At 57.9% G+C, this 57,671-nt stretch carries 40 protein-coding genes and 2 pseudogenes (2 of these 42 only partly in view); 16 read left to right on the top strand and 26 right to left on the bottom strand.

Translation table 11 applies throughout. The features are described 5' to 3' along the window. Both QMN93_RS07975 and QMN93_RS07970 read right to left on the bottom strand, forming a co-directional pair. Positions 1-208 carry the beginning of an oxidoreductase gene (locus QMN93_RS07975; protein ID WP_193139222.1) on the bottom strand. It extends 860 nt beyond the left edge of the window, so 208 of the gene's 1,068 nt are visible here — the first part of the coding sequence; its start codon is at positions 206-208; its stop codon lies off the left edge, out of view. A gap of 13 nt (positions 209-221) precedes the next feature. After that, the gene (locus QMN93_RS07970) at positions 222-965 is read right to left on the bottom strand and encodes a DeoR/GlpR family DNA-binding transcription regulator (protein WP_033145477.1); all 744 of its coding nucleotides are present in this window, start codon (positions 963-965) and stop codon (positions 222-224) included. Between the two features lie 738 nt (positions 966-1,703). On the opposite strand from QMN93_RS07970, the gene QMN93_RS07965 reads away from it, so the two are divergent. The 4 genes and pseudogenes from QMN93_RS07965 (at position 1,704) to QMN93_RS07950 (ending at position 24,698) form a co-directional block, all read left to right on the top strand. Beyond that, the gene (locus tag QMN93_RS07965; protein ID WP_193139224.1) at positions 1,704-3,041 is read left to right on the top strand and encodes a TolC family outer membrane protein; all 1,338 of its coding nucleotides are present in this window, start codon (positions 1,704-1,706) and stop codon (positions 3,039-3,041) included. A gap of 121 nt (positions 3,042-3,162) precedes the next feature. Next, positions 3,163-21,168: an Ig-like domain-containing protein gene (locus tag QMN93_RS07960; RefSeq protein WP_193139226.1), complete on the top strand. Its 18,006-nt coding sequence runs from the start codon at positions 3,163-3,165 to the stop codon at positions 21,166-21,168. A gap of 176 nt (positions 21,169-21,344) precedes the next feature. Then, positions 21,345-23,526: pseudogene (locus QMN93_RS07955) on the top strand (type I secretion system permease/ATPase). Beyond that, complete coding sequence (locus tag QMN93_RS07950; protein ID WP_029740549.1) at positions 23,523-24,698, top strand: HlyD family type I secretion periplasmic adaptor subunit; 1,176 nt, start codon at positions 23,523-23,525, stop codon at positions 24,696-24,698. Before QMN93_RS07955 ends, QMN93_RS07950 begins: the two are co-directional and overlap by 4 nt. 35 nt (positions 24,699-24,733) lie before the next feature. On the opposite strand, the gene QMN93_RS07945 is transcribed toward QMN93_RS07950, so the two are convergent. Beyond that, positions 24,734-25,618 (bottom strand): hypothetical protein, encoded by an 885-nt coding sequence (locus tag QMN93_RS07945; protein WP_033145482.1) that lies wholly within the window; start codon positions 25,616-25,618, stop codon positions 24,734-24,736. A 276-nt stretch (positions 25,619-25,894) separates the two neighbouring features. On the opposite strand from QMN93_RS07945, the gene QMN93_RS07940 reads away from it, so the two are divergent. Further along, positions 25,895-27,358: an EAL domain-containing protein gene (locus tag QMN93_RS07940; RefSeq protein WP_064672469.1), complete on the top strand. Its 1,464-nt coding sequence runs from the start codon at positions 25,895-25,897 to the stop codon at positions 27,356-27,358. Between the two features lie 27 nt (positions 27,359-27,385). On the opposite strand, the gene QMN93_RS07935 is transcribed toward QMN93_RS07940, so the two are convergent. The 3 genes from QMN93_RS07935 to QMN93_RS07925 form a co-directional block, all read right to left on the bottom strand. Continuing rightward, the gene (locus tag QMN93_RS07935; RefSeq protein ID WP_323619639.1) at positions 27,386-27,658 is read right to left on the bottom strand and encodes a CsbD family protein; all 273 of its coding nucleotides are present in this window, start codon (positions 27,656-27,658) and stop codon (positions 27,386-27,388) included. Between the two features lie 119 nt (positions 27,659-27,777). Continuing rightward, a complete protein-coding gene (locus QMN93_RS07930; protein WP_023311652.1) occupies positions 27,778-28,446 on the bottom strand; it encodes an epoxyqueuosine reductase QueH in 669 nt (222 codons plus the stop codon). 124 nt (positions 28,447-28,570) lie between these two features. Continuing rightward, a complete protein-coding gene (locus QMN93_RS07925) occupies positions 28,571-29,047 on the bottom strand; it encodes a GNAT family N-acetyltransferase (protein ID WP_064672470.1) in 477 nt (158 codons plus the stop codon). 89 nt (positions 29,048-29,136) lie between these two features. Here QMN93_RS07925 and QMN93_RS07920 point away from each other — a divergent pair, with 89 nt between their 5' ends. Further along, positions 29,137-30,099 (top strand): LysR family transcriptional regulator, encoded by a 963-nt coding sequence (locus tag QMN93_RS07920; RefSeq protein WP_193139232.1) that lies wholly within the window; start codon positions 29,137-29,139, stop codon positions 30,097-30,099. Here the strand turns inward: QMN93_RS07920 and QMN93_RS07915 are convergent. From QMN93_RS07915 to QMN93_RS07885, 7 genes and pseudogenes are all read right to left on the bottom strand, one after another. After that, positions 30,054-30,269, bottom strand: coding sequence for a helix-turn-helix transcriptional regulator (locus QMN93_RS07915; RefSeq protein WP_024908393.1), 216 nt, complete (start codon positions 30,267-30,269; stop codon positions 30,054-30,056). The genes QMN93_RS07920 and QMN93_RS07915 overlap by 46 nt on opposite strands. A gap of 2 nt (positions 30,270-30,271) precedes the next feature. Beyond that, a complete protein-coding gene (locus QMN93_RS07910) occupies positions 30,272-30,805 on the bottom strand; it encodes a DUF2975 domain-containing protein (protein ID WP_096149881.1) in 534 nt (177 codons plus the stop codon). A gap of 25 nt (positions 30,806-30,830) precedes the next feature. Continuing rightward, complete coding sequence (locus QMN93_RS07905) at positions 30,831-31,178, bottom strand: hypothetical protein (protein ID WP_048978814.1); 348 nt, start codon at positions 31,176-31,178, stop codon at positions 30,831-30,833. After that, a complete protein-coding gene (locus QMN93_RS07900) occupies positions 31,165-32,280 on the bottom strand; it encodes a serine hydrolase (RefSeq protein ID WP_193139234.1) in 1,116 nt (371 codons plus the stop codon). The genes QMN93_RS07905 and QMN93_RS07900 overlap by 14 nt, the downstream gene beginning before the upstream one ends. A gap of 10 nt (positions 32,281-32,290) precedes the next feature. Continuing rightward, positions 32,291-33,097, bottom strand: coding sequence for a MipA/OmpV family protein (locus QMN93_RS07895; RefSeq protein WP_048978812.1), 807 nt, complete (start codon positions 33,095-33,097; stop codon positions 32,291-32,293). 320 nt (positions 33,098-33,417) lie between these two features. Beyond that, positions 33,418-33,921, bottom strand: a complete 504-nt coding sequence (locus tag QMN93_RS07890) for a YbjP/YqhG family protein (protein WP_047061850.1) — start codon at positions 33,919-33,921, stop codon at positions 33,418-33,420. Then, a pseudogene (locus QMN93_RS07885) lies at positions 33,921-34,204 on the bottom strand (hypothetical protein). The gene QMN93_RS07890 and the pseudogene QMN93_RS07885 overlap by 1 nt, the downstream one beginning before the upstream one ends. Positions 34,205-34,433: 229 nt before the next feature. Here QMN93_RS07885 and QMN93_RS07880 point away from each other — a divergent pair. The 3 genes from QMN93_RS07880 to QMN93_RS07870 all read left to right on the top strand — a co-directional run bounded on the left by QMN93_RS07880 (position 34,434) and on the right by QMN93_RS07870 (position 37,711). After that, positions 34,434-34,709 (top strand): metal/formaldehyde-sensitive transcriptional repressor, encoded by a 276-nt coding sequence (locus QMN93_RS07880; RefSeq protein ID WP_003857256.1) that lies wholly within the window; start codon positions 34,434-34,436, stop codon positions 34,707-34,709. Between the two features lie 31 nt (positions 34,710-34,740). Continuing rightward, a complete protein-coding gene (locus QMN93_RS07875) occupies positions 34,741-35,859 on the top strand; it encodes an S-(hydroxymethyl)glutathione dehydrogenase/class III alcohol dehydrogenase (protein WP_064672938.1) in 1,119 nt (372 codons plus the stop codon). Positions 35,860-36,019: 160 nt separating this feature from the next. Next, positions 36,020-37,711, top strand: coding sequence for a methyl-accepting chemotaxis protein (locus QMN93_RS07870; RefSeq protein ID WP_213787365.1), 1,692 nt, complete (start codon positions 36,020-36,022; stop codon positions 37,709-37,711). 89 nt (positions 37,712-37,800) lie between these two features. On the opposite strand, the gene QMN93_RS07865 is transcribed toward QMN93_RS07870, so the two are convergent. From QMN93_RS07865 to QMN93_RS07850, 4 genes are all read right to left on the bottom strand, one after another. Next, positions 37,801-40,182, bottom strand: coding sequence for a glucose/quinate/shikimate family membrane-bound PQQ-dependent dehydrogenase (locus tag QMN93_RS07865; RefSeq protein WP_069302803.1), 2,382 nt, complete (start codon positions 40,180-40,182; stop codon positions 37,801-37,803). Between the two features lie 637 nt (positions 40,183-40,819). After that, positions 40,820-41,743 (bottom strand): LysR substrate-binding domain-containing protein, encoded by a 924-nt coding sequence (locus tag QMN93_RS07860; RefSeq protein ID WP_193139240.1) that lies wholly within the window; start codon positions 41,741-41,743, stop codon positions 40,820-40,822. Positions 41,744-41,924: 181 nt separating this feature from the next. Beyond that, positions 41,925-42,809 carry an SDR family oxidoreductase gene (locus tag QMN93_RS07855; protein WP_193139242.1) on the bottom strand — a complete coding sequence of 295 codons (885 nt, stop codon included), beginning with the start codon at positions 42,807-42,809 and terminating at the stop codon, positions 41,925-41,927. A gap of 64 nt (positions 42,810-42,873) precedes the next feature. Then, positions 42,874-43,263: a YdeI family stress tolerance OB fold protein gene (locus tag QMN93_RS07850; protein WP_039262530.1), complete on the bottom strand. Its 390-nt coding sequence runs from the start codon at positions 43,261-43,263 to the stop codon at positions 42,874-42,876. A 138-nt stretch (positions 43,264-43,401) separates the two neighbouring features. Here QMN93_RS07850 and QMN93_RS07845 point away from each other — a divergent pair, with 138 nt between their 5' ends. The 4 genes from QMN93_RS07845 to QMN93_RS07830 are packed head-to-tail and all read left to right on the top strand — an operon-like array spanning position 43,402 to position 45,895. After that, complete coding sequence (locus tag QMN93_RS07845) at positions 43,402-43,905, top strand: hypothetical protein (RefSeq protein ID WP_096149900.1); 504 nt, start codon at positions 43,402-43,404, stop codon at positions 43,903-43,905. Positions 43,906-43,914: 9 nt separating this feature from the next. Further along, positions 43,915-44,361, top strand: coding sequence for a DUF421 domain-containing protein (locus QMN93_RS07840; protein ID WP_023311671.1), 447 nt, complete (start codon positions 43,915-43,917; stop codon positions 44,359-44,361). An 11-nt stretch (positions 44,362-44,372) separates the two neighbouring features. Further along, positions 44,373-44,891 carry a 2-oxo-tetronate isomerase gene (locus QMN93_RS07835; RefSeq protein WP_039262527.1) on the top strand — a complete coding sequence of 173 codons (519 nt, stop codon included), beginning with the start codon at positions 44,373-44,375 and terminating at the stop codon, positions 44,889-44,891. A 17-nt stretch (positions 44,892-44,908) separates the two neighbouring features. After that, positions 44,909-45,895, top strand: a complete 987-nt coding sequence (locus tag QMN93_RS07830) for an SDR family oxidoreductase (protein ID WP_193139244.1) — start codon at positions 44,909-44,911, stop codon at positions 45,893-45,895. On the opposite strand, the gene QMN93_RS07825 is transcribed toward QMN93_RS07830, so the two are convergent. The 8 genes from QMN93_RS07825 to QMN93_RS07790 all read right to left on the bottom strand — a co-directional run bounded on the left by QMN93_RS07825 (position 45,896) and on the right by QMN93_RS07790 (position 52,433). Continuing rightward, entirely contained in the window at positions 45,896-47,521 is a 1,626-nt protein-coding gene (locus QMN93_RS07825) for an alpha-amylase family protein (RefSeq protein WP_193139246.1), read from the bottom strand. It lies immediately after the preceding gene. Positions 47,522-47,529: 8 nt separating this feature from the next. Next, the gene (gene cydB, locus QMN93_RS07820) at positions 47,530-48,540 is read right to left on the bottom strand and encodes a cytochrome d ubiquinol oxidase subunit II (protein ID WP_193139248.1); all 1,011 of its coding nucleotides are present in this window, start codon (positions 48,538-48,540) and stop codon (positions 47,530-47,532) included. Then, positions 48,540-49,943 carry a cytochrome ubiquinol oxidase subunit I gene (locus tag QMN93_RS07815; protein WP_182072361.1) on the bottom strand — a complete coding sequence of 468 codons (1,404 nt, stop codon included), beginning with the start codon at positions 49,941-49,943 and terminating at the stop codon, positions 48,540-48,542. The genes cydB and QMN93_RS07815 overlap by 1 nt, the downstream gene beginning before the upstream one ends. 68 nt (positions 49,944-50,011) lie before the next feature. Next, positions 50,012-50,884 carry a manganese catalase family protein gene (locus QMN93_RS07810; protein WP_193139250.1) on the bottom strand — a complete coding sequence of 291 codons (873 nt, stop codon included), beginning with the start codon at positions 50,882-50,884 and terminating at the stop codon, positions 50,012-50,014. A gap of 15 nt (positions 50,885-50,899) precedes the next feature. Then, complete coding sequence (locus tag QMN93_RS07805; protein WP_193139977.1) at positions 50,900-51,406, bottom strand: ferritin-like domain-containing protein; 507 nt, start codon at positions 51,404-51,406, stop codon at positions 50,900-50,902. A gap of 25 nt (positions 51,407-51,431) precedes the next feature. Continuing rightward, positions 51,432-51,635 (bottom strand): hypothetical protein, encoded by a 204-nt coding sequence (locus tag QMN93_RS07800; protein WP_008502273.1) that lies wholly within the window; start codon positions 51,633-51,635, stop codon positions 51,432-51,434. A 23-nt stretch (positions 51,636-51,658) separates the two neighbouring features. Then, the gene (locus QMN93_RS07795; protein ID WP_008502272.1) at positions 51,659-52,153 is read right to left on the bottom strand and encodes a ferritin-like domain-containing protein; all 495 of its coding nucleotides are present in this window, start codon (positions 52,151-52,153) and stop codon (positions 51,659-51,661) included. Between the two features lie 94 nt (positions 52,154-52,247). After that, positions 52,248-52,433: a general stress protein gene (locus QMN93_RS07790; protein WP_004150795.1), complete on the bottom strand. Its 186-nt coding sequence runs from the start codon at positions 52,431-52,433 to the stop codon at positions 52,248-52,250. A gap of 529 nt (positions 52,434-52,962) precedes the next feature. Here QMN93_RS07790 and QMN93_RS07785 point away from each other — a divergent pair. Beyond that, the gene (locus QMN93_RS07785) at positions 52,963-54,306 is read left to right on the top strand and encodes a VOC family protein (RefSeq protein WP_033145503.1); all 1,344 of its coding nucleotides are present in this window, start codon (positions 52,963-52,965) and stop codon (positions 54,304-54,306) included. A gap of 43 nt (positions 54,307-54,349) precedes the next feature. Next, positions 54,350-55,855, top strand: a complete 1,506-nt coding sequence (locus tag QMN93_RS07780) for a carboxylesterase/lipase family protein (protein ID WP_193139252.1) — start codon at positions 54,350-54,352, stop codon at positions 55,853-55,855. Here the strand turns inward: QMN93_RS07780 and QMN93_RS07775 are convergent. Next, on the bottom strand, positions 55,842-56,684 hold the full coding sequence (locus QMN93_RS07775; RefSeq protein ID WP_039262517.1) for a LysR family transcriptional regulator: 843 nt from the start codon (positions 56,682-56,684) through the stop codon (positions 55,842-55,844). The two genes, QMN93_RS07780 and QMN93_RS07775, sit on opposite strands and share 14 nt — an antisense overlap. A gap of 115 nt (positions 56,685-56,799) precedes the next feature. Here QMN93_RS07775 and QMN93_RS07770 point away from each other — a divergent pair, with 115 nt between their 5' ends. Next, positions 56,800-57,671 carry the 5' portion of a pyridoxal phosphate-dependent aminotransferase gene (locus QMN93_RS07770; protein ID WP_047651261.1) on the top strand. It continues 298 nt past the right edge of the window, so the window shows 872 of its 1,170 coding nt (coding positions 1-872); it begins with the start codon at positions 56,800-56,802; the stop codon falls past the right edge of the window.

The following is a 57,671-nucleotide window of genomic DNA, read 5'->3' as shown; positions in this document are numbered from 1 at the left end:
CCAGATCGATATCAGGATGCTGAATGGCCTCTTCCGGTGTCGCTACTACCTGTACATCCGGCAGATCGCGTTTAACCTTCTCTTCATCACGAGAAGAGACCACGGCCAGCTTAATCCCGTCCACAGACTGGATCAGCGGGGCATGGAAGGTTTTACCGACAAATCCATACCCGATCAGCGCAATGTTGATTGTTTGAACTTTATTCATGACCTTCTCCACGTTAATTCGCGCACACCGTAACCTGCAGTGCGCTATGGTCCCCAAGCTCAGGCCAGGGACGATCTAAAAAGAGTTGTTGAATGCTGGATAACCCGGAAACCAGATACGGTTCGCAGCGGTTAATTTTCAGATGGTCGGCGACAATCCAGTGCGCATGGCTTGCGTCCAGCATCGCGCGTTTCACCTCGGCATCCGCTTCTTTACCGGCGCTCAAACCGAGTTCGGCATGAATGGCGCACGCCCCAAGAATGGCGATATCTGCCCGATAACGGGACAGCAAAGACAGCGTGGCGCTGCCGGCAAACAGTCGCTGCTTGTGGTCCCATTTCCCGCCGAGCAGGATCAGCTCAATGTCTTCCCGGTCGCTAAAATGCTGGGCGATATCCAGCGAGGGGGTAATAACGGTGAGCGGCCCCTGAAGAAAGGTGGCGACGGCCATCACCGTGCTTCCGGCATCCAGAAACAGGGTGGAGCCCGGTGGAACCTGCTGTGCGACCTGTTTACCCAGGCGCTGTTTGGTCTCCGGCAGCAGCGTATTGCGGCCCTGACGGTTCATGGCGGAGAGGTTGAGCGCGATGGCGCCGCCGTGGTTCTTCTGCGCAAGGCCCTGGTTTTCCAGGTCGGTCAGATCCCGACGAATGGTATCCGCCGAAACCTGCAGCTTTTCAGCCAGGTCGGTGATGCTGGCCTGGCCTTGCTCGCTGAGGATATCCAGGACGTAGCGTTGACGAGCGGTTTTGTGCATGGGGTACATTCCTGCAAAATGTCGCAATAGTTTGCATAATACAGCATTTTGACGCAGAGAGAAGGGGAATGTCCTCAGGACGATGTGCGGCGGCGTGATAATTCAGATAGGTGATTATTAAAATTTTATTAAGCAGGTATAAGTAAGCCGTTTTGAATGTTAATCACAATGTTATTGTTATGTTTTATTTAACGATTTGGGTTATGTAACCAGCGTATCGCCATTGCGTGGTGTTAAATGCTGTTTAATGGAAATTATGCAGTGTTTAATTGCTTTAATTAGTTTTTTAAAAGTTTTTAATTTTAAATTTATCCCTTTGGCTACGTAAACTGACACTTCTTTGAAAATCTTTGTGTCTGACTCGCTCTGAAATTAACGCAAAAATGTGCACGGAGGGAATTAAGAATTTTCCTTAGATAACAGAGAGTTTATATGTTTCATCTGAAAGGATACTTTTAGAGTTTTGTCCAGAAACCCCATATTTTTTCTTGCTTGTAACACCACATTAACATTGTGGCTGTAGTGGGGTATAACACATTTTGTTATGCTGCTAACCAGTTTAAGAAATAAGTAAATTCTTAATTGAAATAAGATGCGGGCAGATCTCATCTCCGATGGAAATGGGTATGGGGAGTATTACCTGAAATTCAGCAAGGTAGCTAAATAAGATATTTGTCTAATTATCTGTACCTCTTCTTGGGTATTTGCTTGAGTATCACTCAGAGTCAGGGAGATAACATGACGATATTACGAAAGCCTATGTTACGCCGATTTACAGCAGCACTGGCATTCATTTCATTAGCCATAAATACGGCTTTCGCCAATAGTAATCAGGTGGGTATTGCCCCGGTGGCAACCACAACCTTAAAAGAAAGTATTCTTTTTGCGATCGATCGCGATCCGTCAATTAGCCAGCAGGCCGCGCAATTAGGTATTGGCCAGGCACAAATAGATGAAGCGCGCAGCGGCTGGATGCCGCAAATATCGTTGAACGGGAGTACAGGGCACAGCCAGACCACCGATTCCAGCGGGTCGCTGAAGAATTCAGCCGCCTGGGGGCTGAGCCTGACGCAGCTGCTGTACGATTTTGGCAAGACCAATAACAGCATCAGCCAGTCCTCCGCCCAGCGCGATAGCTACCGCTATCAGCTGATGGGCACGCTTTCTGACGTGGCGGAAAAAACGGCGCTGAGCTATGTCGAGGTCAAACGCTATTCCGATCTGCTGCAGGCGGCAAAAGATAACGTACAGGCGCTCAAGAACGTCGAGCAGCTGGCAAAGCTTCGCGCAGACGCGGGCGTGAGTTCTACGTCCGATGAGCTTCAGACCCGCACGCGCATTGCCGGCATGCAGGCGACGGTCGCGCAGTATCACGCCGCCTTAAACAGCGCGCGCGCCAGGCTTGCGGTATTAACCGGAATGCAGGCAGAGGCCTATTCGCCGGTGCCCGCGAATCTTGCCGTGGAGCCGGACTCGCTCAACCGCATCGATTATTCCCTGATACCGGCGGTGATGGCCGCGCAGAACATGGAACGTTCGGCCCAGTATGGCGTGGAAACGGCGAAGTCCCAGCACTGGCCGACGTTAAGCCTGAAGGGGGGGCGCACCCGTTATGAATCGGACAACCGTTCCTACTGGGACGACCAGATACAGCTCAATATCGACGCGCCGCTGTATCAGGGGGGCGCGGTTTCCGCGCGCGTTCGACAGGCGGAAGGCGCACGGGCCATGGCCTCCTCTCAGGTCGATCAGGCGCGTTTCGATGTCCTGCAAAAGGCCTCCGTCGCGCAGGCTGACTGGACCGGCGCGCGGGGACGAATGGAGGCGGGGAAGCAACAGCTGGAAAATGCGCTGCGGGCCCGCGATGTTTATAAAAATGAATACACCCTGAGCAAGCGGAGCATTAACGATCTGCTCAGCGTTGAGCAGGATGTCTGGCAGGCCACCTCAGCGAAAATAATCGCCGAGTATGACGGCTGGAGTTCGGCAATTAATTATGCTTCCGCGGTTGATAATTTAATGCCGCTTATTGGAATAGAGAAAAACGCTGCCGCAAAATTACCCGACTTGAGTTAATAAAAGACGCGCAGTGTTGCGCAAAGTAAGACTGAAAATAATGGGTGTTTTTTCCCAGGGATAGCTACATCCGTCTGGTGGACATATCCACAGGAATCCGTACACCTGCAAGGAGAAGAATATGAGTAACATGAAAGTTGTTGATGTCATCATTCGCAAAACGGCGGAGAAAACGAAATTAACCGGCGAAGGAAATCTGTCGGTCTCTATTTCATCGCCGAGCGTGATTGAAATCCAGGGCTCTGCTCAGGATGTGGCGCGTTATGTCCGCCAGGGTAAAGATCTCCTCATTTATATGAAAGATGGCAGCGTTATTCGCTGCAATAACTATTTTGTCGAAGATCCAGAAACGCATAATCAGTCAGAGCTGGTGTTCAACGACCGTCAGGAACTGACGCATATTTCTTTTGCCGATGCCGGGGAAGCGTCAGGCGTTGCGGTGACCGAGTTAACCGCTCAGGCCACACCGATTAGCAGCATTCAACCTTTCCTCGAGCAGGAAAGCGTTTTAAGCGACGCGCCGTGGGGCTGGATTGCGGGGGCTGCGTTAGGCGGCGGTGCCATCGGGGCACTGCTGGCAAACGGCGATGACGGCGAAACTAAAACAAAAGTCATTGATAATACAAAAGAAGTTGAAAGCGCCACGCCGACCTTCTTGCTGTCGGATAAAGCGGGTGACAAGCAGGGCGTGCTTAGCGCAAACGAGATCACGGACGACAGCAACCCGACCTTTAGCGGTACCGGTCAGCCGGGCGCGACCATCCAGATCAAAGACAGCAGCGGCAGCACCATTGCCAGCGCCATGGTCGGTAAAGACGGCACCTGGACGGTAATATTACCGACCCAGACGGACGGGGAGCACACCTGGTCAGTCGTGCAGATCGACGGCAGTAAAACCACCTCTGCGGGCAGTATCACCGTGACGGTCTCTACCGCCGACGCCGCCATTACGCTGGCCACCACGGCGGGCGATAACGTGCTGAACGCCAGCGAGCAATCCGCGGGCTTTACGCTTTCCGGTGCCAGCAAAAACCTGGCGCAGGGTACCGCACTCACCGTGACGCTGAACGGCAAAACCTACGCGGCTGAAGTCGGGGCAGACGGCGCGTGGAGTGTTAACGTGCCTGCGGCGGACGCGCAGGCGCTGGGCGACGGTACCTGGACGGTCAACGTGAGCGGTAAAGACGCGGCGGGTAACACCGTCAGCGGAAGCCAGACGATTGGGGTGGATACCACCGCGCCAACCCTCTCTGTCGATACCCTCGCGCAGGACAACATCATTAATGCGGCTGAGCACAGCCAGCCGCTGACCCTGACCGGTAAAACGAATGCGGAAGCCGGTCAGATCGTCACGGTCACGCTGAACGGTAAAAACTATAACGCCACGGTGGGCAGCGACGGCACCTGGTCCGTCACGCTTGATGTGAACGACGTGCAGGCGCTGAGTGAGGGTAATCACACCCTGACGGTTAACGTTAGCGACAAAGCGGGCAACGGCTCGTCCGTGACGGCAGATTTCACGGTGGATACCGCCGCGCCGATCGTCACCATCCATACCGTGGCGGGCGACGATATCCTCAATATCAGCGAGCAGGGCCAGGCGCACATTATTTCCGGCCTGGCGAGCGGTGCCGCCGCGGGCGATGTGGTCACCGTGACCCTTGGCGGCCAGACCTTCACCGGTGTGGTGCTGGCGGACGGCAGCTGGAGCGTGGGCGTTCCGGCGTCCGTGCTGGGCGCGCTGGGTGAAGGCAACCACACGCTTTCGGTTTCCGTCACTGACGCGGCAGGCAACACCGGCAGCGCCACGCACGGCATTACGCTGAGCGGACACCCGCCGGAATTTACGATTGACGCCATCAGCCAGGATAACGTCCTGAATGCCCAGGAGGCGATGCAGCCGCTGAGCCTGACCGGCACCAGCAACCTGCCGGACGGCTCCACCGTCACCGTGACGCTGAACAACGTCAGCTATCAGGCAACCGTCGAAAACGGTATCTGGGCTGTCCAGGTGCCGGTGTCCGACGTCCTGAATCTGGCGAACACGCTTTATACCGTCAGCGTCAGCGGGACCGACAGCGTGGGTAACAGCGGTTCTGCCGAGGCGAATCTGCTGGTGGATACCGTTCTTCCGCAGGTCATTATCAATACGTTTGCGGGCGACAACCTGGTCAATAACGCCGAAGCGGGCGTCGATCAAACCCTCAGCGGTCGCGTTACCGGCGCGGCGGCGGGCGATACCGTCTCCATCACCGCAGGCGGCAAGAGCTACACCGCAACGGTTGGCAGCGACCTGACCTGGAGCGTGAAAATCCCGTCAGCGGATCTTCAGGCGTTCGGCGACGGGGATTTGACCTTCACCGCGTCCGTCACCAACGGGCACGGCAATACCGGCACCGGCGAGCGTGATATCAACATCAACGCGGAGCTGCCGGGCCTGCGCGTGAACACCATTTCCGGCGATGACGTGATCAACGCCATCGAACAGCAGCAGGATCTGAGCGTCACCGGCTCCAGCACCCATCTGGCCGCGGGCACGCAGATTGTCGTCACCATCAACAATGTGGAGTACGTCACCGCGGTTAACGCCAGCGGCAGCTGGCAGATCGGCGTTCCGGCGGTGGACCTGCAGGCCTGGACGGCGGGCGGCATGACGGTTAGCGTCAGCGCGGTAGATGCCTGGGGCAATCCCGTTGCGGCTGAACACCCGATTGAACTCGATCTGAACGCCGTGGCGGTCACCATTGATACCGTCTCCGGCGATGACCTGCTGAATGCGGCAGAAAAAGGCGGTGATTTAACCCTTTCCGGCCAGACGCAGGGCGTGGAGGTGGGGCAGACCGTGGTGGTGAAATTCGCCGACCAGACCTTCACCGCGCAGGTGCAGCAGGATGGCTCCTGGAGCCTGACAGTACCCGCCAGCGCTATGGAAACCCTGATCGACGGGCGCGCGCAGGTGAGCGTCAGCGTCACTAACGTCAGCGGCAACAGCGCCGACGCCGCGCGTGTGGTCACGGTGGATACGCAGCCTCCGGCGATTACGCTCGATAACCTGACCGCCGACAACATCATCAATGCCGCTGAAGCGCAGCAGGATTTACTGTTAAGCGGCAGCAGCAGTGCGGAACCTGGCCAGACGGTCACCGTGACGCTGAACGGCAAAACGTATCAGACCACGGTCCAGACGGACGGTACGTGGCAGCTGAGCGTGCCTGCGGCTGACGTGGGTGACCTTAACGACGGCATTGTGACCGTGACGGCCACCGTCAGCGACGTGGCGGGCAACGCCAGCAGCGCGGACCGCGTGGGTCTGGTGGACGCAACCGTACCGCAGGTGACCATTAACGACTTTGTCACCGACACCAACACCGTTAACCAGCTCGCCCATTCACAGGCGCAGATCCTGAGCGGCTCCGTCACCGGTGCGGCGGCGGGCGACCTGGTCACCATCACCATTAACAGCGTCGATTACACCACCGTGGTGGATGCGGCGGGGAACTGGAGCCTTGGCCTGCCGGCGTCCGTCGTGCAGGGACTGACTGACGGCACCTGGACCATCGACGTCTCCGTGACCGACCGATCCGGCAACACCGGAAGCAGTTCGCTGGATGTGGTGGTGAATACCGTGACGCCTGTTATCGGTATTAACACGCTGGCGGCGGACGACGTGATCAACGCGACCGAGAAGGGCGAAGATCTGCTGCTCTCCGGCACCAGCAACCAGCCGGAAGGCACGACCATTACGGTGACCCTGAACGGCATTCAGTACACCGCCACCGCTGACGCCAGCGGAAACTGGAGCGTGACCGTACCGGCCTCGGCCGTAAGCGCGCTGGGAGAAGCCCATTACACCGTGACGGCGAGCGTCACGGATAGCGCAGGCAACAGCGCCTCAACCTCGCACGATGTGCTGGTGGACAGCTCGCTGCCGGTGGTAACGATCGACACCCTGGCGGGCGACAATATCGTTAACGCAGCGGAAGTAGCGGCAGGGCAAACCCTGACCGGTAAGGTGACGAACGCGGCGGCAGGTGACACTGTCACCATTATCCTTGGCGGCCAGACCTACACGGCTACCGTGCAGGACGATCTGTCCTGGAGCCTGCCGTTAAGCGAGAGCCAGTTAACCGCGCTCGGCAACGGCGACCTCACCGTATCCGCCAGCGTGACCAACGCGCACGGCAATACCGGCTCTTCTTCTCACGACTTCACCATCGACGCCCAGATCCCGGGACTGCGTATTGATACCGTGGCGGGTGACGACGTAATTAACGTGATTGAACACGCTCAGAACCTGATTGTGTCCGGTACCAGCACCGATCTGGCGGCGGGCAACACCGTGACCGTGACCATCAACGGCAAAACCTATTCGGCAACGGTACTGGCGGACGGCACCTGGCAGGCGGCGGTACCGGCGGCCGACGTGTCCCAGTGGGCGGACGGTTCGCTGGATATCAAGGCAAGCGCGCAGGATGCCTCCGGCAACCCGGTGGCTATCGGCACCGTTGTGGATGTGGATCTCACCCCGGTTGCCATCAGCATCGACAGCGTGACCGACGATAACGTGCTTAACGCGGCGGAAAAAGGCCAGGATCTGGTGCTTTCCGGCACCACCTCCAACGTTGAAGCGGGTCAGACCGTGACCATTACCTTTGCGGGTAAAACCTATACCACGACGGTGGATGCCAGCGGCGACTGGACCTGGACCGTTCCGGCAGCCGATTTGAGCGGCCTGAAAGACGGTGACGCCAGCGTGCAGGTAACCGTCACCAGCGTGAACGGCAACGCGGCGTCTTCGGCGCAGGAATTCAGCGTCGACACTACCGCGCCGACGGTGACCATCAACACCATCAGCCATGATAATATGCTGAACGCGGCAGAGGCGGCGCAGGATCTGACCCTGAGCGGCACCTCTACTGCCGAAGCAGGCCAGACGGTCACCGTGACCTTCAACGGCAATCAGTACACCGCGCAGGTGCAGGCGGACGGCAGCTGGACGCTCGACGTTCCGGCGGCGGATATGGCAGGCATCGCCGACGGCAGCGCGGCGGTGACGGCGACCGTGTCCGACAAAGCAGGCAACCCGGCCAGCGCGGGCTCTTCGGTGCTGGTCGACACCACCGTACCGCAGATTTCGTTCAACATCGTCGCGGGCGACGACGTCGTGAATATTGCCGAGCACGGCCAGGCGCTGATCGTCTCCGGTAAGGTCACGGGCGCGCAGGCGGGTGACGTGATTACCGTGACCCTGAACGGCAAAGACTACACCGCCATGCTGGACGCGTCCGGCAGCTGGAGCGTGGGCGTTCCGGCGGCGGACGTGGGCGCGCTGGTTAACGGCGAACAGACGATCTCCGCGACACTCACCGATAAAGCCGGTAACAGCACCACCGCGACGCACGCGTTTGACGTTTCCCTGATCGCGCCGGTGGTTGCCATCAATACCCTGGCGGTTGACGACGTGATCAACGCGACCGAGAAAGGCCAGGATCTGCTGGTGTCCGGCACCAGCAACCAGCCGGACGGAACCACCATTACGGTGACCCTGAACGGTATCAGCTATACGGCCACCACCGACGCCAGCGGGAACTGGAGCATCAGCGTTCCGGCGGCAAACGTCTCCGCGCTGGGCGAAGCGAGCTACGTGGTGACGGCGAGCGTAACCGACACCGCGGGCAACAGCGCAAGCACCGGCCACAGCGTGCTGGTTGACAGCGCGCTGCCGCAGGTCACCATCAACCCTGTCGCCACGGACGATGTCATTAACGCAGCGGAAGTGGCTGCCGGGCAGACCCTGAGCGGCAAAGTGAGCGGCGCGGCGAGCGGTGACACTGTCACGATTTCAATTGGCGGCAATACGTACACCGCGATGGTTCAGGACGATCTGAGCTGGTCGGTCAACGTGCCGTCCACGGTCTTAACCGCCATCGGTAACGGCGATCTGACCGTGTCAGCCAGCGTCACCAACGGCCACGGCAACACCGGAACCGGCGAGCGCGAAATCGTTATAGACGCTAACCTGCCGGGCCTGCGCGTGGATACCGTGGCGGGCGACGATGTCATCAACAGCATTGAGCACGCTCAAAACCTGATTATCACCGGCTCCAGCGAAGGCCTGGCAACGGGCGCGGCGTTAACGGTGACCGTCAACGGCAAAACCTACGCCGCAACCGTGCTTGCAGACGGCACCTGGACGGCGGCCATTCCGGCGGCAGACGTCAGCGCGCTGAATGCGGGCACGATTGCCGTGACCGTGGAAGGCCAGAGCGCGGCGGGCAATCCGGTTTCCATCAGCCACGACGTGAAGGTGGATCTGGCGGCAGTCGCCATCAGCATTAACCCGATTGCATCGGACGACGTAATCAACGCGGCTGAGAAAGGCGCGGACCTGGTGCTGTCTGGCTCGACCTCCAACGTGGAAGAAAACCAGACCGTCACCATTACCTTCGGCGGCAAGTCGTACACCGCGACGGTCGATGCCGACGGCAACTGGACGGCGACCGTACCGTCCGCTGATTTGGGCAGCCTGAAAGACGGCGATGCCAGCGTGCAGGCGAGCGTCACCAACGTGAACGGCAACGGCGCGTCGGCGGGCCGCGAGTACAGCGTGGACGCGACCGCGCCGACGGTATCTATTGAGATCGTCAGCGACAACAACATCATCAATGCTGCCGAAGCGCAGCAGGATCTGGTCGTTAACGGCGTGACCAACGCCGAAGCGGGCCAGACCGTCACCGTGACGCTGAACGGCGTGGACTACACCACCACCGTGCAGGCAAACGGCAGCTGGAGCGTGACCGTGCCGTCCGCGGATCTGAGCGGTATTACCGACGGCAACTACACCATCAGCGCCGCCGTGTCTGATAAGGCGGGCAACCCGGCCTCAGCGGATCGCGACGTGCTGGTCGATACCACCGTCCCGCAGCTGACCATCCACACCGTTTCCGACGACGACGTGATCAACAGCGCCGAGCATGCGCAGGCACTGATTGTCACGGGTTCTGTGACCGGTGCGGCGGCGGGCGATGTGGTCACCGTCACCCTCAACGGCAAATCGTACACCGCCACCCTGGATGCCTCAGGCAACTGGAGCGTGGGCGTGCCTGCGGCGGACGTTACCGCCCTGGCCGCCGGAGATTACACCATTACCGCGGCGCTGACCGATAAAGCGGGCAACAGCAACAGCGCCACGCACGGCGTAGAGGTGAACCTGACCGCGCCGGTGCTGACCATTGACACCGTTTCCGGTGACGATGCGATCAACAATGCCGAGAAAACCCAGGATCTAACGATCTCCGGTACGGCTTCCGGCCTGGCGGCAGGCGCGGTGGTGACCGTGATGCTGAACGGTAAAGCGTACAGCGCGCAGGTGGACGATAACGGAAAATGGACGACTACCATTCCGGCGAACGAGGTCGGTCAGCTGGGCGAGGCGCTTTATACCGTCACCGCCTCAGCAACGGACAGGGTCGGCAACAATACCAGCGCGTCGCACACCGTGAACGTGGAATCCGTTCTGCCGGGCGTGATCGTCAACACCATTGCAGGTGACGACGTCATTAACGCGGCGGAGCTGGCAGCCGGGCAGACCATCAGCGGTAAGGTGGTGAATGCCGAAGCGGGCAACACCGTGACCGTGACCATTGGCGGCAACAGCTACACCGCAACGGTGCAGAGCGATCTCACCTGGTCCGTTAACGTGCCGGAATCCGTGCTGACCGCGCTGGGCAACGGCGATTTGACGGTGTCAGCCAGCGTCACGAACGGCGTGGGCAATAGCGGAACGGGCGAACGCGAAATCGTGATAGACGCTAACCTGCCGGGCCTGCGCGTGGATACCGTGGCGGGTGACGACGTGATCAACAGCATCGAACACGGGCAGAATCTGATTATCACCGGCACCAGCGACGGGCTGGCGGCGGGCGCGGCGCTGACCGTCACCGTAAACGGCAAAACCTATCCGGCGACCGTGCTGGCGGACGGCACCTGGAGCGCGGCGATCCCTGCGGCGGACGTGGGTGCGCTGGCCGCAGGCACGGTTACCGTGACCGTTGCGGGCCAGAGCAGCGCCGGTAACCCGGTCTCCATCAGCCACGATGTGACGGTGGATCTGGCGAGCGTTGCCATCAGCATTGACGCCATCGCCACCGACGACGTGATTAACGCGGCCGAGAAGGGCGCAGATCTGGTGCTCTCCGGCACTACCTCGAACGTTGAGGAAAACCAGACCGTCACCATCACCTTCGGCGTCAAGAGCTACACCGCGACCGTCGGCGCCGACGGCAAATGGACCGCCACGGTGCCAGCGGCCGATCTGGCGGGTCTGAAAGACGGCGACGCCAGCGTGCAGGTGAGCGTCACTAACGTGAACGGCAACAGCGCCTCGGCGGGCCGCGAGTACAGCGTGGATGCGACCGCACCGTCCGTGACCATCAATACCCTGGCGAACGACGACATTCTGAATGCCGCCGAAGCGAAGAGCGATCTGGCCGTATCCGGTACCAGCACCGCCGAAGCGGGCCAGACGGTCACCGTATCGCTGAACGGCAAAGACTACACCACAACCGTCAGCGCGGACGGCAGCTGGACGCTGAACGTCCCGGCGGCGGATCTGGCTGGATTCACCGACGGCAGTGTGACCGTCACCGCATCGGTCAGCGATAAAGCGGGTAACCCGGCGTCCGTGGATCACAACCTGGCGGTAGATATCACCGCGCCTTCGGTGACCATCAACACCGTGGCGGGCGACGATGTCATTAACATCGCAGAACACGGCCAGGCGCAAATCATCAGCGGCACCGCCACCGGCGCGGCAGCGGGCGATAAGGTCACCGTAACGATTGGCGGCCAGACCTACACCACCGTGCTGGACGCGGCGGGGAACTGGAGCGTGGGCGTACCGGCGAACGTCATTTCCGGCCTCAGCGACGGCACCGTGACCGTCACGGCGTCAGTCACCGACGCGGCGGGCAACACCGGTACCGGCAGCCATGACGTGACCGTCGATACCGGTCTGCCATCGGTGGCCTTCAACGCCATCAGCGATGACAACGTGCTGAACGCGGTGGAGAAAGGTCAGGATCTGAGCGTCAGCGGCACCAGCGCCAACCTCGCGGAAGGCACCGTGGTGACCGTGACCCTCAACGGTAAAAACTACACGGCGACGACGGCGGCAGACGGCACCTGGAGCCTGACCGTTCCGGCAGCGGATCTGGCCGGTCTCGGCCAGGCCAATTACACCCTGAACGCGACCGCCACCAACGGCGTGGGCAACAGCGTGAGCAATACCGCGAACCTGCTGGTGGACACCGCGCTGCCGACCGTCACCATCAACACCGTGGCGGGCGACAACGTCATCAACGCGGCGGAAGTGGCAGCAGGCCAGACCCTGAGCGGCACCGTGGCGAACGCCGAAGCGGGCAATACCGTTACCGTCACCCTTGGCGGCAACAGCTACACCGCAACGGTGCAGAACGATCTGACCTGGTCCGTGAACGTGCCGTCTGACGTGCTGACCGCGCTGGGCAACGGCAGCCTGAGCGTGACGGCGACCGTCACCAACGGCCACGGCAACACCGGCACCGGCGAGCGCGAAATCGCTATCGACGCTAACCTGCCGGGCCTGCGCGTCGACACCGTCGCGGGTGATGACGTGGTCAACACCATCGAACACGCGCAGAACCTGATCGTCACCGGCTCCAGCGACGGGCTGGCGGCAGGCACGGCGCTGACCGTCACCGTCAACGGTAAAGACTATGCGGCGACGGTGCTGGCGGACGGCACCTGGAGCGCGGCGATCCCGTCCTCCGACGTGAGCGCGTGGCCGGAAGGCACCGTCAAAATCAGCGTGACCGGCGACAGCTCTGCGGGTAACCCGATTACCATCAGCCACGACGTGACGGTAGATCTGGCGACCGTTGCCATCAGCATCAACGCCATCGCCACCGACGACGTGATTAACGCGGCGGAGAAGGGCGCGGATCTGGTGCTGTCCGGTGCGACCACCAACGTGGAAGCCGGGCAGACCGTGACCATCAGCCTGAACGGCAAAATCTACACAACTACCGTGGACGACAGCGGTAACTGGACCTGGACCGTACCGTCTGCGGACCTGGTACACCTCAGGGACGGTGACGCCAGCGTGCAGGTGAGCGTCACCAACGTGAACGGCAACAGCGCCTCGGCGGGGCGCGAGTACAGCGTGGATGCAACCGCGCCGTCCGTGACCATTCATACCCTGGCGGCTGACGATATTCTGAACGCCGCAGAAGCGCAGTCCGATTTGACCGTATCCGGCACCACCACCGCCGAAGCGGGCCAGACCGTGACCGTGACGCTGAACGGCAAAGACTACACCACAACCGCAGGCGCGGACGGCAGCTGGACGCTGAGCGTTCCGGCGGCGGATCTGGCATCGCTCGGCGACGGCAGCGTCACCGTGACGGCGAGCGTCAGCGACAAGGCGGGCAACCCGGCGTCGGCGGATCGCAATCTGACGGTGGACGTGACCGTGCCTGCGGTGACCATCAACACCGTGGCGGGCGATGACGTCATTAACCTCGCAGAACACAGCCAGGCGCATATCGTCAGCGGCACCGCCACCGGCGCGGCAGCGGGCGATAAGGTCACCGTTACGATTGGTGGCCAGACTTACACCACCGTGCTGGACGCGGCGGGGAACTGGAGCGTGGGCGTACCGGCCAGCGTGATTTCCGGCCTCAGCGACGGCACCGTGACCGTCACTGCGTCAGTCACCGACGCGGCGGGCAACACCGGCACCGGCAGCCATAACGTGACCGTCGATACCGGCCTGCCGTCCGTGGCGTTCAACGCCATCAGCGGCGATAACGTGCTGAACGCGGTGGAGAAAGGTCAGGACCTGAGCGTCAGCGGCACCAGCGCCAACCTGGCGGAAGGCACCGTGGTGACCGTGACCCTCAACGGCAAAAACTACACTGCAACGACGGCGGCGGACGGCACCTGGAGCCTGACGGTTCCGGCAGCGGATCTGGCCGGTCTCGGCCAGGCCAATTACACCCTGAACGCGACCACCACCAACGGCGTGGGCAACAGCGTCAGCAACACGGCGACCCTGCTGGTCGATACCGCGCTGCCGACCGTCACCATCAACACCGTGGCGGGCGATAACGTCATCAACGCGGCGGAAGTGGCCGCAGGCCAGACCATCAGCGGTAAGGTAGCGAACGCGGAGGCGGGCAACACGGTAACCGTGACTATCGGCGGCAACAGCTACACCGCAACGGTGCAGAGCGATCTCACCTGGTCCGTGAACGTGCCGGAATCCGTCCTGACGGCGCTGGGCAACGGTGACCTGACGGTGTCAGCATCCGTCACCAACGGCCACGGCAATACCGGCGTGGGCGAGCGCGAAATCACTATCGACGCCAGCCTGCCGGGACTGCGCATTGATACCGTGGCGGGCGACGATGTGATCAACAGCATCGAGCACGGGCAGAATCTGATCGTTACCGGCTCCAGCGACGGGCTGGCGGCAGGCACCACGCTCACCGTGACCGTCAACGGCAAAACCTATGCGGCCTCCGTGCTGGCAGACGGCACATGGAGCGCGGCGATCCCGGCGGCGGACGTTAGCGCGCTGAATGCGGGCACGGTCACCGTGACCGTTGCAGGCCAGAGCGCGGCGGGCAACCCGGTGACCATCAGCCATGACGTGACCGTCGATCTGTCAGCGGTGGCTATCAGCATCGATGCGATTGCCACCGACGACGTGATTAACGCGGCGGAGAAAGGCGCGGATCTGGTGCTGTCCGGCAGCACCTCGAACGTAGAGGAAAACCAGACCGTTACCGTCATCTTCGGCGGCAAGACGTACACCGCGAAAGTCGATGCCGACGGTAACTGGACGGCCACCGTGCCGTCTGCGGATCTCGCGGGCCTGAAGGACGGCGATGCCGGCGTGCAGGTGAGCGTCACCAACGCGCACGGCAACAGCGCCTCGGCGGGCCGCGAGTACAGCGTGGACGCCACCGCGCCAGCCGTGAGCATCGATACGGTCGCAGGCGATAACGTGATTAACGCCAGCGAAGCGGCTGCGGGCGTGGCCATTTCCGGCACCACCACGGCGGAAGTCGGTCAGACGGTCACCGTGACGCTGGGCGGGAAGAGCTATACCGCGCAGGTGCAGCAGGGCGGCATCTGGAGCGTGAACGTGCCGGGCACAGACCTGTCCGCACTGGCGGATAACGGCTACACCGTGCAGGTCAGCGTGAGCGACGCCGCGGGTAACCCGGGCAGCGCGGGCAAAGCGATTACGCTTGATACCACGCCGCCGACCGTCAGCTTTAACGCCGTCGCGGGCGATGACGTCATCAACAGCGTGGAGCACGGGCAGGCGCAGATCGTCAGCGGCACGGCAACCGGCGCGAGCGTCGGCGATAAGCTGGTCATCACCATCGGTTCGAACCAGTACACCACCACCGTTGACGCCAGCGGAAACTGGAGCGTGGGCGTGCCGGCCAGCGTGATTTCCGCGCTGACCGACGGCACCGTGACCCTCAGCGCGACGATTACCGACAGCGCGGGCAACAGCAGCACCCAGACCCACGACGTGGTAGTGAACACGGCCTCCGTGGCGCTGACCATCAATACCCTCAGCGGCGATGACGTCATCAACGCGGCTGAAGCCGGTTCGGCACTGGTAATTAACGGCTCCAGCGCCCAGTTCGCCAGCGGTACGCAGGTCACCGTGACGCTGAACGGCAAGAGTTATACGGCCACCATCCAGAGCGACGGCAGCTGGACGACCACCGTTCCGGCCGCCGACGTGGGCGCCCTGGCCGATGGCGCGAGCTACCAGGTGTCCGTCTCGGCGCAGGACAGCGCGGGCAACAGCGCGTCGGCGACCCACGGCATCAGCGTGGATACCACCGCGCCGGTCGTGAGCATTGCGACGCTGTCGGGTGACGACATGCTGAACGCGCTTGAAGCGCAGCAGCCGCTGACCGTGCACGGCTCTTCAAGCGCGGAAGCGGGCCAGACCGTCACCGTGACGCTGGGCGGCAAAACCTACACTGCCACCGTCGCGAACGACGGGACGTGGACGCTGGATGTTCCTGCAGCCGATTTGGCCGCGCTGAGCCAGGGCGCGCTGACGGTGACCGCCTCGGTCAACGATAAAGCGGGTAATAACGGCCAGACCACGCACACCTTAACGGTCGATACCGTCGCGCCAACCGTGACCATCAGCACCGTGGCCGATGACGATATCGTTAACAACGCGGAGCAGCTGGCGGGCCAGACCATCAGCGGCACCACCACGGCGGAACAGGGCCAGACGGTGACCGTCTCCTTCAACGGGCACAGCTATCAGGCGACCGTCGGGGCGGACGGTTCGTGGTCGGTCTTCGTGCCGGGCCGTGATTTCCTCGGCCTGAGCGACGGGGATTACACCATCACCGCTTCGGTAAGCGACAGGGCGGGCAACCCGGGCAGCGCGACGCACGACGTGACGCTGAACGGCGATGTCCCAACCATCACCATCAACACTTTTGCGCAGGACGATATCGTCAACGCCGCCGAGCACGGCACGCCGCTGGTCGTCAGCGGCACCACCGACGCCCCGGCGGGCCAGACGGTGACCATCACGCTGAACGGTAAAACCTACACGGCGACCGTCCAGAATGACGGCAGCTGGAGCTATACGGTGGGCAGCGCAGACGTGGCCGCGCTGGCGGACGGCGGTTCGTACGTCATTAACGCGCAGGTCAGCAACACCATCGGCAACAGCGGCAGCGATAACCACACCGTGACCGTGGATCTCACCGCGCCGTCGATGGGCATCAGCATTGATTCGCTGCAAAACGACACCGGCCTGAGCGCGAGTGATTTCATCACCAACGATAGCCAGGTGGTGGTCAACGGCTCGCTGACCGCGCAGCTCGGCAATAACGAGAAGGCGCAGATCAGCCTTGACGGCGGCACCACCTGGATTGACCTGACCGTGACCGGCACCACCTGGCGCTACACCGATGGCCGCACCCTGACGGACGGTACGTATCAGTATCAGGTGCGCGTTATCGATAACGCGGGCAACGTGGGGGCGACGGACAGCCAGGACGTGGTGATTGACCTGACGAAGCCTGCGGCGACGACCATTACGGTTGATTCCATCACCCAGGATACGGGTCTGTCCGGCAGCGACTTTATCACCAGCGCCAGCCAGATCAGCCTGAAAGGGACGCTCGGCGCGGCGCTGGGCAGCGGCGACCACGCGCAGATCAGCCTCGACGGCGGCGTTACCTGGACAGACGTCAGCGTCAGCGGCCTGAGCTGGACCTATGTCGATGGCCGCACGCTGGCCGACGGGGATTACAACTACCAGCTGCGCGTGATTGACGACGCGGGCAATATCAGCGCCACCGCCAGCCAGGTGGTGACCATTGATACGGTTGCGCCGGACGCCAGCAAAACGATCGCCATCGACAGCATCAGCGACGATACCGGCCTGAGCGTCAGCGACTTTGTCACTAACGATACGTCCCTGACGCTGCACGGCTCGCTCGGCGCGACGCTGGCCGACGGCGAATATGCCCAGATCAGCATCGACGGCGGCGTCACCTGGCAGAACGTGATTGTTACCGGCAACAGCTGGTACTACGTCGATAGCCGCACGCTGGGTAACCAGACCTATGACTACTACGTTCGCGTGGTGGATGCGGCGGGCAACGTGGGGGCCAGCGCCCATCAGCAGGTGACCGTCGATACGGTCGCCCCGGATGCGGCGATTACGGTGACCGTGGATAACATCACCGTGGATACCGGCTTCGACAATAACGACTTCCTGACCAGTTCGACCTCGTACACGCTGCACGGAACGCTCGGCGCAGAGCTGGGCGCGGGTGAATTCGTGCAGGTGAGCATGGACGGCGGCAGCACCTGGGTGTACGCCACCGTCAGCGGTACGCAGTGGAGCTACAGCGACACCCGTACCCTGACCGACGGCAGCCATAACTACCAGGTGCGGGTCGTTGACCAGGCGGGGAACGTCGGGGCAACCACCTCGCAGGCGGTGACGGTGGATACGCAGGCGCCGCAGTACGGCATCACCATCGACAGCATCAGCGAAGATACCGGCCAGTCCGGGAGTGATTTCATCACCATGGACACCACGCTGACCATCAACGGTTCGCTGGGCAGCGCGCTGGCAAACGACGAGCGCGTACAGATCAGCCTGGACGGCGGGAACACCTGGTCAGATGCCACGGTCACCAACCAGCGCTGGAGCTACACCGATACCCGCGATCTGGCTGACGGGGACTACACCTACCAGGTGCGGATTATCGACCAGGCGGGCAACGTTGGCTCTACCGCCTCTCAGGTGGTGACGGTAGACACCACGCCGCCAACCACAGTGGGAACCGTAGTGAGCTATACCGACGGCGAAGGTGAGCGTCAGGGGACCTTTGGTAGTGCGGTAGCGACGGACGATAACTCGCCGCTGATCAACGGTACGCTTAACCGCGCCCCGGACGACGGTGAAATTGTGCAGCTCTATCGTGACGGGGTCCTGCTCGGCCAGGTGACCATGAACGGCAGCGCAAGCTGGTCCTTCCAGGACAACGGCCTCAGCGACGGCAACCACACCTACATTGTGCGCGTCACCGACAGGGCCGGTAACTACACGGAATCGGACGGCTTTGTGCTGAACGTTGATACCAGCATCCCGACCACCACGGCGGCGATTACCGCGCAGACCACGTCGGACACCACGCCGATCGTCAGCGGTACCGTCTCCGCTGACCTGGTGAACGGTGAATACCTGGTGGTAACGGTGAACGGAAAAACCTACACCTCCCAGACCGGCGGCGCGGTGGTGGTCGATCCGGATCACAACACCTGGTATCTGCAGATCCCGGACGGCGATGCGCTGAGCGTGTCGAGCTACAGCGTGACGGCGCAGGTGAAGAGCAGCGCGGGGAACGGTAATACCACCGGTACGGCGACCGGCAGCCTGGTGATTGATACCACCTCGGTGAATACCGACTGGGCAACCACGGCGGGGAACAGCAACAACTCCACCATGACCCTCGGCATGAACAGCAGCGGTCTGTGGAATATCATTGCTAACGGCCAGTCATACTCCAGCAGCGATAGCTCGACCTATGCCGGAAATGCGCTGACCAACACCCGCGGCTATTACGTGGTGAGCCAGACCGCAGCCGACTTTGACCGTAACGGCACGCAGGATATCTTCGCGACGGAAAATACCTACGCCGGGTCAACGCAGGTGATGTGGACCTACGATGGCAGCACCTATAACGCCAGCCAGCTGGCGATGGGCACCACCATCTGGTACGGCGGCGTGATTGCCTACGACAAAACCGGCGATGGCTATCTGGATCTGGCGTACGGCGATGCCGGCATGGACTCACTGACCTACCTGGTGAACAACAACGGCGTTCTGTCGCCGGACGGCACCGGTGGCGAAGGCGGTTTCTACGGCCAGTTCGATTCCGGGCGTGAAATCTCCGGCGTCGACCTGAACAACGACGGCACGGTGGATATCGTTCAGCACACCAACCGCAGCGGCGCGTACTCGTTAACCGTGATCAACAACAACGGTAACGGCACGCTCTCTATCGGTCAGAACCTGACCAACGTGTTTGTGGCAAACGCCTCGAATACCACCACGGCGGCGTCCATGACGTGGGCGGACTTCAACGGCGATGGCTACATGGATCTGTACCTGGGCAGCAGCTACAACAACAACGGCGGGGTGATCTACTACAACGACGGTACCGGGAAGCTCTCTGCCACCAAGAGCGCGGTGGAAGCCTCTAACGCCACGGCGGGGTATCTGTCGGTGGCGGTGGACTGGAACGGTGACGGGCAGATGGACATCATCAAGCTCAGCACCTACGGCGGCTCGCAGACGGCGACCCTGTTCACCAACAACGGCTACGGTTCCACCTGGACCTCTAGCCAGCTGGCGTCCGGTATTGCCTACGCGACCGGCGTGGCGGCGGTGGACTACAACTGGGACGGCGCGCAGGATCTGCTGGTCTCTCAGCAGAACGGCAAGGTGGTGCTGATGCAAAACAGCAAAACCATTGCTGACGGCACCGCGATGCATCTGCACATTGTCGACAGCGAGGGCATCAACGCCTACTACGGCAACACGGTTAATCTGTACAACGCCGCGGGCGTGCTGGTGGCCTCGCAGATCATCAACGCCCAGTCAGGTATCGGGTCGAACGATACTTCTGCGCTGGTGAGCTTCTACGGTCTGGATCCGAATGAAACCTATTCGGCCGAGATCCTGAAGATCACCAACGGCGTGTCGGATAACGTCACCTGGAGCGGTCTGGAGGCGGGCAACGGCAAAGAGGGCTACGTCCTGACGGCCGAAGCCGCCACCGGCGGACACAGCGGGACCATCACCGGGACCGGGTATAACGACACCTTTATCGCAGAGAACGGCACCTATACCTACAACGGCTCCGGCGGCTGGAATACCCATTCCGACTACGACACCTGGAGCAACACCGGCGGGATGGACGTGGTGGATTACCGGAATGCGACCTCCGGCGTGACCGTTGATTTGCGCCTTTCTACCGCGCAGGACACCGGGTTCGGAACGTCACGACTGCTCAACATTGAGGGGATCAACGGCTCGGACTTCGACGACGTCATTACCGGCAACAGCGGTGATAACCAGTTCGAAGGCCGCGGCGGGAACGACACCTTCAACATCGGCAGCGGCGGTCACGATACGTTGCTCTACAAGCTGATCAACGCCTCGGATGCAACGGGCGGTAACGGCCACGATGTGGTGAACGGCTTTACGGTCGGCACCTGGGAAGGGACCGCGGACACGGATCGCATTGATCTGCGCGATCTGCTCTCCGGCAGCGGCTATACCGGCACGGGCTCGGCGAGCTACGTGAACGGCGTCGCCACCCTGGACAGCAGCGCGGGCAATATCAGCGATTACATCCGCGTGGTGCAGAACGGCAGCAATACCGAGATCCAGGTTGACCTGGACGGCACGGGAGGTCAGTTCTCGCCAACCACGCTGGTGACCCTGAACGGCGTGCAGACGGATCTGGCGACGCTGCTGGCAAACCATCAGCTGTTAATTGCGTAAACCAACGCCGCGGGGAGCGATCCCCGCGGCCTTTTGCGTTTCTTTACATGAATAGCCATAACCCTATATTTCACATGATTATTTTGCGGGCTCGTTTAGAAAGTGTTCGATTTTTAATCATTCCGTAAAGGTATCATTTCAGTGCGAAATTACCGCTCTGGACAGGACGTAGCATTATGAAGACACATCCACAGTACGAAACCCTGGCTGCAGGGCATGCTCATCATCGCGAAGCACTACCGGCTGGATTTCTCAGCGGAGCATGTGCGGGTCACGATTAACCATGAAAGCCAGTCTCCGCGCCAGCTGGTGCTGGAGGAGATGGCGCGCCAGCTTGGGCTGGGGATGCGTATGGTGGCGGCTGAAGCGGTATCCCTCGATCCGTGGCGCCTGCCGCTGCTGGCGGAATTCACCGGCGGACAAATCGCGGTCATTAACCGCATGGACAGTGAAGGCAACGTCAGCCTGCAGTTTAGCGGCGACGGCGGCCTGGAGACCACGCTGACGCGTGATGAGCTCGGGGCGCGGTTAAAAGGGCTGATGGTGTTGCGCCCGCTCGAATCCACGCCGGATGCCCGCGTGGACGACTACATCAAACCCTATGAGAAAAACTGGTTCTGGCAGCTGGCGCTGAAGGACTGGCGACGCTACAGCGATATTATGCTGGTGGCGCTGGTCGCCAACGTGCTGGCGCTCTCCGGCATGGTCTTCTCCATGCAGGTGTACGACAGGGTGGTGCCGTCGCAGTCGGAAGCCACGCTGTGGGTGCTGTTTGGCGGCGTGATGATCGCCATCGTGTTCGAATTCATCATGCGCATGCTGCGCGTGCATATTTCTGACGTGGTGGGGAAGCGCGCCGACCTGCGTATCTCTGAACGCGTGTTTGCCCACGCGCTGCGGATTAAAAACGGTGCACGCTCCAAATCAACCGGATCGTTTATTGCGCAGATCCGCGAGCTGGAGTCGGTGCGCGAGCTCATTACCTCGACCACCATTGCGGCGATTTCCGATCTGCCGTTCTTCCTGCTGTTCGTCTTTATTCTGTGGATGATTGGCGGCCCGCTGGTGCTGGTGGTCCTGCTCGCCGTGCCGCTGCTGCTTATCCCCGGCCTGCTGGTGCAGCGCCCGCTGGGGAAACTCTCCAGCGAAGGGATGCGTGAATCCGCCATCCGCAACGCCACGCTGGTGGAAGCGGTGCAGGGCATTGAGGACATCAAGCTGATGCGCGCCGAGCAGCGTTTCCAGAACCAGTGGAATAATACCAACGACGTCGCCGCCAGCGTCGGCATGAAGCAGCGCTGGCTGACGGGGTTACTGCTGACCTGGACTCAGGAGGTTCAGTCCATCGTCTACGCGGTGGTGCTGCTGGTGGGCTGTTACCTGGTCATCAGCGGCGACATGACTACCGGTGCGCTGGTGGGAACCTCGATTCTGGCGTCGCGCACCATCGCGCCGCTGTCGCAGATCTCGGGCGTGCTCTCGCGCTGGCAGTCGGCAAAGGTGGCCCGCAAGGGGCTGGACGACCTGATGCAGCGCCCGATTGACGATCCGCAGCACGGCAAGAAGGTGCATAAAGCCCACCTGCGCGGCGACTATGCGCTTGAGGACGTAGGGTTTTATTACGACGAGGAAGAAAAACTCACCGTGCTCAACATCAGCAAGCTGCAGATCCGCGCCGGAGAGCGCGTGGCGGTGCTCGGGCGCAACGGCTCCGGTAAAAGCACGCTGCTGCAGCTGCTGGCGGGCATGCAGGAGGCGCAGCAGGGCAGCATCCTGCTCGACGATATTGCCCTCAATCATCTGGACCCGGCAGACGTGCGCCGTGACATGCAGCTGCTCAGCCAGCAGGCCCGGCTGTTCTTTGGCTCCGTGCGGGACAACATCCTGATGGGGAACCCGTTAGCCACCGACGATGAGATTCATCAGGCGCTGGTTAACAGCGGCGCGCTGGAGTTTGTGCGCAAGCAGAAAATGGGGCTGAACTACATCATCAACGAGGGCGGGGCTGGCCTCTCCGGCGGACAGCGTCAGGCGCTGCTGCTGGCGCGAGCCCTGATTACCTCGCCGACTATTCTGCTGCTGGACGAGCCTACCGCCTGGCTGGACGAAATGAGCGAGAAGCAGTTTATTCAGCATCTTCACAAATGGCTGGGTAAACGCCGGACGCTGGTCGTGGCGACGCATCGCCTGCCGATCCTGGACCTGGTCGACCGCATCATCGTGCTGGAAAACGGTAAGGTGGTGATGGACGGCCCGCGCGATGCAATCCTGCACCAGCACGGTATGGCGCCGCAGAAAGCCGCGCAGCGTACGGTGACCATGAAGTCGGCGGCGGTTGCAGAGGAGGGCGCGGCATGAATGATTTCTCTCGTTTCAATAGCCGACTGAAGGAGCCACGCCTGCCGCGCTCGTCGCTGGTGGCATGGTCCCTGTTCGCCCTGCTGGCGGTGTTTATCGCCTGGGCAAGCCTGTTCCATCTGGATGAAGTGACGACCGGCAGCGGCAAGGTCATACCGTCTTCGCATGAGCAGGTCATCCAGTCTCTGGAAGGCGGCATCATTCACAGCCTGATGGTGCGCGAAGGCGACATCGTGGAACGCGGGCAGCAGCTCGCGCAGCTTGACCGGACAAAAACCGAGTCGAGCGTGCTGGAGAGCGAGTCTCGCCTGAATGCGGCGCTGGCGACCGCTGCGCGCCTGAAGGCTGAGGTGAACGACACGGAGCTCGCGTTTCCGGAGGAGCTGGATGACGACGTTGAGCTGGTCAAACAGGAAACGGCGCTTTACCAGTCCCGTCGTGAAAGCCTCGAAAAAGGGCTGGCCGGGTTGCGTCAGGGCGCCGAGCTGGTGCAGCGCGAGCTGTCGTTAACCCGTCCTCTGGTGACCCAGGGGGCGGCCAGCAAGGTTGAGGTGTTACGTCTTGAGCGTCAAAAAAATGAGCTTGAGAATAAAATCACCGAGATGAAAAACCAGTATTACGTTCGCGCCCGTGAGGAGCTGGCGAAAGCCAATGCGGAGATTGAGGCCCAGCGTTCGGTGATGAAAGGGCGTGAGGACTCCCTGACCCGACTGACCTTCAATGCCCCGGTTCGCGGGATCGTGAAGGATATTGACGTCACGACCGTGGGAGGCGTTATTCCGCCGAACGGCAAGCTGATGAGCCTTGTCCCGCTTGACGATCAGATGGTGGTCGAAGCGAAAATCTCGCCGCGCGATGTGGCGTTTATTCATCCCGGCCAGAAAGCGCTGGTGAAAATTACGGCCTATGACTACTCCATTTACGGCGGGCTGGAAGGGGAAGTGACCATGATTTCGCCGGACACCCTGCAGGATGAGGTGAAAAGGGATGTCTATTACTATCGCGTCTATATCCGTACCGACAGTAACCATCTGACCAATAAGCAGGGTCAGGAATTTCCGGTCTTTCCGGGCATGATTGCCACCGTTGATATTAAAACCGGCAGTAAAACCATTCTGGATTATCTATTGAAACCGCTGAACAAGGCAAAAGAGGCGCTGCGGGAACGATAGGGAAATGGCGTTCGGAACTCCGAACGCCTGCTGGATTATACGGTTGACGTCACGTTGTGAGCGTGGCGTCGCTCTTTAGGCACAACGTTGATGTAATGCGTAACATACGCAAAATATAAACCGGCATAATTTTCGACAAGGTCGATAAACGCCGGGTATATCGACATCCGACCATCACCACGATCTTTAAGATAACCCGCCTCTTGTGCCGACTTGACAATTCGGTTGACGTGGATGCGCGAAACAAAAAATTCCTTTGCGAGCGTGCTGGCTGAATAGTCAATGACCGCACCGTGAGCGGATTTATTTTTCATGGCCTGCAGATAGATATAAAGCATAATCATACGGCCGCCATCTTTATCGATAAATAACCCCACCTCAGGCAACACCTTTCTGAACGTTAATCCCCGAAAAAGATATTCAGCCGCGCGGCGGAAAAAGTTGTTTCTCAAAATATCATTATCCAGCAGGTTAACATTAATATTAAATGCCGGATAAAGAATGCTGACGGGCAAAAAAGCGCCGGACATATAACGCTTAAGTTCATTCAAGCCTTTTTCGGTTGGCGCGATTCTCGTTTTGCGTCGGTCATCCGTGCAGCGCCAGGTCCTGATGCGCCCGGTGGTTCTCAGTATCGTAATGATCGCAATCACGCTGTTGGGGCTGGCTATTTTATAGCGAGAGCATAACTCTTTAATCTCTGAAACTGACTCGGCCTGATTTCCAAAAATAAAACAACACATGGAGAGGATAATGTTAAACCGTGATTCCTGCAGCATTGTCTTATAGAACAAAGGTTGTTTTTTGTAGATGGTGTCATTAATTGTGTAGTGCTCTAATATTGCCTCACCGAATCGCGGATTGTTCTTTATAACATCCCTTCGATGTAGCAAGGCCCTGGATGAGATGTGATTATCCATAGCATTTTTCTCGTATTTGAATGAGCCGATAGATGAAGTGTCCACTCTTCTTTTTCGGAATTTTCATTATACCCTGAGAATAAGATATTTGCCGTTGTTATTTGCAAAGAAAAGTATATTTAAACGACGGTGATTAACGCAAAGATGTTCCTGTGAGTTCAGCGGATAACTGTTTCTTACCCTGAGGCTGTACTGTAAAATTAATGTTTATAACAGGTGCGTTAAATTTTACGTATTCACAAATGGAAATGGCGCCTCAGTGCCCAGGAGCAGTTTATGACCCACACAATTTCTCTCAGAAATGAGGCGTGCGATGAACATAAATTTGTCATCTCCGCCTGCGGTTTTACGTTCCAGGGATATCGTCTGATCCTTAACCAGTACGGAATACAGGCTTCGCATATTCACTTTGACGGGGATGAGGTATCCCAACAGGATCTTGAAAATATCCTTATAAATCAGAGTGCTCATATTGTGGTGTTTCTCGGAAAAGGTATCGTCAGTCTCCTGGAGAGCCTGAAGAGACTGGCGTCCGTACTCAATGCACTTCCCGTTATTCGACGCGTCACCCTGTATGGCGACCTGCCGGATAGCTGGCTATATCGCACCCTGGGCACTCTTTTAAATAATAGTTATCAATTATCGTTGATTCGACTGGCCCGCGTTTCAGATGTCATAACCTGTATTCATACACACCATAATGTTTTTAAAGATCGTTCGTACGTATTACGCGATCGCTACAAGGATAATTCTTCGCAAGAAACCGTAAAGTGGCTAACAAAAAGAGAAATTGACGTTTTATTAAATTTCTACCGCGGCATGTCCGTAAAAGAAATGTGCGACGAAATGGGGCTTTCTAATAAAACGGTTTATACCCACCGTAAGGAAGGCGTGCTGAAATTACGCTTAATTAAGCGGTGGCTAAACGATTCGCACAATTTCAGCGCGGAAAGACGTATCAAGCGGCGGAGCCAAAATACGGATTTTACGGATAAAGAATCAGAAATTTTTAATGCATTATATAAAAAAGAGATCTTCCCCGCTTATCAGATCATTACCGATCGTGACAAAAAGGGCGTAGGCTTTGAGATACTGATCCGCTGGAATAAAAACGGTAAAATTGTCAAGCCGGCCAGTTTTCTCACGGATATTTCAAATCATGAGATATGGTTGAAAATAACGGCGTTAGTCATCCATGCCGCCGTGTCAGGGATTAATAAGTATAATGGAAAATACTATTTTTCTGTAAATATTCCGCCTCGTCTGGCTTCCGGAAATGCATTGCCTGATATGGCAAAGAAAGCTATCGACATGCTGCTCAAGCCGCAGTGGGCCGAAAAGCTGGTCTTTGAATTTGCTGAAGATATTGACGTGACGAAGGACAAAAGGATCCCTGAAACCATGCGGCATTTGCGTAATACGGGGTGTCGATTATTTCTGGATGACTGCTTCTCTAACCATCAAACCATGTTCCCGGTGCGGCAGGTGCATTTTGATGGACTCAAGCTGGATCGCGACATCGTTGAGCATTTTGTGGCAAACGACAATGACTATAACCTGATTAAAGCGATACAGATTTATAGCGACATGACCGGTACGGACTGTATTGCCGAGGGGGTTGATAGTGAAGAAAAGTTTGAAAAATTAGTCGCGCTGGGCGTCAAAAACTTTCAGGGGTATTATTTATCGCGTGCCGTGAAAGAGGAGGAGTTAGACCGCATGGTCAGAATGTTTAGCTAAGAAAAATAAAGCCCGAAGGGCCTTTTATTATTTTCGACCGAGCAGCAGGCCGAGAACAATACCGACCGCACCCGCTGCGACGAGGCCGGTGAGGGGGTTATTTCTGACAGCTTCAGTGACGTCGGGAACGGCATCGCTGGCCTGCGCGGCATATTTTCTGGCCGCACCTTTTACCTGATGCTTTGGTGAATCAACGAATTCACCAAACTGCTGCTGCGCTGAACCTGTAAGCTCGTCAAATTTATTTTTAGCTTTATCTTCAGCAAGCTGGGTGTTTTTATCAGTACCGAAATCAGACATTTTTGCCTCCTTTTGTTGATTATTAAAGGATAGCCGCTCTTTGTGGATGTGGGAGACGTAAGGCTAAATTCGGTACATATCAGGGGTGTTTTCGGATATATCTCTATACCGGGAACCCGTTATTTCTCATTGTCATCCTGACCGTAATACAGTTTCCCTATGCGAATCAGCGGGCGGCCCTGAGACTTACGATGCAGGTTACTGTCCCTGAGCGAATAAACGCACCCGCAGTATTCCTGCTGGTAAAACTGCTCCCGCTTGCTGATCTCAATCATGCGAGAGGAGCCGCCCTGTTTACGCCAGTTATAGTCCCAGTAAACCATACCCGGATAGCGCGCGGCAGCACGCTGGCCGCAGTCATTTATCTGCTGCATGTTTTTCCAGCGGGAGATCCCCAGCGAGCTGCTGATGACGCTGAATCCATTTTCTGCCGCATAGAGCGCCGTACGCTCGAAACGCATATCGAAGCACATGGTGCAGCGGACGCCGCGCTCGGGTTCCCATTCCATGCCTTTCGCGCGCTCAAACCAGTTATCTGTATCGTAATCGGCATCAACAAACGGCACGCCGTGTTTTTCCGCAAAGCGAATATTCTCCTCCTTACGAATGAGGTATTCCTTTTGTGGATGGATATTGGGGTTGTAGAAGAAAATCGTGTAGTCAATCCCCGAAGCCTGGATAGCCTCCATCACTTCACCCGAGCAGGGGGCGCAGCAGGAGTGCAACAGCAGCCTGTCGGCACCGTCTGGCAGGGAAAGTTGTGGGCGGATAAAAGGGGCTGTCGTCATGGCGTTCTGCAATATGTTTATGAAATTTATGGAAGGGTAGCATAAATTCATCATCTGTTGAGGCGGGATCAAGGCAGGTCAGAGCGACCCCGCGGGGCGGGATCTTCTCGGGTACCACGTGTTGCTATTCGGCAAATTTCAGCAGCGCGTCGCCATCAAGACGATAGCGAACCCATTCGGACTGCGGCAGCGCGCCTATGCTCAGGTAAAAATCAATGGCGGGCTGGTTCCAGTCCAGCACGCTCCATTCAAGGCGGCCGCACTGCCGTTTTACCGCGAGCTGAGCGATATGTTTCAGCAGCGCTCTTCCCGCGCCTTTACCGCGATACTCCGGGGATACGTACAGGTCTTCCATATAAATCCCGTTGCGTCCGAGCCAGGTCGAATAGCTGGTGAAGAACACGGCATAGCCGGCAGTCTTGCCTTCACACTCCGCGATCAACGCTTCGGTTTTTGTGCCTGTGCCAAAGAGCGTTTCGCGGATTTCCTCCGGCGTGGTAACCACTTCTTCCGGCGCTTTTTCATACACCGCCAGCTCGTAGATCATGGCGTATATTGCCGCCGCATCTTCGGGGCGGGCCTGACGAATGGTGATGCTCATTGTTTTTCCTGTGTTTTAGCCTGTGTACGATTGATGGCGTTAAGCATACGGAGTATTGTCCGAAGAATTAAGTGCAATGAAATCAACAAATGATGAATATTATGCATTCGGTACTGAGGCGTCTTGATTTAAACCTGCTGCCCGTTTTCGACTCGATTTACCGCCATCGTTCCGTTCGGCTGGCCGCTGACGAGCTGGCGATGAGCACATCGGCACTGAGCCATGCGCTGTCGCGTTTGCGCATCACCCTTAATGACCCGCTCTTTTTTCGGGAAGGGCATCGCATGTCCCCCAGCGTGTATGCCTCTCAGCTTGCGCCTTCCATTGCTTCCGCATTGTCGTTCCTCAATCATGAGCTGACCCCGCAGCCGGAGTTTGACCCGGCCAGCAGTACCGAAAGCCTACAAATTGGGATTACGGACTTTACCGCGCTGTGCATTTTCCCGGCGCTGATGCACAAACTGCAGCTTGCGGCCCCGGGTTTGCGTTTCGAATTGCGCTATCTGCCGCACAGCCCGGCGCTGACGGAACTGCTGGCGGGCGAAGTGGATCTCGCGCTGGGGTTCAGCACTCAGGATGATATCCGGCACCCGGAACTGGAAGAGATCGCCTGGTTTGAAGATGAGTATGTGGTCATCAGCAACGCGCGGCGGACGCGTCTGACGCTGGAGGAGTATCTCGCGGCCCGACACCTGGTGGTGACGCCATGGAATGAGAAGCAGGGCGTTCTGGACGTGCGGCTCGAACAGCTGGGCTATACCCGACAAATCGCGATCAAAACGCCGTCGATGCTCAGCGCGCCGTTTATCGTTGCCGAAAGCGACCTGCTGATGGCGATCCCCCGTTTTGCCGCTGAGAAGCTGGCTGCGGCAGCGGACCTGAGGATTTTTCCTTTATCGTTTTCGATACGCACGTTTGAAGTGAAAATTTACTCGCATAAACGCAGCGGCCAGCGGGGGGCGACCCGCTGGCTTAAGGAGGAGCTGCAAACGCTGGCGCAGGCGCTTCATTCCGGGCTGTCCGGCTCCCAGGAAAGGATGTCGCCGGGTTGACACTGCAGCGCTTCGCAAATTTTCGCCAGCGTATCAAAACGTATCCCTTTAACCTTGCCGGACTTGAGCAGCGACAGGTTTTGCTCCGTGATCCCCACAAAGGCAGCTAGGGCTCTGGACGTCATTTTCTTTTCTACCAGCATTTTGTCCAGATGAACCACGACAGCCATAATCAGATGAACTCCTTATTTTCTTCTTCCGCTTTGATCCCTTCGACCAGGGAGTGAAACGTTACCAGCAGCAAACCGCCGGTTAATAACAGAACAAAATCCCCAAGCAAAAGGGTGACCTGGTAGTAATGTCCCGGCCACGCGATCGTGAGAGGGATCAAAAAGCGACAGACCGGCAGCGCGATCCCAAGGCTTAGCATTGCGATTGCAATGTTGCGAACGCTGTTCGCCAGGGCCCGGGAGAGGATCTGCTTTTGACGAACCTGTCGCGTGACGCTCATTCCCTGCCAGATAGCGAAGGCAAACAGCCCCGCCGGGAGATAAAGGATCGCCAGCAGGAGTATCTGGCGTAGCGGCGAAACCGTCGAAACCGCCAGATCGTCATTCTGAACCTCAGCGAGCTTTAGCAGAGTGGAAATGAAAAACGACTCGCCGGTGAAATAAATCCACAAAGGGGTGATTAAAACCAGGATGAGAAATAGCGGCAGCACCCCTGCGATGAGCACCAGACTGAGTTTATCCCTCGCACCATTCACGTCGAACCTTCCTGAATATTTCATATTATTTTAAGACCAGCATGCTCAAGCATGACATAAGCATCAGCGCGATGGCAATCTTGCCACCGTTCAGACAGTTAGCGCCGCGTTTCATCCACGGTTTTGGCCACACGTGATACACGCTAATGGCGAGATAAGAGGCCTGAATCACCCAGGTGAGCATTCTGAAAAAGTAACCTGAACTGTTCAGATGGGTGATGGTCTGCATCATCTCCATGCTATAGAGAATGATTCCGACGGTCAGCATTGTGTTCACCAGCCGAAGTTTATACCGCGCGGCCCAGGCTCCGCACGTAAACAGCAGGGCCGAGACGAAGGTCAGTATCGCCCAGAGAATATCAATCCAGTTCATGATGCGCCTCTGCTGCCTGATATGGCTGGGCTAACAGCAGCCGTATGGCCGGGACAACCACCGGCCACGCGGTGTCGGAAAGGATCACCACGGCGCTTTTACGCTGTCGGTCGAAGGCAATAGCGGAAGCAAACCCTGACGATTCACCATCATGCCAGGTGATATCGCGCCCCTGAATGCGCGTGGTGAACCAGCCATAGCCTACGCGTGAATCGGGATCGTCAGTCGCAAACTGTGGCGTCATTGCGTCGCTCCATGCGAGCTTTCCTTCCAGCAACGACTGCGCGTAATGGGCCATGTCGACAATGGTTGAGCGCACGCCAGCGGCAGGGGCAAACGCGTGCATGACCCACGGCGCTTCGCTCAGGCCGGAAGCGGACCGACCGCGGCTGAATGCGAAAGAGGCGGGCGTCGTATCGCTGGCGACGACGGAGTCTGTCATATGCGCCTGAGCGAAAATTCGCGTTTGCAGGAGATGAGCAAAAGATTGATGCGATGCACGCGCCAGCGCCAGTCCCAGCAGCGCGTAGCCGGTGTTGGAATAGTCAAATTCAGCCGGGCGTTCGACGCTGGCTTTATTCACCATCTCTATTAATGTCTCCTCATCGAAGTTCCAGATATTGTCACGCAGGATGATGCTTTTAATGACCTGAACTTTCTCGGGTAACGACGTCGCCAGCGGCGGCAGGCCGGAGCGGTGCGAAGCCAGCTGCGCCAGGGTAATATCGCTCGCCAGGCCCGCTATCTCCGGAATAAGTTCACCGACGCGGGTTTGTGGCGCCGCTTCGCCGCGTCGCTGCGCCTCAATCAGCAGGCTGCTGGTCATGGTTTTGGTCAGGCTGGCGATTTCATACTGTTTCGTAAAATCGCTGTCCCACAGAGCGTACTGCACGCCTTTCGGCGTAATGAATGCGACGGCAACGCTGCCTCGCGCACCGCAGAGTAATGGCGTCAGGAACGAGACTATGGTTGCATCTCCCGTCTGGCGCGGGGACGGAGTGCTGACGCCCGGCTGCAGGTAGATGCCTGCAGCAATCAGCGACACAAAAACCACCCCTGCGGCTAAGAGTCGCCTGCGGCTGTACACATACCGTTTATTCATGGTTTTCGCCTCAGAACTCGTACTGGATCATGGATGACAGGGTGTACTGTATGCGGCTTTTCACCAGCGGGCTCTGACCCGCTTCATCAATCAGACAGGCTGCGCGGCCGGCCACCCCAGCCGCCAGATTTTCGCTGATGTGCCAGACCAGTTCGCTATCGACCCCAGCTTCCTGCAAACCCGATGAGGGTGAATATGCCTCAAACCCAGTGCGCTGAGACTGGTTCGCGGTGACGCCATAATGGCGCTGCTGATAGCCGCCGTTCGCCCAGGTGATGTCACCTGCGACCGAAAACTCGACGTCCTGCCCGCGCCAGAGGGTGGACTTTACGCCGCTATTCACGGTCCTCGCCTGCGGCTGCGTCTCGCCACCGTACCGGTGTTTTTGCGTTGCGCTTAACGCCCGCAGCCATATCGTCCAGTCCTCGCGGTGATAACGCATCTCCGCGCCAGCCATCAGCATGTCGGACATATCGCCCATTCCCTGCAGGTCGCGGTTTTTTCGGGCGGAGAAGGGATAGTTAACTGTCTCTTTTCGCCCCTCATCAGAGGCCAGCAGCAGGCTCACGGCAAACGGGGCGTCGGGGCTATATGTCCATGCAAGACCTTCCGTAGAGAGATCCCACTGCCCATAGTCTTTACTCTTCAGACTCAGGCCGCCTTTAAGTAGCGGCCCGGGCGCGTAATGCTGCGATCCCGAATAAACGGGGCTGACCGCGACGCCCAGTCCCGCGTAACCGGACAGATCCGCACTGCGTGCGGGGGCGCAAAGCGCGATCCCCGCGAGCGAAACGCCATACAGCAGACTTCTTTTCATTCGATGCCTCTCCTGGCAAAGGGTAAGTTGAAGTGCGTGCAGGCTAGCCTGGAGATTATCGTAAAACAATAAACATTTATTGTTTTACACTAAAATTGGTAGGGTTGTTCAAGCGCTCACGATAAAAAGAGATGCGGCCGGGGAGGAAAGTACAATATCGTAACTCTATGATTAAACGTGTAGTTCGCAGGAACACCGTCGCGACAGGACGATAAATGATTGATGACATTCGTTGTGAACAAGGGCTCGTCAATGCCGGGTAAATTATGAAAACACAAATGCCAGGACATATGTCCTGGCATGACACAAGAAAAGAGAGATTAGGGGGACGTTATACTTGCGGCATATCGTTGTGCGGCAGCAATCGCCCTGTCGTCAAAAATATACTGTTCAAAATGATGGCTCGCATCGGTGACGCGATATATTTTCCACTTACCGTCTTCATTGCGCAGATACACGTTTAACTGCAGCTTCTGCTCATGACCCACACCCAGCTCGACGTTAACAAGTTTTCCGGACGCAGAGTTTATCGCGTTGCTTACGCTTAGGTCAGGGATCCACTCCGCGGCATAGTCTTGCGTATAGGTAAAATAGTCGGAACCGATAATTTCCTGCTCATAGAGAGAGAAAATTCTCTGCAGTCGGAAGAGCGTGTCTCGCGCGATATACTCACGCATTTTTGGGGAATCGAGATTATCTTCTTTGCTGTCTGTAACGAAAGCCGTGAGGTAAAACGTATAAAAGTCATGAGTGCGTTTTTCCGGCGTATCCATCTGTGTTGCACATCCTGTCAGTAACAGGCACATCAAAAGAACGTTACGCATCAGCTTTTCCTGTAAATTTTGTAAGCAGGGCGTGCGGAGCGATATCCCGGACCACCCCACATATCTCTTTGTCTGAAATCAGAGTACCAGGTTGTACCGTCATAAATCGCCATGTGACCTGCCGGATTTTCTCCCTGCCATAGTTTTTTGCATTGGGTGCATTTCCAATATCCGCGCCACCTGCTCGTATTGCCTTGCGAGTAAATTCACCACAGCGTTTTTGCGATGAAATGCCGGCACTCTGGCGTGCATGCAGGGCCGCAGCGTGTTTGTTCCATGCCATGTGTTAACTCCTGTTGTATATGAAATCGTCACTAAACAACGGGATCTTCAATTCGGTTAGGCAAATAATGTTATTAAAAAATTATATATTTCATATGGTTATATATTTTTAGGTTTCATTCTCTTGCTTGATGATATGCGGTAGATACGCTGATTTTGCAACGGAAATAGAAGGTTTACATCGCCAGGTAAGTAAAATACCATACCCCCCTATAGTATCAGGAGGGCGTATGCCGCATTCACCCGAAGATAAAAAACGTATTCTTACTCGCGTCCGCCGCATTCGGGGTCAGGTTGATGCCCTTGAACGCGCGCTGGAGTCGGGCGACCCCTGTCTGGCCATTTTGCAGCAAATCGCCGCCGTGCGCGGGGCTGCCAATGGCCTGATGGGCGAAATGGTTGAAATTCACCTCAAAGATGAGCTGGTGACGGGGGAAACCACGCCGGATCAGCGAGCCGTACGCATGGCGGAAGTCGGCCATTTGCTGCGCTCTTATCTAAAATAAACCCACACACCTGACAAAAAGGGAAGACATGATGAAATCTCGCGCTGCAGTTGCATTTGGTCCCGGCCAGCCGCTGAAAATCGTTGAAATCGACGTGGCACCGCCGAAGAAAGGCGAAGTGCTGATCAAAATCACCCATACCGGCGTGTGCCATACCGATGCGTTTACGCTCTCCGGTGACGATCCGGAAGGCGTCTTCCCGGCGGTGCTGGGTCATGAAGGCGGCGGGATTGTGGTGGAAGTGGGCGAGGGCGTGACCAGCCTGAAGCCTGGCGATCACGTTATCCCGCTGTACACGGCGGAGTGCGGCGAGTGTAAGTTCTGTAAATCCGGTAAAACCAACCTCTGCCAGGCGGTTCGCGCCACTCAGGGGAAAGGGCTGATGCCGGACGGTACCACCCGTTTCTCCTATAACGGCGAGCCTGTTTATCACTACATGGGCACCAGCACCTTCAGCGAGTACACCGTTTGCGCGGAAATTTCCCTGGCGAAGGTGAACCCGCAGGCGCCGCTGGATAAAGTCTGCCTGCTGGGCTGCGGCGTGACCACCGGTATCGGCGCGGTGCATAACACGGCAAAAGTCAAAGAGGGCGACACCGTTGCGGTGTTCGGTCTCGGCGGCATTGGTCTGGCGGTCATTCAGGGCGCGGTGCAGGCGAAAGCCGGTCGTATCATCGCGGTCGACACCAACCCGGAGAAATTCAGGCTGGCGGGTGAAATGGGCGCGACCGATTTCGTTAACCCGAAGGATCACGAAAAACCGATTCAGGATGTCATCGTTGAGATGACCGACGGCGGCGTTGACTTCAGCTTCGAATGTATCGGCAACGTGAACGTGATGCGTTCCGCGCTGGAGTGCTGCCACAAAGGCTGGGGCGAGAGCATCATCATTGGCGTGGCCGGCGCGGGCCAGGAGATTAAAACCCGTCCATTCCAGCTGGTCACCGGGCGCGTGTGGCGCGGTTCCGCGTTTGGCGGCGTGAAGGGCCGTACCCAGCTTCCGGGTATGGTTGAAGATGCCATGGCCGGCAAGATTCAGCTCGACCCGTTCATTACCCACCGTTTGCCGCTGGAGCAGATCAACGACGCGTTCGATCTGATGCACGAAGGAAAATCCATCCGTACCGTCATTCATTTCGGCGACAAGTAGCTCTTCTGCCAGCGGTTTTTCACCGCTGGCGTTTCTTTAATAATCTTCTCTAAAGTGTGACCAGTGCGGCGTTTTTAGCCGTAATCTAAATCTCTGCCGTGCCGATGACTATTTAACACGCATGTTTTTACGCATCTTACCTACAAGAGAGTCGACGGTCATGGACAACACTACTTCGATGCAGGCGCAGCGCAAGCTGGGCTTCTTGCATCACATCAGGCTGGTTCCGCTGTTTTCCTCCATTCTCGGTGGCATTATTCTTCTGTTCGCCTTGAGCTCGGGTCTGGCGGGGTATTTCCTGCTGCAGGCCGATAACGATCAGCAGGATGTCACATCCGAAATTCAGGTGCGTATGGGGCTGTCGAACAGCTCAAACCATCTGCGAACCGCGCGTATTAATCTGATCCACGCCGGTGCGGCAAGCCGTATCGCGGAGATGGATGCGATGAAGCAGAACATCAGCGAGGCGGAAACGCGCATTAAGCAGTCCCAGGAGAGCTTTACCGCCTATATGAATCGTGCCGTGCGTACCGCTGAGGGTGCAGCGCTGGATGAGGATCTCAAGGCGCGGTACGACGCCTATATTGCGGGCATGCAGCCGATGGTGAAATTCGCCAAAAACGGCATGTTCGAAGCGATTATCAACCACGAAAACGAAACGGCGCGTCCGCTGGATGACGCTTACAACGCCGTACTGCTGAAGGCGATCAAGATCCGTACCGAGCGTGCCAATGCGCTGACGGCGCAGGCGCACAGCCGCACGCAGCTGGGCCTGATGTTTATGGTGGGCGCGTTTGCGCTGGCGCTGGTGCTGACGGCGATGACCTTTGTCGTGCTCCGCCGCACGGTAATCAATCCTTTGCAGCGTGCAGCGAAACGTATCGAGAATATCGCCAAAGGCGACCTGACGATGCCGGACGACGTGGCCGGGAGCAGCGAAATTGGCCGCCTGACGCGCGATCTGCAAACCATGCAGCACTCGCTTGAAAACACCGTAGGCACCGTACGTCAGGGGGCGGAGGAGATCTACCGCGGCACGAGCGAAATTTCTGCCGGTAACACCGATCTCTCTTCGCGCACCGAGCAGCAGGCCGCCGCCATTGAGCAAACCGCCGCAAGCATGGAACAGCTGACCGCGACGGTGAAACAGAACGCCGATAACGCCCATCATGCCAGCAAGCTTGCGGAAGATGCCTCCGGGAAAGCCAGCCGCGGCGGCCAGATGGTCTCAGGCGTGGTCAAAACCATGGGCAATATCTCCACCAGTTCGAAAAAAATCTCCGAGATCACCGCCGTCATCAACAGCATTGCGTTCCAGACCAATATCCTGGCGCTTAACGCGGCGGTAGAAGCGGCGCGGGCGGGCGAGCAGGGGCGCGGTTTTGCCGTGGTGGCAAGCGAAGTCCGAACCCTTGCAAGCCGCAGTGCGAATGCCGCAAAAGAGATCGAAAGCCTGATTAACGAATCGGTCTCGCTGATCGACCAGGGCTCCGGTGAGGTTGTGGCTGCCGGTAACACCATGAATGAAATCGTCGAAGCGGTTAAACGCGTGACCGACATCATGCTGGAGATTGCCGCCGCGTCCGATGAGCAGAGCCGCGGTATCGTGCAGGTGAGCCAGGCGATTTCTGAGATGGATAAAGTGACCCAGCAGAACGCCTCGCTGGTGGAAGAAGCCTCTGCGGCCGCCGCGTCTCTGGAAGAACAGGGCGCGCGTCTGACCGAGGCGGTCGGGGCGTTTCGTCTGAGCGGTGCAAAGTCGGGCCGCGCGGTGACGTCTGCGCCAGTGGCGAAGAACGCGCCGTTGCGTCCGGCGGCGACGGTTTCCGGGGATAACTGGGAGACGTTCTGAGTTGTCGGCAGTGTCGGGTGGCGCTTCGCTTACCCGACCTACAAAATCTGACCTACAAAAAAGGGACCTTTCGGTCCCTTTTTCACATCTTATTGCTTATCGGGTAACGCGTACGCGATAACGTAATCCCCGCGATCCGGCGACTGGCGAGCGCCCCCGGCGTTGATGATGATGTACTGCTTACCGGTTTTCGGCGACACGTAGGTCATCGGGCCGGACTGGCTGCCGACAGGCAGACGGTCTTTCCAGATCTCTTTCCCGGTGGCGGTATCAAACGCGCGCAGGTAGAAATCCTGCGTGCCGGCGAAGAACAGCAGGCCGGACTGGGTAGAGAGCGATGCGCCCAGCGTCGGCATGCCGATTGGGATTGGCATGTGCATGCGAATGCCCAGCGGCCCGGTATCTTCCACCGTGCCGACAGGCACCTGCCACACCAGCTTGCCGGTTTTCAGGTCAACGGCCGACATGGTGCCAAACGGCGGCTTCTGACACGGAATGCCCAGCGGTGACAGGAAGCGTTCGCGCATCGCGCCGAACGGCGTGCCGTCCATCGGTACGATACCCATCTCGATGCCGCTGGCGTTTTTCGCCACGTTAGCGCGCGGCACCATGTAGTTTGCCAGGCCCAGGCGCATATCGTTGACGAACATCAGGCTGTTGTTCGGGTCAACGGAGACGCTGCCCCAGTTCATCCCGCCGAGTGAGCCAGGGAACTGCAGGGAACGGTCGAGACCCGGCGGGGTGAAGACGCCCTGATGACGCATCTCTTTAAACTGAATGCGGCACAGCAGCAGGTCGACTGGCGTCGCCCCCCACATGTCGGATTCGGTCAGCGTCTGGTTGCCAATCATCGGCATGCCAACGGAATACGGCTGGGTCGGAGAGTAGCGTTCACCTTCAACGTTACCCGCCGGGACAGGACGTTCTTCTACCTTCGCCACCGGCTTGCCGGTTTCGCGGTTAAGCATGAAGATCATGCCCTGCTTGCTGGTCTGCACCAGCACGGGCGTGGTACCGCCCTTACCGTCGGGCAGGTCGTACAGCAGCGGCTGGGAAGGCAGGTCAAAGTCCCACAGGTCGTGATGGGTCGTCTGGAAATGCCAGCGCACCTGACCGGTGGTCGCGTCGACGGCGACGATGGAGGAACTGTACTTATCGTCCAGCGCGGTACGTTCGCCCGCCCAGAAGTCCGGGGTGGCGTTGCCGGTTGGCAGGTAGATCAGGTTCAGCTTAGCGTCGTAGGACATTGCTGACCAGACGTTCGGCGTGCCGCGGGTGTAGGTCTGGCCTTCCGGCGGCAGGCCGGTCAGGTTCGGATTACCCGGATCCCACGCCCACGCCAGCTTACCGGTGTGCACGTCGTAGGCGCGCACCACGCCCGGCGGTTCGCCGGTGGAGTAGTTATCCGCGACGCGACCGCCGACGACAACCACATTGCCTGCGACCAGCGGCGTGGAGGTCTGCTGATAATATCCGGGCTTGATCTCGCCCATGCCGACGCTCAGATCCACGGTGCCATGGTCGCCGAAGTCTTCACAGACCTTGCCGTCATCCGCGTTGATGGCAATCAGGCGGGCGTCGGTGGTCGGCAGGAACAGGCGGCGAGGGCATGCCGCAGGCGGTGTCTCTGCCTGTGACGTTGTCACGCTGGAGTGGTCTTCAAAATAGCCCAGACCGCGGCAGCGCTGCCAGTTAGGCGCCGTGGCTTTGGAATCGTAGCGCCATTTTTCTTTGCCGGAATCCACGTCCAGCGCCAGCACTTTACTGTACGGGGTACAGACGTACAGCGTGTCGCCAATCTGCAATGGCGTGTTCTGATCTTCCGCGCCGGAGCCGTTGCTCTGCGGAATATCGCCGGTGTGCGCAACCCATGCGACTTTCAGATCGCGGACGTTTTGCTTGTTAATCTGGTCCAGCGCGGCGAAACGGTCGCCGTGGGTGGTATTACCCCAGTGCGCCCAGTTCTTTTGCTGCTCGCCGGGGGCGACGGGTTTCACCGGAACGGGCTCGTTCGCTGCCACGAGGGTCTGCGGCTTAAACATCCAGCCCAGGCTGACCAGCATCGCCACCGCGAGCACGGCCGCGACGCCAAAAGCGGGAGCCTTGTTCGCGGCGCGGTGGTTTGCCGCGCGCAGGAAAGGCCAGACGATGGCGCAGAGGAAGGCCAGTACGGCAAAGGTAAACAGGCGAGAGAAGAGCGGCCAGAAATCCCAGCCCGCATCGCCTACCGCCCAGAACAGCGAGGCAATAAAGGCGATGGCGTAAAGTACGATCCCGCTGCTGCGATTGAGGAAAATCAGGATCGCGGCAATCACCATCACCACGCCCATTATCAGGAAGTATCCACTTCCGCCTACGGTGACGAGCTTAAAGCCCAGCCCGCCGACTGCCAGACCGATGAGCAACATCAGTCCGGCAAGGAGCCACTGCAGGATACGCGGTATCCCACGTGGCGCGCTGCCAAATGCCATTTCTGTCTCCTTAAGATCCCCCCGTCGTGCTGGGTGTGTACCAGTTGGGTAATAAATGCGGAGGAAAGAATGATTAATACGGGTGAATTCGGGGTTGTAAAATTATTTACGAACCATTTGGTGAATTCGTCACTATGATAAAACTGTTAAATTGTTTTACGCAATTGTTAATGAATGATTTCGCATTAATTGATTAGGGCGCAGACGGCCCCCTCTCCCTTGAGGGAGAGGGCTGGGGTGAGGGGGAACATACGGCTGTGGTGGTCATTCCGTTCACTTTATGTTTCTTGCTACTCTGTAACGACATGGCCTGTGAACGTGCCAGGGCGGCTCAATCGCCACCGCCCTGGCAACCCGGGCTCCCGGCGGTAAATCGCCGCTTCGCGGTGCCCTCAGCTTATTCCTTCAGGCTATCGGGTCGGGCATGAGCCTGCATCCCTGCAGGCCACGCCCTCTCGGCGCATCCCTGCGCCTCGCCCCGGCCTTGCGGAAACGCTTCGGCGATTTACAGCCGGACCAGAGCGTCGCTGTAATTTCTTCATTTTCCTGAGCCAATATTTATCGCTTCGGGTGGAAAAATGGCTGGTGAACCCTCGCCCCGTTGGGGAGAGGGTTAGGATGAGGAGGGCGAAAGTTGTCAGACCGGCATTGATTTACGAATAGCGCTCAGCAGCGTCTGCGCGCCCGTTGAAAGCGGCGCGTCTACGCGGGTCAAAATGCCGATAGGTTCACCGGGGCCGGGGGAGATAATCGGCAGGGCGATCAGCGTTCCCTGACGTAAATCATCTTTCACCGCACCGGAGGGGACGAACCAGACGTAGTCATAATCCAGCGTAAGCTGCCGCGAAAGCGAAGCCGACAGCGTTTCGATACACCCTGAGGGCAGCGTACACCCCTGCATTTGCAGCAAGGTTTCGGCGGTCTGGCGGGGAACGGTCCCTTTTGGGCAGACCACTACCGGCCACTCCATCACGCGGCTTAACGTTACCGTGTCCTGCAGCAGGGGGTGATCGGGACGAACCACCAGCTTCAGAGACTCCAGGAACAGCAGTTCATAGTTGAGGCCGCCCATCAGCTCAGGGTCGGACATGCGGCCGATTCCGAGATCCAGTTCGCCGGATTTCAGCCCCGCGAGCAGCATGGTGTTATTCATGGTGGCGACCTGAATCGTGGTATGCCGCTGCTGCTTGTGGAACTGGCCGATAACGGGCGGAAGAATGCCCAGCGCCGCGGTAGGCAGAGCGCCCACGCGCACCACCTCACTGGATTGCTCTTCTTTTCGGTGCAGGGACTGGCCAGCGGTATTGAGCGCATCCAGCACTTTAACGGCGTGCGTGAGGAACTGTTCGCCCACGATGGTAAGCTGCGCCCCCAGCCGGCCGCGGTCAAAAAGACGGGCACCGGTCAGCTGTTCCAGCTCGTTGAGGGTTTTTGAGAGCGCAGGCTGGCTCAGGTTGAGAGTTTCAGCCGCACGCCCCAGCGTTCCCTGTTGAGCGACGGCCACAAATGTATGCAAATGGCGCAAGCGTATGCGCTGACTGAACAGACCATTTTTTTCCATAGGCGATGTTAAAAACAGAGCGATGCGGGTGACAAGTTAAGTTGTTTAATTTTGATAACCTGATAGCAAAATATTTTTAACATTTGATCTGTTTGAGTTACAACATGTTTTTTGGCGGGGGAATAAAAGCGAACATCCTTGTTCATTTATTGCTCATTGCGGAGGGGTATCGTTTACCGGTTTAGATCACGCCGTCACCGCCATCGGAGCACCACACCTGGCCGGACGTAAATGAACATTCATCCGAGGCCAGCGTGACGTACAGCGGGGCAATCTCGACGGGCTGGCCCGGACGTCCCAGCGGAGTGTCGCCACCGAACTCCTTCACTTTTTCCATCGGCTGCCCGCCGCTGGACTGCAGTACCGTCCAGTAAGGGCCAGGAGCAACCGCGTTGACGCGAATGCCTTTCGGACCCAGCTGTTTGGCTAAGGATTTGGTGAATACCGCCAGACAGGCTTTCGTCTGGGCATAGTCCAGCAGCACGGGGCTGGGTTTCACCGCCTGAACGGAGGAGGTATTAATGATAACGGACGACGCTTTCAGGTGGCGCAACGCCGCCTTGGTGATCCAGAACGGAGCGTAAACGTTAGTTTTAAACGTTGCGTCAAAATCATCCGTGGTCAGTTCCTCAAGCGATTCACGGAACTGCTGACGGCCGGCGTTGTTGACCAGAATGTCCAGCCCGCCCAGTCGCGACACGGCTTCTTCGACCAGATTCTGACAGAACGTTTCGTCCCGGACGTCTCCCGGCAGCGCGATGGCCTTGCGGCCTTCCGCTTCGATCAGCTCGATGACCTCAGCGGCGTCTTTTTCCTCTTCGGGCAGGTAGTTAATGGCAACGTCAGCACCTTCACGCGCATAGGCGATAGCGACCGCGCGACCAATGCCGGAGTCTCCGCCGGTAATTAGCGCTTTTTTGCCGGCAAGGCGGCCATGTCCTTTATAGCTTTGTTCCCCGTGGTCGGGTACGGGCTGCATTTCGGATGCCAGTCCCGGCGGCGTCTGCGGCTGTTCCGGGAACGGGGGCTGCGGGTAAGCGTTCGTACGTTGTTTAGTATCACTCATAGCTGACTCCTTAAGCCAAGGGGTGAGATTTGATGGATAACTGCAGCGTTAACGCTTCGCTGAATTATTTCTGCAAACGATCAACACGGACGACGGCAGGAGAGGATTTTTTATCAAGCGAACCGTTGATACTAATCATCTGGTCGGGTTTTACCGTTCTGCCGTCGAAGACTGCCTGGGGAATAATAACGTCGATTTTTCCGGTTTTATCCTGAAATACAAACTTATCGCCGCTACCGTCAATAAGATTACCGCGTAAGGAAATTGTCGCACCATCGTGCAATTCCTTTGCCTGCCTGATGGTCATAATACGCGCGTCGTCGGTTCCGCGATATCCGCTATCAAGCGCGTGGGGAGGCGGTGGCGCTTCGCCTTTTTGTAAACCCCCGTTATTATCTGCCCATGCGGCCGGAACCAGAAATATCAATAAAGCGGAAATAAGTGATAATTTCATCCGATATCCTTCATTTTGCGTGTCTTGACTTATTAAGTATTGTTGCTATTCCTTTATGTGGCAAATGTGATAAGTCCTAAAAACATTCGCGTTAGAAATCAAAATTATTGGATAATAAGCGAAACGGTGACGATGACCATGAAGCGTGAAAATGAAAAGTTACCCGGGATAGATGAGAGTTACCGTTTGCTGACGTTTGAATACGCGTTTCGTCAGGTGGGTTTTATTGTTCTGCTGGGTATTATCGTCGCGGCGATTGCCGGTCTGTTTTCCAGCGGAATGGTCAGCGACACGGTTAAAACGAATTCCTCTAAATCATTGACCATAGACTATGAACGCTTTGGACGACGGGAGACAGAGACCCGGATGGCGCTCGCGTTTCCGGTGCAAACGGAGGGGAAGTATGTCCTCAGCATGACCAGCGAGAGCAGCGATGCGTATGAGCCCGGCAGCGTCTGGCCGCAGCCGGACGCTATGTTCAGCCGCGGGAAGACCCTCTTTTTTGTCTATAACAACCTGAAAAAAACAGACAGCTTCTCCGTGTTACTCTTCACGACACCTTCCAGAGCCGGTAAATGGAACACCGTCATCCGCGTCAACAGCGAGCCGGAAATTAACATCTGGCAATTTATTTACCCCTAGGAGGCTGATATGGATATGGTCTTTCGCGCGCTGGCTATTTATCTGTTCCTCGTGGTGGTATTTAAAGTGGCCGGGCGTCGCGCGCTGCTGCAGATGACCAGCTTCGATCTCATTCTGCTCCTTATAATTAGTGAAGCCACGCAGCAGGCGCTTCTCGGACAGGATTTTTCCGTTACCGGTGCGATGATTACCATTACCACGCTGGTGGTGGTCGATATTATATTCGGGTTGATGAAGAAATATTTCTCGCCGGTGGAGAATATTCTGGATGGCACTCCTGTTATTCTTGTTGAGAACGGCGTGCCGTTAGCCGATAAACTGAAAAAAGTTGACGTGTCCTGTGATGATATTCTGGTGTCAGCGCGTCAAAATAATGGCATTACGGAAATAAGCGACATTAAATATGCCATACTTGAGCGCAATGGGCATATTTCAATCATTCCTTTCGAGAAATAAGAGGCGGCAAGATGAGCAATCTTTTTCACGACAGCAATAATACCGTGGGTGAACTGACGAAAAAGGTGGCGAGCAAATTAACCGATCTCGGGCTTCGCTTAACCACCGCGGAATCCTGCACGGGCGGAAAACTCTCGGTGGCGCTTTGCGCAGAGGAAAACACCGCCGAATTTTATGATGTCGGCCTGGTCGTGTTCAGCGATGAAGCTAAAGCGCGGATCCTCGGCGTGCGTCCCGAGACGCTTGAGCGGTTTACGGCCGTGAGCGAGCAGACGGTAACCGAAATGGCCGCCAGTATCCGCGACATCGCCAAGGCGGATATTAGCATCGCCATCAGCGGCTATGCGGGCCCGGAAGGGGGCGACGACGGCACGGCGGCGGGGACGGTCTGCTTCGCTTGGAACATACGCGGCGAGACGAAGACCCGCACCGTGCTTTTCTCCGGTGACTGTCAGGACGTGGTCGAAAAAGCGGTGCATTACTCGCTGGCTGAACTGGTGACAACCTTGTCGGACGGGAATAACGGATAAACTCACGTGGAGGTTCTATGGCTGTCATAGTGATTACCGGCGGGACGGCGGGCGTGGGAAAAGCCACGGCGCTGCACTTTGCAAAGGCGGGTTACGACGTGGGGCTCATTGCCCGCGATGAAGCCAGCCTGCACTCGACCCAGGAGGAGCTGCGGCGCTTTGGCGTTAATGCCCACGGCGTGCAGGCGGACGTCGCCGACAGCCAGGCGGTCGTGGATGCCGCTAACGAAATTGAGTATCGCCTCGGCGCGATTGATGTCTGGGTGAACAACGCGATGGGGGCCATTCTGGCGCCGTTTCGTACCCTCACGCCGGACGAGTTTCGGCGCGTGACTGAGGTGACCTACCTCGGCTACGTGAACGGCACCCGCGCCGCGCTCGAGCTTATGGTTCCGCGCGACAGGGGGGTGATTATCCAGGTGGGCTCCGCGCTGGCCTACCGTTCCATTCCGCTGCAGTCAGCCTACTGCGGGGCAAAAGCGGCGATCCGTGGGTTCACCGATGCGGTGCGTACCGAGCTGATGCATGAGAACAGCCGGGTTCAGCTTTCGATGGTCCAGATGCCGGGGCTCAATACCCCGCAGTTCGAATGGGCGAGGAATAAGTTCGCCTGGGCGATGCGCCCGGTGCCGCCGGTCTTTGAGCCTGAGGTGGCCGCCAGCGCCATCTTCAGGGTGGCGCAAAAGCCGGTACGCGAGCTGTGGGTAGGCAGCAGCACCATCCAGTCCATCGTCGGGCAATTTTTCTTCCCCGGTTTTCTTGACCGGCTGATGGTTAAAAAGGCGTGGGAAGGCCAGATGACCGACGATCTCAACGCGCCGGATCGCCGGGACTACCTCGACCAGCCGGTTAACGATCTGCATAAAATCCATGGCCGTTTTACTGACGAGGCGAAAACCCGCGCGCCGTCCGTCACCTCCGGCATGCCGGGGAAAGTGGCCCTTGGTGCCCTCGCGGTGGCGGGAATAGTGCTGACGCGTCTGATAACTCGCCGGAAACCGTAGTCAGCGCAGCGCGCTACGGTGCGTCCAGAACCAGCGATAGCCGTAGCCGCCAAGGCTGAGCTGAACGGTTTTACCGCAAATCAGCGCGTCATCGTAGCGCTTGTCCTCGAGACAGGCGGTCCAGGTGGCGTTGCGGATCCCTTTGGCGGTGAACTGCACCGGCTGGTCGCTGAAGTTAACGAAGGTCAGGATGCTGCGCTCGTCGGTCTCGTAATAAAGCCCCAGCACCGCGTCATCATCGATTGCGATCAGGCGAAAGGGCGCAACGGCTATTTCGGGGAACTCCGAGCGGGTAGTGGCAATATCGATGATCCGGTGCAGAAGCGAGTTGTGGTGAAGCAGCGAATCGGAGACGTTGACTTTCTGATAGCGGTAAGGGCCATGGTCGATAATCGGCGCGATAAATTTTCCCGGGTCGGCTGCAGAGAAACCACCTCCCTGTGACCCCGCCCACTGCATCGGGGTGCGGACGGCGTAGCGCTCCTCCAGATCCAGGTCATCACCCATGCCTATCTCGTCGCCGTAGCGCATCACCGGGACACCCGGCAGGGAAAACAGCACCGCGTGGCAGAACGCCAGCCGCTTCCGATCGCCGTTGAGCATCGGGGCCAGGCGGCGGCGGATCCCGCGCTGATAGACGTTCATCTCCTCATCAGGGGCGAAGGTATCGAGGACAAACTGTTTGTCTTTCTGACTGATGCCTTCCAGATCCAGCTCGTCGTGATTGCGCAGCCAGTTGGCAAAACAGCAGGAGTCAGGCGGGACGATCATCTTCTTCACCGCATTGCGCAGCGGGCGGGCGCTTTTGCGGGCCAGGCTGACGTAGAAATACTTGTTGAGCCAGAAATTGAGCACCAGATTCAGACGGTCGTTATTGCCGAAGTAGTCTTTATAGGCCTCAACGTCTACGTCAACTTCGCCCAGCAGGATCGCGTCCGGATTGCGCTCTTCGATAAGACGCCGCATATGTTCGAGGATCCACAGACCCTTTTTTTCATCACCATTTCCCGCCTGGGTGGTGAGGTGGGACGCGGCATCGAGGCGAAATCCCGACACGCCCAGCTTGAGCCAGAAGAGGATGATGTTCTCAATCTCTTTAAGCACCGCGGGCGAGGTGAGGTTCAGATCCGGCTCGTGGCGATAGAACATGTGCCGGTAGTATTGTCCCGCCTCGTCGTCCCAGCTCCAGATGCTCTTTTCCACGCCGGGAAACATGGGGGGCGTATCGTCCTCGTCGTTATCCGACCAGAGGTAGTAATCACGATAGGGTGACGCCGGGTTGCGGCGGGCCTGCTGGAACCAGGGATGCGCGTCCGACGTGTGCTGGATCAGCAGCTCGATAATGACCTGCATGCCCAGCTCGCGGGCCTGCTCGATAAAGGCGATGATATCGGCCAGCTTTCCGAAGCGGGGATCCACCTGGAGGTGGTCGCTGACGTCGTAGCCTTCATCGAGAAAGGGCGTGAGGTAAAACGGGGTGATCCAGATGACCGTCGCCCCCATGCGGCGTATATAACGCAGCTTGGCCGCGATCCCGGCGATGTCCCCGCAGCCATCGCCGTTCAAATCATAAAATAGCGCGGTATCAATCTGATAAATAATGGCTCGTGTATGCCAGTCGGTCATAGCGTTCCTCAGTGATAGCCTTCAGTATCCGACACTTTGCCCCGGAAGACGTAGTAGCTCCAGGCGGTGTACACCAGGATCACCGGAATAATCAGCAACGTGCCTACCAGCATAAACAGCTGGCTGGCAGGCGGGGCCGCGGCTTCCCACAGGGTGATGCGCGGCGGAATAATGTTCGGCCAGAGGCTGATGCCGAGCCCGCTAAACCCGAGGAAAATAAGCCCCAGCGTCAGCAGGAAGGGGCGAGCGTGGCTGGCCGGGTTGCGGGTCAGGCGCCAGATCAGCACGCTGAAAAGCCCGACCAGCAGAGGCACCGGCAGGAACCAGAAGAAGTTGGGCAGGGTAAACCAGCGGTCGGCTACGTACTGCCAGCCGAGCGGCGTCCAGATGCTCACTACCGCAATTACCACGACCAGCGCCAGCAGCACGTGGCGGGTCAGCTCGCGCATGCGGGCCTGCAGCGCGCCTTCACTTTTCATGATGAGCCAGGTAGTGCCCAGCAGCGTGTAGGCCACAACCAGCCCGATACCGCAGAAGAGGTTAAAGGGGGTGAGCCAGTCAAGCGCCGAGCCGACGAAACGCCGCCCCTCAACGTCGAAGCCGTTAATCACGGCGCCCACCACCACGCCCTGGCTGAAGGTGGCGAGCAGAGAGCCGCCGGCAAAGGAGTAATCCCAGAATTTGCGGTGCGACGGCGTGGCTTTGAAGCGGAACTCAAAGGCGACGCCGCGGAAGATGAGGCCGATCAGCATCGCGGTGAGAGGAATGGTGAGCGCATCAATAATCACCGCATAGGCCAGCGGAAAAGCGCCGAAAAGGCCCGCGCCGCCGAGCACCAGCCAGGTCTCGTTGCCGTCCCAGACCGGCGCCACGCTGTTGACCATCACATCGCGCTCCTTCGCATCGCCCACGAAGTTAAACAGCAGGCCGATGCCCAAATCAAAGCCATCCATGATGATGTACATCAGCGTGGCAAAGACGATGATGGCAAACCAGATAACTGAGATATCGACGCCCATCAGTTTCTCTCCTGTTCAGGAACAGACTCAGCGGCAGACAGCGGACGGGCGGGAGTGCCCGAGGTGTTTGACGTCAGCGTATCGACAGGCTGCGGTCCTTTCTTAATCAGCCGGATGAGGTAAACATAGCCCACCCCAAACACCGACGAGTAAACGACGAAGAACGCCAGCAGGCTGATGCTCATCTGCAGGGTGCTGTGCAGCGATACTGCGTCGATGGTGCGCAGATAGCCGTAGACCACCCACGGCTGACGGCCCACCTCGGTGGTGACCCAGCCGGCGAGCAGCGCCAGCAGCCCGGCAGGCCCCATGCAGAGGGCAAACCAGTGGAACGGGCGAGAGTGGAAAAGTCGATGACGATAGCGTAGCCAGACGCTGATAAGCCCGAGGGTAATCATCAGCAGCCCCATCCCGACCATGACGCGGAACGACCAGAAAACGATGGTCGAGTTTGGCCGATCTTCTTTCGGGAAATCCTTCAGCGCCGGGACCTGCTTATCCAGGCTGTGCGTCAGGATAAGGCTGCCGAGCGCGGGGATCTCCAGACCGTATTTGGTGCGCTCCTCGTCCATATCCGGCAGGCCAAACAGCAGCAGCGGGGTGGCCTCGCCCGGCGGATTTTCCCAGTGTCCCTCAATGGCGGCAATTTTAGCCGGCTGGTGCTCTAGCGTGTTCAGGCCGTGCATATCGCCCACGACCGCCTGGATGGGAGCGACCAGCAGCGCCATCCACATCGCCATGGAAAACATGGTGCGGACGGCGGGGGTATCGTTACCGCGCAGCAGGTGCCATGCGCCCGACGCGCCAACAAACAGCGCGCTGCTCAGAAACGCGGCGATAGCCATATGAATAAGGCGATAAGGGAAAGAGGGATTAAAGACGATCGCCAGCCAGTCCTGCGGAATAACCTGTCCGTTCTCGATAGTGAAGCCCTGCGGCGTATGCATCCAGCTGTTGGACGCGAGGATCCAGAAGGTCGACATCAGCGTGCCGAGCGCCACCATGCAGGTAGAAAAGAAGTGCAGGCCCGGGCCGACCTTATTCCAGCCGAACATCATGACGCCAAGGAAACCGGCCTCAAGGAAGAAGGCGGTTAAGACTTCATAGGTCAGAAGGGGGCCGGTAATACTGCCCGCGAACTGTGAGAACCCGCTCCAGTTGGTGCCAAACTGGTACGCCATGACCAGGCCGGAAACGACACCCATCCCGAAGTTAACGGCAAATATCTTGAGCCAGAAATGGTACAACGATCGCCAGACGTCGTTTTTGGTGCGCAGCCACATGCCCTCCAGCACCACCAGATAGCTGGCGAGGCCGATGGTGATCGCAGGAAAAAGGATATGAAACGAGACGGTAAAAGCGAACTGAATTCTGGCCAGATGGAACGCGTCGAGTTCGAACATGGTCCGTACCTCTGAAACGATGGGGCACGAGAATTGCCGGACAGTTTATGGCTGCCCGGCAAAACCGATTACGGTTTAGTCTTACCGGCACCCAGCTCGGCACCGGTCAGCGGGTCAGAATGTGGATCGGACTTCGTGCGGGCAGACATCGCCTTGACCAGGGTTGCCTGTTCGGTCGTGAGCGTGACGCTTGCGCTGCCATCGCCGCCGTCAACCGCAGGCTGGGGGGACTCAACGTAATCGAAATGTTTATCGCTGTTCCAGCTTCCGCGAACCTCTCCACCTTCAGACATATTGTAGTACTTGTTGGTGAATTCCTCGATTGGCGGCAATTTTCCCGGTGGGAAATTATTACGGATGGACTGCAGCGCCTTCTCAAAGGAGAGCTGGTGCGCCGCCTCGCGCGTCATCAGAAACGCCAGGGCATCCTTTACGCCGGGATCGTCGGTCACGTTGATCAGCCGTTCATAGATGATTTTCGCTCTGGCCTCTGCTGCCACGTTTGAGCGCAGGTCCGCCGTCGGCTCGCCGATGGTATCGACGTAGGCCGCCGTCCAGGGCACGCCCGCCGAGTTAGTGAGCGGGGTGCCGCCACCGTAGAGCAGGGAGGTGATGTGGCTGTCATTGCCGTTTTCGGTCATGGAGCGATACAGCTCGGCCTCGTTTTCCACCCCTTCCGCCAGCGCGCCTTTGGCGCCTTTATTCAGCATGCCGACCAGGGTACCGATGGTTTCGAGGTGGCTTAGCTCCTCGGTGGCGATATCCATCAGCATATCTTTACGGCCCGGATCGTCATCGCTCAATCCTTGCGTAAAGTACCGGCAGGCGGCAGCCAGTTCGCCCTGAGGCCCACCGAACTGTTCCAGTAAAAGGTTGGCGAGGCCTGGGTTCGGTTCGGCAACGCGAACCGTATATTGCAGCTGTTTGACGTGTCGGAACATGGCGATTCTCCCTGATTATTTTTTTGCTTCGACGCCCGATGCGTCTGAACGCAGCAGGAACTGTTCCGTGGTCTGCGGAATATGGCGAATCAGCCACTCGGCCATTTCGCGTTCTTCCGCCAGAATCGTCTCGATGGCAGGTACCGAGGCCGTGTCGCCTGCTTTCTTCGCCGCCGCGAGCAGGGAGGTATAGCAGGCTATTTCAAACTGTTCGAAAACATAGCCGCTGATTGAACCCTTCACGATCTCATCAGAGGGGAACATGCCGCCAATGGACTGCCCGAGCGCCGCCATTTTGCTCATCGAATCTTTTAAAACCGAACGAGAAATATCATTACGGTCGAGGATTTCTTCCAGCAATGTAATTTGCCGTTTTGTCTCATTAATATGCTGCTCAATTCTGGCGCGAACATCAGGATAATTATCGATACGGCTGGCCATGGATTCCAGCATAGATTCGGCTTGCTTTTCCATCGCATGGGCATCGCGTAGCCAGTCATGGTAGTGTTCTACGTGATTCATCATTGTATCCTCATTAGGGGTTCGCTTATTTGGTCTCACTTTCAGCAGCCTGATCGGCACGCGCGGCACTGTAGCCAGATAAATGGCCGACAATATTGGCGTAAATGCTGATGATAATGACCCATAGCACGCTGTTCTTCCACCAAATTACGGAGGGAATGGCGAGAATGAACCATATTATGGCTGCCGCTAAATGGCACCGTTTAATTGTCCTGGGACTGATGCTCATTTTATTTAACCTGTATTATTGCGTCATTTCTGCGCTTTTTGGTTAATATTTCCTACGGCCAGGTCGGTGAGTTTAAGGTCGGTCTCTTTTTCTTCTTCCAGCGTTTCGGCAAGAAGCTTAACGGCTTTTTTATAGCCCAGTTGTTCTGCTAATGTGGCAAGGGTACCGTAGCTGGCAATTTCGTAATGTTCGACTTTTTGCGCGGCGGCAATAAGTGCGGCATCACGTACTTCATTTTTTTCCGTGCTTTCGATGACTTCGTTGGCTTCTTCAATTAAGCCTTCCATCGCCACGCACTTCATGCGCTTAAGCTTGATACCGTCTTCCTGCTCGACGATCTGGTCGATACGTTCGATCTGACCCTGCGTCTCCTCAAGGTGTGCGGTAAAAGCGGCGCTCAGCTTCTCGCTGGAGGCGGCGCGGGCAAGTTTGCTTAACGCACGGGTAAGCTGCTTTTCTGCGCTGTAGGTATCCGAGAGAAGATGAATAAAGACATCCTCGACGCTTTTCATATTCATAATAATTACGCTCCGGTAAAATAAGGAAAGGGTACTGCGAGCTTTTCAGCCCGCAGTATGCTCTCTGGTTTTATTAAAAGAGTATTAAATAAGATCAGGAGTTATCAGATTTACGGCCTCCGCCGTGACTGTTCTGTCCTCCTTTCTTACCCGCTTCAGAAGCGCGTTGCGGATCGTTTTTAAAGTTCCCACCGCTATGCTGGCCACCTTTACGTCCAGCTTCTGATGCTTTTTCACGATCTTCAGCGAAATTACCGGAACCACCACGATGCTCTGCCATATTAAACCTCATAGTCATATATTGGTTATGTCAGTACGATACGAAAATATTCCGTATCACTCGTCGTTCGAGTAATAACTCTAGTCGCTGTGCGTCATCCGTCAAATGCGTTTTGCTATTTGCGGTTGCGTTATTTTTAAATATTTGTAAATTTGCGCTTCGCTTAAAAGAGAAATATGGATAGACAGGAAGGACTTGTAAACAACCATTCAGATTAATCCTAACTTCGAGCTAAAAATTTGAAAGAAGAGGATAAAAATAATGGCGTACTCGAATTGGTTAATTTGCATTCAGAAGAGAGCCAAAAAATACTCCTTTATAGATAGAAAGCGGAACCCTAAATAATTATAAGGAAAATCCTGGATAAAAGCGTTCAGGCTGAAAGGGCGGTTCCGTTAGGCGCTGTTCAGGGGCCTGATAGCACACGGTTTGACCACTGTCGTCTTAAGATCACAATTCAGAAATTCTTCCCCCCGGAAGGAACGGGTTTCTCTACACTCCAGGTAATATTCACTGGAGGCATGACATCATGGCGAACACCATCACGGCTGATGACATTCGGGAACACTTTTCGCAGGCTATGTCGGCGATGTACCAGCAGGAAGTTCCGCAGTACGGCACCTTGCTTGAACTGGTTGCGGACGTAAACCTGGCGGTTCTGGAAAATAATCCACTATTACATGAACAACTGGCTAACGCCGATGAGCTTGCGCGCCTGAACGTGGAGCGTCATGGGGCGATCCGCGTGGGCACGGCACAGGAGCTTTCAACCCTGCGCCGTATGTTTGCCATTATGGGTATGTACCCGGTCAGCTATTACGATCTCTCTCAGGCGGGAGTGCCCGTCCACTCAACGGCGTTTCGTCCGATAGAGGATGCGGCGCTGTGCCGGAATCCGTTTCGTATCTTTACCTCGCTGCTGCGTCTTGAGCTGATTGAAAACGTCGCGCTGCGCGAGCGGGCCGCGGAGATCCTGTCTCACCGCAACATCTTCACCCCGCGCTGCCTGGAACTGATCGACCTCCACGAGTCGGAAGGGCAGTTTACTGACGCACAGGCGCACGAATTTGTGCAGGAAGCGTTAGAAACCTTCCGCTGGCACCGCCATGCGACGGTCGATCAAGAAACCTATCTGGCGCTGCACAACGAGCACCGTCTGATTGCCGACGTGGTCTGCTTCCCGGGCTGTCATATTAACCACCTCACGCCGCGCACGCTGGACATTGACCGGGTGCAGGAGCTGATGCCGAAGTACGGTATCGAGCCAAAAATTCTGATCGAAGGGCCGCCGCGTCGCGAGGTGCCCGTCTTATTGCGTCAAACCAGCTTCAAGGCGCTGGAAGAGCCGGTGCTGTTTGCCGGTGAACATAAAGGCACCCACACCGCGCGCTTCGGTGAGATTGAACAGCGCGGCGTGGCGCTGACCCCGAAAGGCCGTGAGCTGTACGATAGCCTTCTCGCCCAGGCCGGTACCGGTAAAGATAACCTGACCCATCAGCTGCATCTGCGGGAGATCTTTAGCGCCTTCCCGGACAGCGAAATGCTCATGCGCCGTCAGGAGCTGGCTTATTTCCGCTACCGCCTGACGCCAGCCGGGGAAGCGCATCGGCATGCGTTTCGTCCGGGCGACGATCCGCAGCCCCTGATCGAGCGCGGATGGGTGGTTGCCCAGCCGATCACCTACGAAGATTTCCTCCCGGTCAGCGCCGCGGGGATTTTCCAGTCCAACCTCGGGAACGAAACCCAGGCCCGCAGCCACGGTAACGCCAGCCGCGATGCGTTTGAAGACGCGCTGGGATGCCCGGTGTATGACGAGTTTACGCTCTACCAGGAGGCTGAAACGCGCAGTAAACAGCGTTGCGGTTTGCTCTGAAATCGTTACTCTGCTGGGGTGTGATGGAAAAATTAAGGTCGTTATGCAAAATCCTTCCGCCCCTGTGGTTGAAACGCGCCAGGGCGCACTGTCTGGTTTAACCGATGAGAACGTCCACGTCTGGTGCGGTATTCCCTACGCCGCGCCGCCCGTGGGGGAGTGGCGCTGGCGCTCGCCCCGGCCGCCTGAACGCTGGGATGGGCTGCGCGAGGCCACGGCATTCTCGCCCTCAAGCTGGCAAAGCAGCGAGTATTGTCAGGAGCTCGGCGGCGGCGATCCGGGCCAGTTTTCCGAAGATTGCCTCTACCTTAACGTCTGGTCTCCCGCAGAGCGGGCCGAGCCGCTTCCGGTTATGGTCTGGCTGCACGGAGGCGGGTTTACGATTGGTGCCGGAGGCCTGCCGCCGTATAACGGCAAAGCGCTGGCCACGCGCGGCGTGGTTGTGGTCACGATTAACTACCGTCTCGGCCATCTCGGCTTTTTCGCCCATCCCGCGCTGGAAGGCGAGGAAGGGCGCGTGGTGCATAATTTTGCCCTGCTGGATCAGATCGCCGCGCTCGAATGGGTGCGGGATAACATCGCCGGGTTTGGCGGCGATCCCGCCAATGTGACCCTGTTTGGCGAATCCGCTGGCGCGCGGAGCGTGCTCTCGCTGCTGGCCTCTCCGCTGGCAGCAGGATTGTTCCACAAGGCGATTGTGCAAAGCGGATACACCTTACCGGACACGCCGCGCGAGCAGGCGCTGCAAAAAGGGGAAGCGCTGGCCGCCCATTTCGGGCTGGAAAATGCGACCGCCGGGCAGCTGCGCGCCATTTCGCCCGAGGCGTTCTGGCCGCTCACCGCGCCGCTGAACGTCGCTCCGGCTCCTATCGCAGGAGACTGTGTTCTGCCGGAAGCCATGCTTGACGTCTTTTTCGCCGCGCGTCAGCATCCGGTGCCGGTGATGATTGGCTCCAACAGCGATGAAGCCAGCGTGATGGCGGTGTTTGGCATCGATCTCGCCGGACAAATTCAGAAGCTTCGCCGGGAGCGCCGCTTCGGGCTGGGGCTGATTAAGCTGCTCTACCCGGGCGTGAAGGGCGATGAAGAGCTGGGCAGGCAGGTGTGTCGCGACATGGCGTTTACCACGATGGGCTACGTGGTGATGCAGGCCCAGCAGCGCGTCGGTGGGTTGTGCTGGCGTTACTGGTTTGACTATGTCGCAGAGGCGGAACATGCCACGTACATCAACGGCGCCTGGCACGGCAACGAAGTTCCCTACGTCTTCGATACGCTCGGCCAGGTGGAGCCTTCACGTCAGTACGTCAATGAGCGGGATCTGCAGTTTGCTGCCCACGTCGCGGATTACTGGGTGAGCTTTGCGCGTGACGCGGGTCGTCGCGACATCCTGCCCGGGCCGACGCACTGGCCCGCGTGCCGTAAAGGGCGGGACGTTCTGTTACGCATTGGCGTGAATAAACATGCAGCTTTCAGGCTTGAAAACCGCTTTATGCGCGCCCGCATGAGCCTCTTCAAGCGGGTGATGAAGCACCACGTCAGCCTCGATTAAGCAAACAGGCGCGAAACGCCGCGAGACCATTTTCCTCGCCTGGCGTTTCGCGCAGCACCAGCCGGTAGCTTGCGCCGGTTTTTATGCTTGTCTCATAGGGCCGTACCAGCCTTCCCGCGTGAATATCTTCTGCCACCAGCGTTTCGTCGGCGATGGCGACGCCGAGCCCCTGAATGGCGGCCGTAATGGCGAGATCCATCGTATCGAAGTGTTGATTTTTATGCATGGCAAAGCCCGGACCTTCCTGTTTCGTCAGCCACAGCGACCAGTCCGTCTTGTCCCTTGTCGGGTGCAGAAACGTCAGCGAACCCAGCGCAGCACCCGCCCGCACCGGGCTTATCACCGGGGTGAGCGCCTCTTCGAACAGCAGATCGCCTGCGCTCATGTGCGTACCGAACACGATGGCCGCGTCGTAAGACTCAGTTTTGAAATTGACGTTGTGATCGGTAGTGGTGGTCAGCGCGATCTGCAGATCCGGATGCTCGCGCTCCACCTCCAGCAGGCGCGGCACCAGCCAGCGCATGGCGCAGGTGGGGGCCTTCAGCCGGATCACGGTGTGCTGGCTGCGGGCCTGGTCGGCCACGGACAGCAGCTGCTCGAAAGCGGACTGCAGCTCCGGAAGCAGGGCGCTACCCTGCGGTGAGAGGCGCAGCCCGCGCGCGTGGCGTTCAAAAAGCGGAAAGCCAAACCACGCCTCAAGGGAGGCAATCTTACGGCTCACGGCCCCCTGCGTCAGACACAGTTCCGCCGCAGCATGGGTAAGATTGAGGTGACGCGCGGTGACTAAAAAAGCGTCGATGGCATTAAGGGGGAGCGAACGGCGTGACATAGAAAACACCTCAGCTATGCATTTTTCTCATGGCTATTATGACAACAATTCGATTGTCCCGACAGCACAGATGTTGTTTGAATAGTTATGCAATGTCCATGAGAAGGGAAAGAGGATGACTTTACGAACGCCAGTGCAAACGCGCTCCAAACTGCCGGATGTGGGAACCACCATTTTTACCGTTATCGGCCAGCTCTCGGCGCAGCATAACGCGATTAACCTTTCTCAGGGCGCACCGAATTTTTCCTGCGACCCGAAGCTGATTGCGGGCGTCACCCGCGCAATGGAGGCGGGGCATAACCAGTACGCGTCGATGACCGGTCTGCAGCCGCTCAGAGAACGTATTGCCGATAAAATTGCCACGCTCTACGGCACGCAGTACGACCCTGCCAGCGAGGTGCTGGTGACCGCCAGCGCCAGCGAAGGGCTCTATTCGGCGATTAGCGGGCTGGTGCATCCGGGCGATGAGGTGATCTACTTTGAGCCGTCCTTTGACAGCTACGCGCCGATTGTCCGTCTGCAGGGGGCAACCCCGATTGCCATCAAGCTCACCGTGCCGGATTTTGCCGTCAACTGGGATGAGGTTCGCGCTGCGATCACCCCGCGCACGCGCATGATCATCATCAACACGCCGCACAACCCGAGCGGTCAGGTCTTCTCCGCCAGTGACCTGCAGCAGCTGGCGGCGCTGACGCGCAATACCGACATCATTATTTTGTCTGACGAAGTGTACGAACACGTCGTTTTTGACGGCGAGCCGCATCACGGGATGGCCACGCACCCGCAGCTGGCGGAGCGCAGCGTAATTATTTCCTCTTTCGGAAAAACCTATCACGTCACCGGGTGGCGCGTGGGTTACTGTGTTGCACCGGCGGTACTGATGGACGAGATTTGTAAAGTGCATCAATTTTTAATGTTTTCTGCCGATACGCCAATGCAGCACGCGTTTGCTGAACATATGGTGGACCCGCAAACCTGGCTGTCGCT

It is taken from the genome of Enterobacter sp. R-1.6.2, assembly GCF_035064085.1.
Lineage (GTDB): Bacteria > Pseudomonadota > Gammaproteobacteria > Enterobacterales > Enterobacteriaceae > Enterobacter > Enterobacter asburiae_B.
Note: the sequence above shows the minus strand (reverse complement) of the source record. Positions and strands in the feature narration are given on the sequence as shown.

Coding starts and splice junctions, on each gene's coding strand:
- QMN93_RS07970 (WP_033145477.1), bottom strand. CDS start 965: ATGCACAAAACCGCTCGTCAACGCTACGTCCTGGATATCCTCAGCGAG.
- QMN93_RS07965 (WP_193139224.1), top strand. CDS start 1,704: ATGACGATATTACGAAAGCCTATGTTACGCCGATTTACAGCAGCACTG.
- QMN93_RS07960 (WP_193139226.1), top strand. CDS start 3,163: ATGAGTAACATGAAAGTTGTTGATGTCATCATTCGCAAAACGGCGGAG.
- QMN93_RS07950 (WP_029740549.1), top strand. CDS start 23,523: ATGAATGATTTCTCTCGTTTCAATAGCCGACTGAAGGAGCCACGCCTG.
- QMN93_RS07945 (WP_033145482.1), bottom strand. CDS start 25,618: ATGGATAATCACATCTCATCCAGGGCCTTGCTACATCGAAGGGATGTT.
- QMN93_RS07940 (WP_064672469.1), top strand. CDS start 25,895: ATGACCCACACAATTTCTCTCAGAAATGAGGCGTGCGATGAACATAAA.
- QMN93_RS07935 (WP_323619639.1), bottom strand. CDS start 27,658: ATGTCTGATTTCGGTACTGATAAAAACACCCAGCTTGCTGAAGATAAA.
- QMN93_RS07930 (WP_023311652.1), bottom strand. CDS start 28,446: ATGACGACAGCCCCTTTTATCCGCCCACAACTTTCCCTGCCAGACGGT.
- QMN93_RS07925 (WP_064672470.1), bottom strand. CDS start 29,047: ATGAGCATCACCATTCGTCAGGCCCGCCCCGAAGATGCGGCGGCAATA.
- QMN93_RS07920 (WP_193139232.1), top strand. CDS start 29,137: ATGATGAATATTATGCATTCGGTACTGAGGCGTCTTGATTTAAACCTG.
- QMN93_RS07915 (WP_024908393.1), bottom strand. CDS start 30,269: ATGGCTGTCGTGGTTCATCTGGACAAAATGCTGGTAGAAAAGAAAATG.
- QMN93_RS07905 (WP_048978814.1), bottom strand. CDS start 31,178: ATGAACTGGATTGATATTCTCTGGGCGATACTGACCTTCGTCTCGGCC.
- QMN93_RS07900 (WP_193139234.1), bottom strand. CDS start 32,280: ATGAATAAACGGTATGTGTACAGCCGCAGGCGACTCTTAGCCGCAGGG.
- QMN93_RS07895 (WP_048978812.1), bottom strand. CDS start 33,097: ATGAAAAGAAGTCTGCTGTATGGCGTTTCGCTCGCGGGGATCGCGCTT.
- QMN93_RS07890 (WP_047061850.1), bottom strand. CDS start 33,921: ATGCGTAACGTTCTTTTGATGTGCCTGTTACTGACAGGATGTGCAACA.
- QMN93_RS07880 (WP_003857256.1), top strand. CDS start 34,434: ATGCCGCATTCACCCGAAGATAAAAAACGTATTCTTACTCGCGTCCGC.
- QMN93_RS07875 (WP_064672938.1), top strand. CDS start 34,741: ATGAAATCTCGCGCTGCAGTTGCATTTGGTCCCGGCCAGCCGCTGAAA.
- QMN93_RS07870 (WP_213787365.1), top strand. CDS start 36,020: ATGGACAACACTACTTCGATGCAGGCGCAGCGCAAGCTGGGCTTCTTG.
- QMN93_RS07865 (WP_069302803.1), bottom strand. CDS start 40,182: ATGGCATTTGGCAGCGCGCCACGTGGGATACCGCGTATCCTGCAGTGG.
- QMN93_RS07860 (WP_193139240.1), bottom strand. CDS start 41,743: ATGGAAAAAAATGGTCTGTTCAGTCAGCGCATACGCTTGCGCCATTTG.
- QMN93_RS07855 (WP_193139242.1), bottom strand. CDS start 42,809: ATGAGTGATACTAAACAACGTACGAACGCTTACCCGCAGCCCCCGTTC.
- QMN93_RS07850 (WP_039262530.1), bottom strand. CDS start 43,263: ATGAAATTATCACTTATTTCCGCTTTATTGATATTTCTGGTTCCGGCC.
- QMN93_RS07845 (WP_096149900.1), top strand. CDS start 43,402: ATGAAGCGTGAAAATGAAAAGTTACCCGGGATAGATGAGAGTTACCGT.
- QMN93_RS07840 (WP_023311671.1), top strand. CDS start 43,915: ATGGATATGGTCTTTCGCGCGCTGGCTATTTATCTGTTCCTCGTGGTG.
- QMN93_RS07835 (WP_039262527.1), top strand. CDS start 44,373: ATGAGCAATCTTTTTCACGACAGCAATAATACCGTGGGTGAACTGACG.
- QMN93_RS07830 (WP_193139244.1), top strand. CDS start 44,909: ATGGCTGTCATAGTGATTACCGGCGGGACGGCGGGCGTGGGAAAAGCC.
- QMN93_RS07825 (WP_193139246.1), bottom strand. CDS start 47,521: ATGACCGACTGGCATACACGAGCCATTATTTATCAGATTGATACCGCG.
- cydB (WP_193139248.1), bottom strand. CDS start 48,540: ATGGGCGTCGATATCTCAGTTATCTGGTTTGCCATCATCGTCTTTGCC.
- QMN93_RS07815 (WP_182072361.1), bottom strand. CDS start 49,943: ATGTTCGAACTCGACGCGTTCCATCTGGCCAGAATTCAGTTCGCTTTT.
- QMN93_RS07810 (WP_193139250.1), bottom strand. CDS start 50,884: ATGTTCCGACACGTCAAACAGCTGCAATATACGGTTCGCGTTGCCGAA.
- QMN93_RS07805 (WP_193139977.1), bottom strand. CDS start 51,406: ATGAATCACGTAGAACACTACCATGACTGGCTACGCGATGCCCATGCG.
- QMN93_RS07800 (WP_008502273.1), bottom strand. CDS start 51,635: ATGAGCATCAGTCCCAGGACAATTAAACGGTGCCATTTAGCGGCAGCC.
- QMN93_RS07795 (WP_008502272.1), bottom strand. CDS start 52,153: ATGAATATGAAAAGCGTCGAGGATGTCTTTATTCATCTTCTCTCGGAT.
- QMN93_RS07790 (WP_004150795.1), bottom strand. CDS start 52,433: ATGGCAGAGCATCGTGGTGGTTCCGGTAATTTCGCTGAAGATCGTGAA.
- QMN93_RS07785 (WP_033145503.1), top strand. CDS start 52,963: ATGGCGAACACCATCACGGCTGATGACATTCGGGAACACTTTTCGCAG.
- QMN93_RS07780 (WP_193139252.1), top strand. CDS start 54,350: ATGCAAAATCCTTCCGCCCCTGTGGTTGAAACGCGCCAGGGCGCACTG.
- QMN93_RS07775 (WP_039262517.1), bottom strand. CDS start 56,684: ATGTCACGCCGTTCGCTCCCCCTTAATGCCATCGACGCTTTTTTAGTC.